At 64.6% G+C, this 57,671-nt stretch carries 49 protein-coding genes (1 of these 49 cut by a window edge); 32 read left to right on the top strand and 17 right to left on the bottom strand.

Translation table 11 applies throughout. The features are described 5' to 3' along the window. The 3 genes from CO669_RS09550 to CO669_RS09540 all read left to right on the top strand — a co-directional run. Window positions 1–2,003 carry the 3' portion of a cation-translocating P-type ATPase gene (locus CO669_RS09550; protein WP_097659557.1) on the top strand. 187 nt of this gene lie to the left of the window's left edge, so only the last 2,003 of its 2,190 coding nucleotides appear in the window; the start codon falls outside the window, past its left edge; it ends in the stop codon at window positions 2,001–2,003. After that, window positions 2,003–2,170 carry a cbb3-type cytochrome oxidase assembly protein CcoS gene (gene ccoS / locus CO669_RS09545; RefSeq protein WP_008138466.1) on the top strand — a complete coding sequence of 56 codons (168 nt, stop codon included), beginning with the start codon at window positions 2,003–2,005 and terminating at the stop codon, window positions 2,168–2,170. The genes CO669_RS09550 and ccoS overlap by 1 nt, the downstream gene beginning before the upstream one ends. Window positions 2,171–2,242: 72 nt before the next feature. Continuing rightward, window positions 2,243–3,193, top strand: a complete 951-nt coding sequence (locus CO669_RS09540; protein WP_198963946.1) for an oxygenase MpaB family protein — start codon at window positions 2,243–2,245, stop codon at window positions 3,191–3,193. A 327-nt stretch (window positions 3,194–3,520) separates the two neighbouring features. Here the strand turns inward: CO669_RS09540 and glgA are convergent, their stop codons facing one another. Further along, a complete protein-coding gene (gene glgA, locus CO669_RS09535) occupies window positions 3,521–4,936 on the bottom strand; it encodes a glycogen synthase GlgA (RefSeq protein ID WP_097659556.1) in 1,416 nt (471 codons plus the stop codon). A gap of 191 nt (window positions 4,937–5,127) precedes the next feature. On the opposite strand from glgA, the gene CO669_RS09530 reads away from it, so the two are divergent. The 8 genes from CO669_RS09530 (at window position 5,128) to CO669_RS09495 (ending at window position 14,129) form a co-directional block, all read left to right on the top strand. After that, a complete protein-coding gene (locus CO669_RS09530; RefSeq protein WP_097659555.1) occupies window positions 5,128–6,324 on the top strand; it encodes a CaiB/BaiF CoA transferase family protein in 1,197 nt (398 codons plus the stop codon). A 131-nt stretch (window positions 6,325–6,455) separates the two neighbouring features. Continuing rightward, window positions 6,456–8,000 carry an ABC transporter substrate-binding protein gene (locus tag CO669_RS09525; RefSeq protein ID WP_097659554.1) on the top strand — a complete coding sequence of 515 codons (1,545 nt, stop codon included), beginning with the start codon at window positions 6,456–6,458 and terminating at the stop codon, window positions 7,998–8,000. Window positions 8,001–8,007: 7 nt separating this feature from the next. Continuing rightward, complete coding sequence (locus tag CO669_RS09520; protein ID WP_097659553.1) at window positions 8,008–8,958, top strand: ABC transporter permease; 951 nt, start codon at window positions 8,008–8,010, stop codon at window positions 8,956–8,958. Continuing rightward, complete coding sequence (locus tag CO669_RS09515; RefSeq protein ID WP_097659552.1) at window positions 8,945–9,817, top strand: ABC transporter permease; 873 nt, start codon at window positions 8,945–8,947, stop codon at window positions 9,815–9,817. The genes CO669_RS09520 and CO669_RS09515 overlap by 14 nt, the downstream gene beginning before the upstream one ends. Beyond that, window positions 9,814–10,806, top strand: a complete 993-nt coding sequence (locus CO669_RS09510) for an ABC transporter ATP-binding protein (RefSeq protein WP_097659551.1) — start codon at window positions 9,814–9,816, stop codon at window positions 10,804–10,806. The genes CO669_RS09515 and CO669_RS09510 overlap by 4 nt, the downstream gene beginning before the upstream one ends. Next, on the top strand, window positions 10,803–11,774 hold the full coding sequence (locus tag CO669_RS09505; protein WP_097659550.1) for an ABC transporter ATP-binding protein: 972 nt from the start codon (window positions 10,803–10,805) through the stop codon (window positions 11,772–11,774). Before CO669_RS09510 ends, CO669_RS09505 begins: the two co-directional genes overlap by 4 nt. A gap of 75 nt (window positions 11,775–11,849) precedes the next feature. Further along, a complete protein-coding gene (locus CO669_RS09500) occupies window positions 11,850–12,917 on the top strand; it encodes an alcohol dehydrogenase (RefSeq protein ID WP_097659549.1) in 1,068 nt (355 codons plus the stop codon). 132 nt (window positions 12,918–13,049) lie between these two features. Further along, window positions 13,050–14,129: an isocitrate/isopropylmalate dehydrogenase family protein gene (locus CO669_RS09495; protein ID WP_097659548.1), complete on the top strand. Its 1,080-nt coding sequence runs from the start codon at window positions 13,050–13,052 to the stop codon at window positions 14,127–14,129. Between the two features lie 43 nt (window positions 14,130–14,172). Here CO669_RS09495 and CO669_RS09490 read toward each other — a convergent pair whose 3' ends face one another. From CO669_RS09490 to CO669_RS09470, 5 genes are all read right to left on the bottom strand, one after another. Continuing rightward, window positions 14,173–14,454, bottom strand: a complete 282-nt coding sequence (locus CO669_RS09490; RefSeq protein ID WP_097659547.1) for a hypothetical protein — start codon at window positions 14,452–14,454, stop codon at window positions 14,173–14,175. Between the two features lie 99 nt (window positions 14,455–14,553). Continuing rightward, window positions 14,554–15,369, bottom strand: a complete 816-nt coding sequence (locus tag CO669_RS09485) for an enoyl-CoA hydratase (protein WP_097659546.1) — start codon at window positions 15,367–15,369, stop codon at window positions 14,554–14,556. 120 nt (window positions 15,370–15,489) lie between these two features. Next, complete coding sequence (locus CO669_RS09480; RefSeq protein WP_097659545.1) at window positions 15,490–16,839, bottom strand: L,D-transpeptidase family protein; 1,350 nt, start codon at window positions 16,837–16,839, stop codon at window positions 15,490–15,492. Between the two features lie 396 nt (window positions 16,840–17,235). Beyond that, window positions 17,236–17,607, bottom strand: coding sequence for a helix-turn-helix domain-containing protein (locus CO669_RS09475; RefSeq protein WP_020608151.1), 372 nt, complete (start codon window positions 17,605–17,607; stop codon window positions 17,236–17,238). Window positions 17,608–17,636: 29 nt separating this feature from the next. Further along, window positions 17,637–18,686: a LysR family transcriptional regulator gene (locus CO669_RS09470; protein WP_097659544.1), complete on the bottom strand. Its 1,050-nt coding sequence runs from the start codon at window positions 18,684–18,686 to the stop codon at window positions 17,637–17,639. 484 nt (window positions 18,687–19,170) lie between these two features. On the opposite strand from CO669_RS09470, the gene CO669_RS09460 reads away from it, so the two are divergent. Both CO669_RS09460 and CO669_RS09455 read left to right on the top strand, forming a co-directional pair. Then, the gene (locus CO669_RS09460) at window positions 19,171–19,437 is read left to right on the top strand and encodes a hypothetical protein (protein WP_097659543.1); all 267 of its coding nucleotides are present in this window, start codon (window positions 19,171–19,173) and stop codon (window positions 19,435–19,437) included. Window positions 19,438–19,643: 206 nt separating this feature from the next. Continuing rightward, complete coding sequence (locus CO669_RS09455) at window positions 19,644–20,375, top strand: cytochrome c biogenesis CcdA family protein (protein WP_097659542.1); 732 nt, start codon at window positions 19,644–19,646, stop codon at window positions 20,373–20,375. A 59-nt stretch (window positions 20,376–20,434) separates the two neighbouring features. Here the strand turns inward: CO669_RS09455 and CO669_RS09450 are convergent, their stop codons facing one another. From CO669_RS09450 to CO669_RS09420, 6 genes are all read right to left on the bottom strand, one after another. After that, complete coding sequence (locus CO669_RS09450) at window positions 20,435–21,352, bottom strand: MBL fold metallo-hydrolase (protein WP_097659541.1); 918 nt, start codon at window positions 21,350–21,352, stop codon at window positions 20,435–20,437. A gap of 213 nt (window positions 21,353–21,565) precedes the next feature. Continuing rightward, window positions 21,566–22,516 (bottom strand): MBL fold metallo-hydrolase, encoded by a 951-nt coding sequence (locus CO669_RS09445; RefSeq protein ID WP_097659540.1) that lies wholly within the window; start codon window positions 22,514–22,516, stop codon window positions 21,566–21,568. Between the two features lie 32 nt (window positions 22,517–22,548). Then, on the bottom strand, window positions 22,549–23,754 hold the full coding sequence (locus CO669_RS09440; protein ID WP_097659539.1) for an NAD(P)/FAD-dependent oxidoreductase: 1,206 nt from the start codon (window positions 23,752–23,754) through the stop codon (window positions 22,549–22,551). A 502-nt stretch (window positions 23,755–24,256) separates the two neighbouring features. Continuing rightward, window positions 24,257–25,216 carry a helix-turn-helix domain-containing protein gene (locus CO669_RS09430; protein ID WP_198963925.1) on the bottom strand — a complete coding sequence of 320 codons (960 nt, stop codon included), beginning with the start codon at window positions 25,214–25,216 and terminating at the stop codon, window positions 24,257–24,259. A 309-nt stretch (window positions 25,217–25,525) separates the two neighbouring features. Beyond that, complete coding sequence (locus CO669_RS09425) at window positions 25,526–26,983, bottom strand: sensor histidine kinase (RefSeq protein ID WP_097659536.1); 1,458 nt, start codon at window positions 26,981–26,983, stop codon at window positions 25,526–25,528. A 346-nt stretch (window positions 26,984–27,329) separates the two neighbouring features. Further along, window positions 27,330–27,674 carry a DUF1236 domain-containing protein gene (locus CO669_RS09420; RefSeq protein ID WP_097659535.1) on the bottom strand — a complete coding sequence of 115 codons (345 nt, stop codon included), beginning with the start codon at window positions 27,672–27,674 and terminating at the stop codon, window positions 27,330–27,332. A gap of 138 nt (window positions 27,675–27,812) precedes the next feature. On the opposite strand from CO669_RS09420, the gene CO669_RS09415 reads away from it, so the two are divergent. The 4 genes from CO669_RS09415 to CO669_RS09400 all read left to right on the top strand — a co-directional run bounded on the left by CO669_RS09415 (window position 27,813) and on the right by CO669_RS09400 (window position 31,328). Then, a complete protein-coding gene (locus CO669_RS09415; RefSeq protein WP_097659534.1) occupies window positions 27,813–28,046 on the top strand; it encodes a hypothetical protein in 234 nt (77 codons plus the stop codon). Window positions 28,047–28,413: 367 nt separating this feature from the next. Further along, the gene (locus tag CO669_RS09410) at window positions 28,414–29,412 is read left to right on the top strand and encodes a TRAP transporter substrate-binding protein (RefSeq protein WP_097659533.1); all 999 of its coding nucleotides are present in this window, start codon (window positions 28,414–28,416) and stop codon (window positions 29,410–29,412) included. 84 nt (window positions 29,413–29,496) lie between these two features. After that, on the top strand, window positions 29,497–30,012 hold the full coding sequence (locus CO669_RS09405; protein WP_097659532.1) for a TRAP transporter small permease: 516 nt from the start codon (window positions 29,497–29,499) through the stop codon (window positions 30,010–30,012). Further along, window positions 30,009–31,328, top strand: a complete 1,320-nt coding sequence (locus tag CO669_RS09400) for a TRAP transporter large permease (protein WP_097659531.1) — start codon at window positions 30,009–30,011, stop codon at window positions 31,326–31,328. Before CO669_RS09405 ends, CO669_RS09400 begins: the two co-directional genes overlap by 4 nt. 65 nt (window positions 31,329–31,393) lie before the next feature. Here the strand turns inward: CO669_RS09400 and CO669_RS09395 are convergent, their stop codons facing one another. After that, entirely contained in the window at window positions 31,394–32,668 is a 1,275-nt protein-coding gene (locus CO669_RS09395; RefSeq protein WP_097659530.1) for a serine hydrolase domain-containing protein, read from the bottom strand. Window positions 32,669–32,832: 164 nt separating this feature from the next. Here CO669_RS09395 and CO669_RS09390 point away from each other — a divergent pair, with 164 nt between their 5' ends. Beyond that, window positions 32,833–33,750: an intradiol ring-cleavage dioxygenase gene (locus tag CO669_RS09390; RefSeq protein ID WP_097659529.1), complete on the top strand. Its 918-nt coding sequence runs from the start codon at window positions 32,833–32,835 to the stop codon at window positions 33,748–33,750. A 15-nt stretch (window positions 33,751–33,765) separates the two neighbouring features. On the opposite strand, the gene CO669_RS09385 is transcribed toward CO669_RS09390, so the two are convergent. Further along, window positions 33,766–34,656, bottom strand: coding sequence for a LysR family transcriptional regulator (locus tag CO669_RS09385; protein WP_097659528.1), 891 nt, complete (start codon window positions 34,654–34,656; stop codon window positions 33,766–33,768). 101 nt (window positions 34,657–34,757) lie between these two features. Between CO669_RS09385 and CO669_RS09380 the strand changes: the two genes are divergently transcribed. Then, entirely contained in the window at window positions 34,758–35,627 is an 870-nt protein-coding gene (locus CO669_RS09380; protein WP_097659527.1) for an SDR family oxidoreductase, read from the top strand. Window positions 35,628–35,705: 78 nt separating this feature from the next. On the opposite strand, the gene CO669_RS09375 is transcribed toward CO669_RS09380, so the two are convergent. Beyond that, window positions 35,706–37,442, bottom strand: a complete 1,737-nt coding sequence (locus CO669_RS09375; RefSeq protein ID WP_198963924.1) for a bifunctional protein-serine/threonine kinase/phosphatase — start codon at window positions 37,440–37,442, stop codon at window positions 35,706–35,708. Between the two features lie 60 nt (window positions 37,443–37,502). Further along, a complete protein-coding gene (locus CO669_RS09370; protein ID WP_097659525.1) occupies window positions 37,503–38,342 on the bottom strand; it encodes a formate/nitrite transporter family protein in 840 nt (279 codons plus the stop codon). 670 nt (window positions 38,343–39,012) lie between these two features. On the opposite strand from CO669_RS09370, the gene CO669_RS09360 reads away from it, so the two are divergent. The 13 genes from CO669_RS09360 to CO669_RS09295 all read left to right on the top strand — a co-directional run bounded on the left by CO669_RS09360 (window position 39,013) and on the right by CO669_RS09295 (window position 57,113). Continuing rightward, entirely contained in the window at window positions 39,013–40,332 is a 1,320-nt protein-coding gene (locus CO669_RS09360; RefSeq protein ID WP_097659524.1) for a CmpA/NrtA family ABC transporter substrate-binding protein, read from the top strand. Window positions 40,333–40,394: 62 nt separating this feature from the next. Further along, window positions 40,395–41,291 carry a nitrate ABC transporter permease gene (gene ntrB / locus CO669_RS09355; protein WP_097659523.1) on the top strand — a complete coding sequence of 299 codons (897 nt, stop codon included), beginning with the start codon at window positions 40,395–40,397 and terminating at the stop codon, window positions 41,289–41,291. Window positions 41,292–41,304: 13 nt separating this feature from the next. Next, window positions 41,305–42,099 (top strand): ABC transporter ATP-binding protein, encoded by a 795-nt coding sequence (locus CO669_RS09350; protein ID WP_097659522.1) that lies wholly within the window; start codon window positions 41,305–41,307, stop codon window positions 42,097–42,099. A 339-nt stretch (window positions 42,100–42,438) separates the two neighbouring features. Then, on the top strand, window positions 42,439–43,818 hold the full coding sequence (locus tag CO669_RS09345; RefSeq protein ID WP_097659521.1) for an MFS transporter: 1,380 nt from the start codon (window positions 42,439–42,441) through the stop codon (window positions 43,816–43,818). A gap of 164 nt (window positions 43,819–43,982) precedes the next feature. After that, entirely contained in the window at window positions 43,983–44,411 is a 429-nt protein-coding gene (locus CO669_RS09340; protein WP_097659768.1) for a globin family protein, read from the top strand. A 10-nt stretch (window positions 44,412–44,421) separates the two neighbouring features. Further along, entirely contained in the window at window positions 44,422–45,636 is a 1,215-nt protein-coding gene (locus CO669_RS09335) for an NAD(P)/FAD-dependent oxidoreductase (protein WP_198963923.1), read from the top strand. A gap of 1 nt (window position 45,637) precedes the next feature. Beyond that, the gene (locus tag CO669_RS09330; RefSeq protein WP_097659519.1) at window positions 45,638–48,334 is read left to right on the top strand and encodes a nitrate reductase; all 2,697 of its coding nucleotides are present in this window, start codon (window positions 45,638–45,640) and stop codon (window positions 48,332–48,334) included. A gap of 230 nt (window positions 48,335–48,564) precedes the next feature. Next, window positions 48,565–49,461, top strand: coding sequence for an SMP-30/gluconolactonase/LRE family protein (locus CO669_RS09325; RefSeq protein ID WP_097659518.1), 897 nt, complete (start codon window positions 48,565–48,567; stop codon window positions 49,459–49,461). A 9-nt stretch (window positions 49,462–49,470) separates the two neighbouring features. Then, window positions 49,471–50,310, top strand: coding sequence for an aldo/keto reductase (locus CO669_RS09320; protein ID WP_097659517.1), 840 nt, complete (start codon window positions 49,471–49,473; stop codon window positions 50,308–50,310). A gap of 188 nt (window positions 50,311–50,498) precedes the next feature. Continuing rightward, window positions 50,499–51,440: a DMT family transporter gene (locus CO669_RS09315; RefSeq protein WP_198963945.1), complete on the top strand. Its 942-nt coding sequence runs from the start codon at window positions 50,499–50,501 to the stop codon at window positions 51,438–51,440. Between the two features lie 60 nt (window positions 51,441–51,500). After that, the gene (locus tag CO669_RS09310) at window positions 51,501–52,580 is read left to right on the top strand and encodes a zinc-binding dehydrogenase (RefSeq protein ID WP_097659515.1); all 1,080 of its coding nucleotides are present in this window, start codon (window positions 51,501–51,503) and stop codon (window positions 52,578–52,580) included. 126 nt (window positions 52,581–52,706) lie between these two features. Then, a complete protein-coding gene (locus CO669_RS09300; protein ID WP_143278649.1) occupies window positions 52,707–55,520 on the top strand; it encodes a hypothetical protein in 2,814 nt (937 codons plus the stop codon). Between the two features lie 15 nt (window positions 55,521–55,535). Beyond that, window positions 55,536–57,113 (top strand): metallophosphoesterase, encoded by a 1,578-nt coding sequence (locus tag CO669_RS09295; RefSeq protein ID WP_097659512.1) that lies wholly within the window; start codon window positions 55,536–55,538, stop codon window positions 57,111–57,113. 78 nt (window positions 57,114–57,191) lie between these two features. On the opposite strand, the gene CO669_RS09290 is transcribed toward CO669_RS09295, so the two are convergent. Next, window positions 57,192–57,653 (bottom strand): Lrp/AsnC family transcriptional regulator, encoded by a 462-nt coding sequence (locus CO669_RS09290; protein WP_097659511.1) that lies wholly within the window; start codon window positions 57,651–57,653, stop codon window positions 57,192–57,194. Window positions 57,654–57,671 lie beyond the last annotated feature (18 nt).

The raw sequence follows: 57,671 nt of genomic DNA, 5'->3' as shown, positions 1-57,671 counted from the left end.
GGAAGGCAGGTACGCTCAACCCCGGCCGCTTCATCGACCGGCTCGAAGAGCTTGGCTACAAGGCCTATCCGTTCGAAACCGAAAGCGCGGAAGTGGCGGAGGTCGCCGAATCGCGCTTCCTGCTGCGCTGTCTCGGTGTCGCCGCGTTCGCCACCATGAACGTGATGATGCTGTCGATCCCGGTTTGGTCGGGCAACGTTTCTGACATGCTGCCCGAACAGCGCGACTTCTTCCACTGGTTGTCGGCGCTGATCGCGCTGCCGGCGGCGGCCTATGCCGGCCAGCCGTTCTTCCGCTCGGCCTGGCGCGCGTTGTCGGCGAAGACGACCAACATGGACGTGCCGATCTCGATCGGCGTGATTCTCGCGCTCGGCATGTCCGTGGTCGAGACGTTCCACCACGCCGAGCATGCCTATTTCGACGCGGCGATCATGCTGCTGACTTTCCTGCTGGTCGGCCGCTTCCTCGACCAGAACATGCGGCGGCGGACCCGCGCAGTCGCCGGTAATCTCGCCGCGCTGAAGGCGGAGACCGCGGCCAAGTTCATCGGTCCTGACGAGATTTCGCAGGTGCCGGTGGCCGCGATCAATCCTGGCGACATCGTGCTGCTCAGGCCCGGCGAGCGCTGCGCCGTCGACGGCACCGTGATCGAGGGCCGTTCGGAGATCGACCAGAGCCTCATCACCGGCGAGACGCTCTATGTCACGGCGGAGCAGGGCACGGCGGTCTATGCGGGCTCCATGAACATCTCCGGCACGCTCCGGGTGCGCGTTTCGGCTGCCTCCGAGGCGACGTTGCTGGCCGAGATCACCCGGCTGCTCGACAACGCGCTGCAAGCGCGCTCGCGCTACATGCGCCTCGCCGACCGTGCCTCGCGGCTCTATGCGCCGGTGGTGCATGCGACCGCGCTTCTGACCATCCTGGGCTGGGTCATTGCCGGCGCGGCCTGGCACGATGCGATCGTGACGGGCGTTGCCGTGCTGATCATCACCTGTCCCTGTGCGCTGGGTCTTGCCATTCCGACCGTGCAGACCATCGCCTCCGGCGCGATGTTCAAGTCGGGCGTGCTGCTGAATTCCGGCGACGCGATCGAGCGGCTGGCCGAGGCCGACCATGTCATCTTCGACAAGACCGGCACGCTGACGCTGCCCGATCTCGAAGTGATGAATGCCGCCGATATCCCCGCCGAGATCTTCGAGCTCGCCGGCCGGCTCGCACTGTCGAGCCATCATCCGGTGGCCGCCGCCGTGGCGCAGGCTGCCGGCGCCAAATCGCCCGTTGTCGGTGCGGTCGAAGAGGCCGGGCAGGGTGTCCGTGCGACCGTTGACGGCGTTGAGCTCCGCCTCGGCCGCCCTTCCTTCTGCGGTGCGGAGGCGCTGATCGGCAGCACCGTCGTCGATCCCGAAGCCTCCGTCGTCGCATTCAGCAGGGGCAGCGACCGGTTCGTCCTTTCGGTCCGCCAGGGCCTGCGGCCGGATGCAAAGGCTGTGATCGCGGCGCTGAAGGCACGCAACATCGGCATCGAGATTCTCTCCGGCGATCGCGAGCCGGCGGTGAAGGCGGCGGCCAAGGTGCTTGAAATTCCGGAATGGCGCGCCGGCGTCACGCCGTCCGACAAGATCGCGCGGATCGAGGAATTGAAGCAGCGCGGCGCCAAGGTGCTGATGGTCGGCGACGGCATGAACGACGCGCCGTCGCTGGCGGCAGCCCATGTCTCGATGTCGCCGATCTCGGCCGCGCATCTCAGCCAGGCCACCGCTGACCTCGTTTTCCTCGGCCGGCCGCTGGCCCCGGTGGTTGCCGCCATCGACGCCTCGCGCAAGGCGCTGCATTTGATGCGGCAAAACCTTTGGCTCGCCATCGGCTACAATGTGCTCGCGGTGCCGGTTGCAATCAGCGGCGTCGTGACGCCCCTGATCGCGGCGGCGGCCATGAGCGGATCCTCGATCCTGGTCATGCTGAATTCGCTGCGCGCGCGCACGTCCTCGCGGGAGATCGTGTGATGGAGATCCTGGTCATCCTGGTCCCGCTGGCCTTGATGCTCGGCGGCGCCGGTCTCGTCGCCTTCCTCTGGTCGCTTCGCAGTGGCCAGTACGACGATCTCGACGGTGCCGCCTGGCGCGCCATCGCCGACGACGAGCCGCCGCAGGAAGCTCCGGTGAAGCGCTAGGGGGCTCGCTGTTCATCGAATTGCCACAGGCCTTGCGGATCGTAAGCGGTTCGCAGTCGAAAGGCCGTGCAGGTGGTGTCCGAGAACGATCTGGAATCTGCCCTCGATCAGGTCTGTGCCAACGCGGCGGGACCGGTTGCGGGCGTGTTCGGTCCTGATGCGCTGACCTGGCGGATCGACCGTGAAGCCGTCATCTTTCTCGGCGCCGGCCGCGCGCTGTTGCTGCAGCTGGCCCATCCCTGGGTGGCGGCCGCCATCGCCGAGCATTCCAAAACCCTTGCCGATCCGATCGGTCGCTTCCATCGCACCTTCGACATCGTCTTTGCCATGGTGTTCGGCTCGCTCGACCGGGCCTTGCTGTCGTCGCGGCAATTGCACCGTCGTCACGGCATGATCGTCGGAGAGATGCCCGAGACGGTCGGCCCGTTTGCGGCAGGCTCGCGCTATTGTGCCAACGACATTCCGTCGCTGCGCTGGGTTCATGCTACGTTGGTCGAGACCGCGCTGATGGCGCACGATTTGGTCTTGCCGCCGTTCTCCGCGGAAGAGCGCGAGCGTTATTGGGCCGAGAGCCGGATGTTCGGTGCCTTGTTCGGATTGACGGCGGACGATTTGCCGGGGGATTGGGCGGGCTTTGCGGCTTACAATGCCGCGACGGTGCAGTCGGAGACGCTGACCGTGAGCCCGGCGGCACGCGAGATCGCGATGCAAATCTTCACGGGCACGCGTCCGTGGCTGCGGCCGCCGCGCTGGTATCGCGCGCTCACGGCGCGAATGCTGCCTGAGCGGTTGCGTGCCGGGTTCGGATTTGAGCTCGACGAGCGGGATGTCAGATCCGCCGACAGGGCGCTGCGGTGGATCAGGCGGGTCTATCCGGCATTGCCGGACAGGCTGCGCTATGTCGGGCCGTACCAGGAGGCGCAGGCGCGGCTGCGAGGCGAGCCGCAGCCCGACTGGATGACGCGCTGCCTGAACCGGGCCTGGATCGGACGGCCGCAGATGGATGTGCGCGGGAAGGGGTGAGAGCCCCAAATCCATCATCCGTGTCCCGGACGCGCTGCAGCGTGCAACGCTGCTGCGCAGCGCCGGGACCCAGCGGCAACTGCCTTCGGTGTGACATGGGCCCCGGCTCAGCAGCGCACCACGTCGCAAGTGCGACGCGCTGCGCTGCGTCCGGGGCATGAGAGGGGAGTCGGATGCTCCAATCTCTCCAAATCGTCATTGCGAGCGCAGCGAAGCAATCCAGACTGTCACCCCGGAGGCAGTCTGGATTGCTTCGTCGCTTCGCTCCTCGCAATGACGGTGGGGAGAGCTACGCTCGCAGTGACGGAGTACGGGGGTCCCCTCGGCTCATACCGAGGCCAGCTTGCGGTACAGCGCGCTGTAGCTGCCGGCGGAGATGGTCCAGGAGAATGAGCGTCCCATGGCGCTGCGGCGCATGGTGTCGAGCTGGTCTTGCGCCATGAAGGCGGAGAAGGCCCGGCGGACGCCGCCGAGGAAGGACTCGCGCGAGGGTTTCGCGAACAGGAATCCGGTCTCGCCGTCGGTGATGGTCTCGGCAAGGCCGCCGGTCTGGTGGCCGATCGGCAGCGAGCCGAAGCGCTGGGCGTACATCTGGCTGAGCCCGCATGGCTCGAAGCGCGAGGGCATCAGGGTGAAATCGCTGCCGGCAAAGATACGGCGAGCCTGCGCCTCGTTGAAGCCGATCACCACGCCGATGGCATCGGGGCGGCGGCGATGCGCGTCGATCAAGGCCTGCTCGAGCGCCGGTTCGCCGGAGCCGGTGACGACGATCTGCCCGCCGGCATCGACGATCTCGTCGGCCGCCGACAGCACGAGGTCAATACCCTTCTGGTGCACGAGGCGGGCGACGATGCCGAACATCGGGCCGCGCGAGACCGCCAGGCCAAATTGCTTGCGGACGTAATCCGCATTGGCCTTCTTGCCGATCCAGTCGCCGGCGCCGAACTGCTGGGCGAGCTGGGCGCAGGAGCGCGGGTCCCAGCTCTCGTCGATGCCGTTGAGGATGCCGGTCAGCTCGGCGGCATCCGAGCGCAGCTGGAGCAGGCCCTCCAGACCGCAGCCGAACTCGGGCGTGGTGATCTCGCGCGCATAGGTGCCGCTGACCGTGGTGAGGTGCGAGGCGTAGACGAGGCCTGCCTTGAGGAAGGAGAGCTGGTCGTAGAATTCGATGCCGTCGATGTGGAAAGAGCTCTCCGGTGCGCCGATCCGCCGCAGCGCCTCCTTCGGGAAGAGGCCCTGATAGGCGAGGTTGTGGATGGTCAGGATCGACGGCAGCTTGGCGCCGCGCCAGGCGAGATAGGCCGGCACCAGCGAAGCCTGCCAGTCATTGGCATGGATCAGGTCTGCTGCCCAATTCTTGTCCAGCTTGCCCATGGCCAGCTCAGCGGCTGCCGAGGCAAAGCGCGCGAAGCGGATGTCGTTGTCCGGCCAGTCGCGCCCGGACTCGTCGCCATAAGGATTGCCGGGCCGGTCGTAGAGTTGTGAGCACAACAGCACGTAGACGGGCATTCCGTCCTTGGTCGCGGCCCGGCCGAGCGAGCAGGCGGGCATCTCCGCGAATGCCGGACAGCGGCCGACGATCTGAATATGCGTGAGCTGCTCGATGATGTCGCGATAGCCGGGCAGCATGATCCGGATGTCGGCAAACGGCCGAAGAGCGCGGGGCAGAGCCGCGGACACGGCGCCGAGTCCGCCGACGCGGACGAAGTCGTCCATCTCTGTGGTGACGAACAAGACCCTCAAGAACAGCTGCCCTCTTCCGATCCCGTTTGCTGCTATGCAAGAACGGGTCCAGTTGCCCTGGTATTCTCAATGCCCGCCCACGCGGCGCGTCTGTTCGGTAAACACTTTCCTACTCAGCCGCCGCCCTCTAGGGTCGCCGCATCAACAAGAGAGAACTTCCATAGTTCCAAAGACCCGAGGGCGCGGCACGCATGCAGCTAGCAGATAAGCATGAGGGGACGACGACAAAGGCCTTCGCAGGCCTGCGGGTCCTGGATTTTTCGACCACCATTGCCGGCCCTCACTGCGCGCGGATGCTAGCCGACATGGGCGCCGAGGTCATCAAGATCGAGACCGACGGCGGGGAGACGATGCGGACCCGGCCACCGCTGCGTAACGGCTGCAGCACCGCGTTCGGCCAGCTCAATGTCGGCAAGAAGAGCCTCGTGCTCGACCTCAAATCCGAGGACGGCAGGGAGGCGGTCCGCCGGCTGGCCGCCACCGCCGACATCCTGGTCGAGAACTTCCGCCCCGGCGTGATGCACCGCCTGCGGCTCGACTATGACAGGCTGCGCGCCGTCAATCTGAGGCTGATCTATTGCTCGATCTCCGGCTACGGCCAGAGCGGCCCTTCGGCCGAGCTGCCGGCCTACGCGCCGGTGATCCACGCCGCTTCCGGCTACGACATGGCGCATCTGGCCTATCAACCCGGCCGCAACCGCCCTGACTATTGCGGCATCTACCACGCCGACGTCGTCACCGGCACCTACGGCTTCGGTGCGATCGCGTCCGCGCTCTATCAGCGTACCGTGACCGGGCTCGGCCAGCACATCGACGTCTCCATGCTGGAAACGATGCTGTCATTGACGCTGACCGAATTGCAGAGTGCGCAATTCGCGGTGAAGCCGCCGCCGCGCCCGATGTTCGGCCCGACCGAGACGGCCAATGGCTACGTCATGATCACGGTCGCCAGCGAGAAGACCTTCCAGGCATTGATGGGCGTGATCGGCCACCTCGACTGGATCACCGATCCGCGCTTTGCGACCTATGCGGCACGCCGCGACAATTGGGCCGAGGTGATGGACGGCGTCGAGGCCTGGTCGCGGCTGCTCACGACCGATGCCTGTCTCACTGCGCTCGGCGCGGCCGGCGTGCCCGCCTCGGCCTATCGCACCGTCGCCGAAGCGCTTGCCGATCCGCAGCTCGCGCACCGCAAGGCGCTGTCGTCCGTGCAGGATGGCGGCGGCTCGTTCCAGGTTCTCAACCTGCCGTTCCGCATGTCCGGGGCCGACACCGCGCCCGCCAGCGCAATGGCCGTGCTCGGCGAGCATACCGATGCGTTGCGCGAGGAGATCGGCCTTGCCGATCATGCGTCAATTCCGACAGGCAAAACAGCCGCGACACGCTGAGCAACATTACGCCGCACATGCGGCGTTTGATCCGTCGCGCGTGCCCCTTGCCGTCGCGCGCATTTGTCGCCAATCTCGCCTCCAGTCATTCAGAGATCCGAAACATCGGACGAGGGATCCCGGGAGGAACCATGACGAAGTCTGCTGCTGCGGCGCGCATGCACGCGCCGATTTTCCTTGTCGCGGCATTTGCCCTCCTTCCGCTGGCTGAACCCGCGCAGGCGCAGAAATCCGGCGGCAGCATCACCGTCGGCCAGGAGCTCGAGATCGCAGGCTTCGATCCGCTCAAGGTCGGCGTCTATGACACCTCGACCTTCACTGCTGCCGCAGCCATCTTCGACACGCTCACCACGCTGAATGAAAAGGGAGAGGCCGCGCCAAAACTCGCGGTGTCCTGGACGCATTCCGACGACTACATGACCTGGACCTTCAAGCTGCGCGAGGGCGTCAAATTCCACGACGGCACGCCGTTCAATGCGCAGGCCTTCAAGGAGAATTTCGACCGGCAGAAGGACCCCGCCAACAAATGCCGCTGCGCCTTCTACATCACCAACGTCAAGGAGGTGCAGGCGCCCGACGACACCACGATCGTCTACAAGCTCACCGATCCCTCGGTGAACCTGCCGGCGACGATTACCATCCAGAGCTCCAACAACGTCATTCATTCGCCGACGGCCTGGAAGACCAAGGGCGACGACTACAACCGCAATCCCGTCGGCACCGGTCCCTACATCCTGAAATCCTGGACCGCCGGCGACCGCATGGTGCTGGAGAAGAATCCCAACTACTGGGACAAGGGCAAGCCTTATCTCGACCGCATCGTCCTGAAGCCGCTGCCTGACGCGCAGTCGCGCTTCGCCTCGCTACAATCGGGCGAGGCCGACATCATCTGGGACGACGAGGCCGACGCCGACAATATCCTGAAGGCACAAAAGGACTCCAAGCTCACCGTGCACACCTACAAGGGCTCGGGCGCGCAGGTCTATGCCTTCAACACCAAGGTCGCGCCGTTCGACGACGTCCGCGTGCGACAGGCGCTGGTGATGGCGATCGACCGTCCGAAGATGTCGCAGGCGATCAGCAACGGCCTGAGCCGGCCCGCCAGCAATCCCTATGGCGAGGGCTCCTGGGTCAAGTGCAAGGACGACGGCGCGCTGCCGTTCGACGTCGAGAAGGCCAAGGCCCTGATCAAGGACTACGGCAAGCCGGTCGAGTTCAAGATGCTGGTGACGGCGACACCGCGAGGCCGCATGATCGGCCAGGTGCTGCAGCAGTTCTGGAAGCGCGCCGGCGCCAACATGGAGATCGAGCAGGTCGATCAGGCCACCATTCCCTCGCGCGCCTTCACCCGCCAGTTCCAGATGACGCCGTGGCGCATCGTCGATCTCGCCGATCCCGATCCCCAGATGTATGCGAATTTCCGCAGCGGCAGTCCGCTTGCGCTCGCCGGTTTTGCAAGTCCCGAACTCGACAAGTTGCTCGACCACGCGCGCGTCACGGCCGATCTCGGCCAGCGCACCGAGGATTACTGCGCCATCAGCCGCCTGATCAACAAGGAGGCGATCTGGTTCTGGACCTTCCAGAACACCTATTACGCGCTGTCGAGCGCCAAGCTGAAGGGCTTCCCGAAGATCTACAACAGCGTGATCGATGTCTCGATGACCTGGCTGGAATGATGGCGCGATGCTGAACTTCGTCGTTCGGCGGCTGCTTGCCATGCTGCCGGTGCTGCTCGCCGTATCGCTGCTGACGTTCCTGATCGCCTCGCTGCTGCCGGGCGATCTCGCTCTCGTCATCCTCGGCGATCAGGCAACGCCTGAGAATGTCGCGGCCCTGCGCCGCGACATGGGTCTCGATCAGCCGCTGTGGTGGCGCTATCTGAGTTGGCTCGGCCACGTTCTGCAGGGCGATCTCGGCCGCTCGTTCCGGACCGGACAGACCGTGCTGCAAGCGGTCGCCGAGCGCATTCCGGTCTCGCTCCAATTGATGCTGATGGCCGAGTTCATCGGGCTCTTGATCGGCGTTCCCGTCGCGATCGCCTGCGCGGCGCGTGCCGGCGGCGCGTTCGACCGCTTCATGACCGGCAGCGCGTTCGCGATCCTGTCGATGCCGTCCTTTCTGGTGGCGATCCTGCTGATCTATCTGTTCGCGGTCGAGCTGCATTGGCTTCCGGCGACCGGCTATGTGCCGTTCACCGAGGAGCCGCTCAACAATCTGCGCTTCTTCGTGCTGCCGGCACTGACGCTGGCGCTGGCGGAATGGCCCGGAATCATGCGGGTGCTGCGTTCCGACATGATCGCGACCCTGCAGGAGGACTATATCGCGCTGGCGAAAGCAAAGGGTCTCAAGCCCGCGCGTATCCTGTTCGTCCATGCGCTGAAGCCGTCGTCGCTGACGCTGGTGACGGTGACCGGCATCAATATCGGCCGTCTGCTCGGCGGCACGCTGATCGTGGAATCGATCTTCGCGCTTCCGGGCATCGGCCGGCTCCTGGTCGGGGCGATCTACACCCGCGACCTCGTCATCCTTCAGGGCGTGGTGCTGCTGGTCGCCTGCGGCTTCGTCATCGTGAACTTCGTCGTCGACATGCTCTACGCGGTGCTCGACCCCAGGATCCGTCATGGCCACGCTTGAGCTCTCGATGCAGGACGAGGCGACGGCCGCCCCCGGCAGGCGCAAGCGAAGGCTCGGCCTGCTGTTCTGGATCGCGAGCGCCTGGCTCGTGACCATCCTGACGCTCGCGATCCTCGCGCCGGTGCTGCCGTTGCAGAACCCTGTCGACATGGACATGCTCGAGCGCCGCGCGGCGTTCTCCGGGGAGCACTGGCTCGGCACTGACGGGCTCGGCCGCGACGAGCTTGCCCGCTTGATCTTCGGTGCGCGGGCATCGCTGACGGTCGGGCTGATCGCACCGATGATCGGCCTGACCATCGGCGGCGCGCTCGGCCTGCTGGCCGGCTATTTTCGCGGCCGGTTCGAGACGCTGGTGGTCGGCAGCATGGACGTGCTGCTCGCTTTTCCGCCGCTGATTTTCGCACTCGCGGTGACGGCCTATCTCGGCCAGTCCGTGCCCAATCTCACCGTAATCCTCGGCGTGCTCGGCATTCCCGCCTTCATGCGGGTGGCCCGTGCGGCGACGCTGACGCTGGCGCGGCGGGAATTCGTGATCGCGGCGGAGGCACTGGGGGCCAGCCATGCGCGCATCCTCGTGCGCGAGCTGTTGCCGAACGTGATCCTGCCGTTGCTGGCCTTCTTTCTGCTCGGCGTCGCCGTCACCATCGTGGTCGAGGGGGCGCTGTCCTTCCTCGGCCTCGGCGTGCCGCCGCCGATGGCGAGCTGGGGCAGCATGATCGGCGAGGGGCGCGACAGTCTCGACGTCGCGCCGCGGCTCGCCTTCCTGCCGGCGGCCGGGCTCTTCCTGACCGTGCTGGCGTTCAACCTCGTCGGCGACACCATGCGGGCGCTGACCGACCCGCGTCAGGGGGCGCTGTGAGCACTCCGCTCCTGACCATCGCTGACGTCGCGGTCGAGCTGCCGACGCCGCGCGGAAACCTGCGCGCGGTGGATCACGTCGATCTGTCGCTGGAGGCGGGCCGCACGCTCGGCATCGTCGGCGAATCCGGCTGCGGCAAGACCATGCTGTCGCGGGCGGTGCTGCAGCTGCTGCCGAAGAAGGCGAAGCTCACGGGACGCGTGATGTTCGACGGCCAGGACCTGGCGCGGCTCGCGCCGGAAAGCCTGCGGCGCCTGCGCGGGCGCGACCTCGCGGTCGTGTTCCAGGACCCCATGACCTCGCTCAATCCGGTGCTCACCATCGGCACCCAATTGATGGAGACGATCCAGGAGCATCTCGAGCTCGATGCTCCGGCCGCGCGGAAGCGAAGCGTCGAGCTGCTGGCGGCGGTCGGCATTCCCGCGCCGGAGCAGCGGCTCGCGCAATATCCGCATCAATGCTCCGGCGGCATGCGCCAGCGTATCGCGATTGCGATCGCGCTGTCCTGCGAACCGAAGCTCCTGATCGCGGACGAGCCGACGACCGCGCTCGACGTCACCATCCAGGCACAGATCCTCGATCTGCTCGCGCGCGAGCAGCGCCGCCGCCATATGGCGATGATCATCATCACCCATGATCTCGGCGTCGTCGCCGGCCGGGCCGACGAGGTCGCGGTGATGTATGCGGGCAGGGTGGTCGAGCGCGCGCCGACGCAAGCCTTGTTCAAGCGCATGCATATGCCCTACACCGAAGCGCTGCTGGCGGCGATTCCGAAGCTCGAGACCGCGCCGCATACGCCGCTGCCCGCGATCTCCGGCCGTCCACCCGATCCGACACGGCCGCTGCGCGGCTGCTCCTTCGCGCCGCGCTGTCGCTATGCCGCGGGCCGTTGTCACGAGGCCAAGCCCGCGCTGGCGAGCGCGGAGACGGCGGGACATCTCTATGCCTGTTTCCACCCGATCCGGATGGCGGCGGGAGTTGGCGCATGATGCAGCTTGCCGCGCGCGCAGAGCCGCTTCTGGACGTCGACAATCTCGTCGTCGAATACGGGCTCGGTAACAAGACGGTTCACGCCGTCTCCGGCGTCAGCCTTCAGGTCGCGCGCGGCGAGACGCTGGGGCTGGTCGGCGAATCCGGCTGCGGCAAGTCGACGCTGGGGCGCGCGGTGCTGCAATTGCGACGCGCCAAGTCGGGCCGCGTGCTGTTCGACGGCGAGGATCTGACTGCGATGGAGGGCGAGGCGCTACGCAAGATGCGCCGCCGCGTGCAGCTCATCTTCCAGGACCCGATCGCCTCGCTCAATCCGCGGCGGAGGATCGGCGACATCGTGGCCGAGCCGCTGATCATCGCCGGCCTCAAGGACGCCGCCGAGCGCAAGCGCAGGGTTCACGAGGTGCTCTCGGCGGTCGGGCTCGACCCCGAGCTCGTGGCGAACCGCCTGCCGCACGAATTCTCCGGCGGGCAGTGCCAGCGGATCTGCATCGCGCGATCGCTGGTGCTCAATCCTGAGTTCATCGTCTGCGACGAGCCGGTCTCGGCGCTCGACGTCTCCATCCGCGCGCAGATCCTCAACCTGCTGGAGGAGATGAAGACGCGCTTCGGACTGACGCTGCTCTTCATCGCGCATGACCTCGCGGTGGTGAAAGCGGTCAGCGACCGCGTCGCGGTGATGTATCTCGGCCGGCTCTGCGAGGTCGGTCCGTCCGAGCAATTGTTCGCCAAGCCCGTGCATCCCTATACGGACCTGCTGTTGCAAGCGATCCCGGTCCCTGATCCGGACGTCCGTCCCGTCGAGGGTGTGGCCGTTGGCGAGCCGCCATCGCCGATTGCGCCGCCGTCCGGCTGCCGCTTCCGCACCCGCTGCCCGCGGGCCGATCAGCGATGCAGCGCGGAGATACCGGAGTTGCGCGAGGTCGTACCCGGCCAGTTCGCGGCTTGCCATCATCCGTTGGCCTGAACTAAGACCGGTTTGTCTCGCCTTGCCGGCCGTGGCATGGTGGCGTGGCGACAAGAAGCATGCGGGAGGACGCCGATGAAGAGTTTCAAGGTAGCCGATTTCAAGGCGCCGCTGCAGGAGTTCGACGAGGCGACGCCGCAGCCGACGGGCACGCAGGTGCTGATCAAGGTGAAGGCCGCCGGCGTTTGCCACAGTGATCTTCACATCTGGGAAGGCGGCTACGATCTCGGCCACGGCCGCAAGCCGCTGTCGCTGAAGGATCGCGGCATCAACCTGCCGCTGACGATGGGCCATGAGACGGTCGGCGAGGTCCTGGCATTCGGTCCCGACGTGAAGCCGACCGACCAGGGCGATCTCAAGCTTGGCGATGTCGGCCTGGTCTATCCCTGGATCGGCTGCGGCAAGTGCGCCACGTGCCTTGCCGGCGACGAGAACATGTGCCTGACCCCGCGCTCGCTCGGCGTCTATTGCGACGGCGGCTATTCCGACCACATGCTGGTGCCGCATCCGCGTTATCTGCTTAATCTGAAAGGCCTCGATCCTGCGACCACCGCGCCCTATGCCTGCTCGGGCGTCACCACTTACAGCGCGCTGAAGAAGGTCGAGCAGCATTTCGACACGCCGATCGTGATGTTCGGAGCCGGCGGTCTCGGCCTGATGGCGCTGTCGCTCTTGAAGGCCATGGGCGGCAAGGGCGCGATCGTGGTTGATATCGACGCGAAAAAGCGCGAGGCGGCGGAAAAAGCCGGTGCGCTCGCGACCGTCGATCCCAAGGCGCCGGACGCGCTGGAGCAACTGGCGAAGAAAGCGGGCGGACCGATCCGCGCCGTGATCGATCTCGTCGGCAATGCCGCCACGACCCAGCTCGGTTTCGATTGCCTGACCAAGGGCGGCAAGCTCATCATCGTCGGCTTGTTCGGCGGCGGCGCGACCTGGGCGTTGCCGCTGATTCCAATCAAGGCGGTGACGATCCAGGGCAGCTATGTCGGAAACTTGCGCGAAACGCAGGAACTGCTCGACCTCGTCCGCTCCAAGAAAGTGCCGCCGATCCCGGTGACGACGGCTCCGCTCGCCAAGGCCAACGAGGCGCTGGTGCAATTGCAGCAGGGTGCTGTCGTCGGACGCACGGTGCTGACGCCGTAACGAACTCTCTCCTCCGTCATTGCGAGCGAAGCGAGGCAATCCAGAAATCCCTCCGCGGGCACAGTCTGGATTGCTTCGTTGCTTCGCTCCTCGCAGTGACGACTCGGTTAGCTCCCTTCCCTGAGGCTCTATATGTCTGCAAACAACGCCTTCCACATTGCCGTGCTCGCCGGCGACGGCATCGGTCCTGAGGTCATGGCGCCGGCGCTTGAGGTGCTGCGCAAGGTCGGCGACAAATCCGGCCTGAGCTTCCGTTTCACCGAGGCACCGGCCGGCGCCACCAATTATCTCGCCACCGGCAAGTCGATGCCTGACAGCACCATCAAGCTCTGCGAGGAGGCCGACGCGATCCTGCTTGGCGCCTGCGGCCTGCCATCGGTGCGCTACCCTGACAATACCGAGATCGCGCCGCAGATCGAGCTGCGCTTCATCTTCGACCTCTATGCAGGCGTGCGGCCCGCGCGGCTCATTCCGGGCGTGCCGAGCCCGATCGTCGGCGCTGACCAGCGCGGCATCGATCTCGTCGTGATCCGCGAGTCCACCGAGGGCCTGTTCGCCTCGATGGGCAAGGGTATCGTCACCCATGAGGACGCGCGCGAGACCATGGTGATCACGCGCAAGACGTCCGAACGCCTGTTCGAGTTCTCGTTTCGCCTCGCCGAGCGGCGCAAGGCGCGCGGTAAGCCGGGCGCATTGACCTGCGTCGACAAGGCGAACGTGTTCAAGGCCTTTGCGTTCTTCCGCAGCATTTTCGATGAGATCGAGAAGAAGCATCCTGATGTGAAGACCGACCGGCTCTATGTCGATGCCTGCTCGGCGATGCTGGTGAAGCGCCCCTGGGATTTCGACGTGATGGTGATGGAGAACATGTTCGGCGACATCGTCTCCGACATCACCGCGAGCCTGATCGGCGGCCTCGGCATGGCACCATCGGCCGACATCGGCGACAAATATGCGGTGTTCCAGCCGTGTCACGGCACGGCGCCTGACATCATGGGGCAGGGCAAGGCCAATCCCACCGGCATGATCCTGTCGGCGGCGATGATGCTGGACTGGCTCGCGGACAAGCATGGCGTCGAGAGCGCGGCGGAAGCCGGCGAGACGATCGAGCGTGCAGTGGATAAGGTCTATGCGGGCGGCATCAAGCCGATGGAATTTGGCGGCAGCAATGGAACGGCGGATATTACCAAGGCGGTGCTAGGGGCGCTGTAGCCGGCGCGCGCGTGAAAAAGGGGCCCTCGGGCCCCTTCGTCGTTTACCAGCGACGCCAATGGCGGTGGCCGTAATAGCCATATGGCCGTGGCCCGTAAAAGCGGCGCGGGCTGTAATAGCCATAGGCACCGTAATAGTTCGGTCGCCACCAGCAGCGGCCCCAGGCATTGCAGACCATGCGCACCTGATCGACATTTGCGGCCGGCCCGCTTGCGACGCGGTCAGCCTGGGGAATGCCGTTCGGCATCGCGGCGAGCGCCTGCCCTGACGCGAGCGCCGCGCCGCCCAAGGCAGCCAGACCAAGAACAGCAAACTTGAGTGTCATCGCAATCTCCCTCGTTGGTGGCGGAAGAACCTGCGAGGGATCAGTTGGTTGCTATCGCGGTACGCGTGGTTGAGGAATTTAATCTTCCTGAACGTTGGTTCACTTCCCCTGGAACTTCGGCTTGCGCTTCTCCATGAAAGCCTGGCGGCCCTCGCGGAAATCCGCACTGTCCATGCATGCGGCGCCGATCGCCTTGATCGCCTCCATGTCGCGCCGGCTTTCGTCCTTCAACACTTGCGCGATGGTGATCTTGGCAGCCTTGATCGCGAGCGGCGCGTTCTGCGAGATCGTCTCGGCAATCGTCATGGTCTCGCCCCAGAGCTCGTCGACAGGGAATACGCGCTCGACGAGGCCGATGCGCAGCGCCTCGGCGGAATCGATCCGCATGCCCGTGTACATCAGAAGCCGCGCCCAGGACGGGCCGACCAGCGACACCAGGTGCTTCAAGCCGTCATAGCCATAGGCGATGCCGAGCCTGGCCGCGGGAATGCCGAACTGGCTGCCGTGTGCGGCGAGGCGGATGTCGGCGAGCATCGCGACCTGCATGCCGCCGCCGAGACAGAAGCCCTCAATGCAGGCGATGGTCGGCTTGGGATAGTCGGCGAGCATCGCGCGCTGGGCGGCGCTGCGCCTGGCGTATTCCTCGGACGCGGCCGCGTTATGGCGGGTCTTCTCGAACTGGCTGATATCGGCCCCTGATACGAACGCCTTGCCGCCCGCGCCGCGCAGGATGACGACGCGTACCGTGTCGTCGTCGCGCAAGGCCGTCAGCGCCTCGCCAAATCCTTCCCACATCTCCAGCGACATCGCGTTGCGCTTGGCGGGATTGTTGAACGTGATCACGCCGACGCCATCAGTGGCGTGCTTGAGGATCTTGCCGTCGGCGTAGGATGTTTCACCGGAGATGTCTGGCATCGCGCGCTCGCTTGTCGTAGGGCGAGCACAATGTGCGGCCCCGACAGGGCCGGGGTCAACCGCGGCGAGGTGGGGGGCTTGGCAACCGCCTGTGCCGCGATTGCATGGCGCCGGACGTGCCTACCGCGTCACATGCATGTGGGCAGTTAGCGGATGGCTGCCGGCATTGCTGAAGAACGCCGCCTCTTCGGCAGTTGCCTCCAGCAATTGCTCGTCCTGGTTATAGACGTCGTTGCGGAACTGGACGGTCTGGTCCTTCGTCATCCACGCCGTGAGATAGATCCAGGCGACTGGCACCTTCCTGGCCATGGCGACCTCCAGATGCTGTCCGGTCGCGATCTCCGCATCGATCGCGGCACGACTCCATTTCGGCTGATCCTTGAGCAGCCAGGCGGCGAGGTCGCGCACATTGTCGACGCGCGAGCAGCCGTGGGAATCGAAGCGGTAGTCGTCACTGAACAGGTTACGCTGGTTGGTGTCGTGCATGTAGACCGAGTAGGAATTCGGCATGTCGATCTTCACGGCGCCGAGCGCGTTGAATGTGCCGTTGTGCTGGCGCACCGTGAAGTTCGGCGTATGGGTGCCCGACCAGTCGACCGAATGCGGATCGATCGGATTGTCGTGGGCGTCGAGCACCTCCATGTGCATGCGCGACAGATAGGTGGGATCCTTGCGCATATGTGCGGAGATCTCGGTTTTCGCGATCGAGGCCGGCACCGTCCAGGTCGGGTTGAGGACGACGCTGCTGATCTGGGCCGTCAGCGTCGGCGAGGGCTTCTCGGTCTTGCCGACGATGACGCGATAGCGCCGCACCACGACGTCGTTCTCGACGGCTTCGGCAAAGGCGGCGGGGATGTTGACCACGACATAACGCTGTCCGAAGCCGAAATTCATGTTCTCGAGCCGCTGCAGCGAAGCCTCGAGCTGCCGGATGCGCTTCTGCACCGAGACGTTCATCGCAGCGATCGTGCGCGGGGTCATTGTGCCGGTCGGCGCCAGTCCGTGGCGGGCCTGGAAGCGCTTCACCGCGTCGACGAGGTCCTGGTCGAAGGCGCCGTTCACCTTGTCGGCCGCGAGATCGCCGGAGAGGATGAGCCGCTTGCGCAGCAGGTCGTCGTTGGCGCCGGGGACACCGGGAGCGAACTTGGCGTCTGCCGGGATGGTCGGCCAGCCGCCGCGTACCGCGAGATCGGAATAGCTGAGCGCGGCGTCCTTGATGCGCTGCGCGGAGCCTTCGTCATAGGTCGGCTCGTGCGTCATCGCCAGCGCTGCGGCCGAACGGCTTTCCGGCGTCGAGGCGGGCGTCGTGGCGGTTTTCGGCGCGGCCGTGTGGGCCGGATTGGCGGCAGTCGGGACCGTCCCTGCCGTTGCCGGCCTGGATGTCGCCTGGCCGATGGTCTCGGTTTGCGCCACCGCAGAGGCGCTGGCCAGCATGCCGACGGCAAGGATCATCGCATGGCGTTTCGACATGTGTCCCATTTTCCTCAAGAGAACGAGGCCCGGGGGCCTCGCATTGGCAATCGCGGGCCGCCGCGCTGCGGGGCGCCGATTCGTGAAATCGGCGAGAAACTAGCGCTTCGGTGTTGAGGTCCCATTAAGCACGGCAGACGAAAGCTCCGCGCGTCCGGTGCGGAGCCTCTCGATTGGGTCGCGGCGAGGTGGGGACGGGTTCGCGAAAAACGCAGGGACGGCGGGAAAAGGTCAAGAAAAAGGGCGGCCAGGCCGCCCCGGAAACCAAGGCCACGCGCGGAAGGCGCGCGGGCCAGATCCGATCGGTCAGGTCCGGCCGGTCTCGTTCAATCCGGCCGCGCCCCCGTGACGCGGCGGATTGAAGATCGGCCGTGAAGACCGGACCGTCGACCGATCTCAGCTTTCGTTCGCGGCGATCGATTCCATCAGCGAGACGAGCTGGCGCTGAACCGTCTGGTCCTTGATCTTGCTGTAGGCGCGCAGCAGGCGGAGGCTGAAGGCCGAATCGAGGAAGAGCAGGCTCTCGACTTCGCGCGCCTTGTTGTCGCCGTCGTAGAAGAAGGTGACGGGCACGTCGAGGGCGGAGGCGATCTGCTGCAGGCGAGCCGCGCCCACGCGATTGACGCCCTTCTCGTACTTCTGGACCTGCTGGAAGCTGACGCCGAGCTTCTCGCCCAGTTCGGCCTGCGAGATCTTCATCTCGACGCGCCGCAGACGAATCCGCTTGCCGAGCTCGATGTCCGGCTTGCCGGCGCTACGCTGCTTCATTCTTTTTGCCGCTGCTTTCATCTCTGTTTTCACCTTTGTTCTTCGGTTGAAAATCCCCCGAAGAGCTGGGTCAGGGGTTCGCCCATGTAGGAGTCCTTGAATTCATGCGGGTGCACGAACTCTTCCTTAAACCACGGGAAACGAGCCGGATTGAAAGCCTCGATCAGCCAGTCAATCATGTGCCGCACGCGCGGAATACGGCCGCTACCGGGATGGTAGGACAACCAGATATCCAGCGGCCGGTTCAGCTCGACCTCCAGTGGAATTAGTTTTCCGCCAAGCGCAATGGCATAGCTCGGGAAGACGCCGATGCCGGCGCCGTTCGCGACCGCCCAATAGTTGGCGCTCGAGACGTTGGTCTTCATGACCAGAAGGTCACGTTCCGAAACGCCCGGAAAGAAGCTCTCGAAGGATTCCTTGGCGGCGAGCTGGTCGGCGAATTGCAGCACCAGGCGATGCTTGATCAATTCCGCCGCCGATTGCGGCGCGCCATGCTTTTCGATGTACTTCTCGGAGGCCCAGAACATCAGGTGCATGCGGCCGAGCCGCACCAACTTGATGTCGAGCGCCGAAGGACGGGACAGATGAATGGCGACGTCGGCCTCGTGGCGCGAGACGTCGGCCGAACGCATCGCGCAATGCAGGTCGACCAGGATCTTCGGATAGGCCTGCTGGAATTCGACCAGGCGCGGGGCGAGCCAGAACGTGCCGAGGCCCTCGGTGACGGCGACCCGGACCTCGCCAGACAGCGCGTTGGCCATCGAATCGCTGGCGCGCAGCACGTCGAAGGTCGCGGCCTCCATGCGTTCGACGGCAGAGACCACCAGCGCCCCTTCATCGGTCAGGTGGGTGCCATGGACGTCGCGGGTGAACAGGGTGGTGCCGGTCTGGCGCTCGAAATCGTCGATCCGCCGGCGCACGGCGTTGATCGACAGCGACAGGCGCTCGGCCGCCGAGCGGAAACTTCCGCATCGGACGACTTCGAGGAATATGCGGGCCGCATCCCAATCCGAGAGGCCGCTGAGATTTGTCTTTGGGCGTTCCGCCAGAAGAACGCCCCTTTCCGCCAAGGAGTGCATACAAGTCCCTTCGGGCGGCTAAACTGGCAGAATCTGACGCAAACCACAACCACGGCGGGTTGGGGGATGACGAGTTTTGAACCGTCATCCTTACTATCTGGTGGGTGGTATTGGGATGCTGTCATGGGCTGGGAATCGGGCGGATTTTTCGTCCGAATGAGGGGTGTGGCGTGAGTTCCGTTGCGAGCCGTGAAATGGCTGCGGGATTGCAGGCGCTGTCCGCAACAATCGCATTCACGCGCAACCCGGCGCCGTGTCTCTCGACGGATCAATCATCGCGCGCCGGGCGTTTCCTCGCCGATCGGTTCGACGGCCTGCAGCGGCGCAGCGCGTCGATGGTCGCGGAAACCGCGGTTCCACAGCGGAAACACGCTGAAATCAGGTTCGGAGGCATCGCAGCCTCATGCTATCCTCGCGGCTCCAGGGGGGCCGAAGGGGTCGTCGCAATCACATCTCGCAGGCCGAATTAACGGAAAGAACGCCGGTGTCGCATTCAGACGAACAGTTGCAGTCGGTGCTGGAAACGCTCGAGGAGTGCCGCAGGGTTCTCACCGCGTGCAACAGCCGTGAGTCGGCCGAGCTGCTCTCCATTGTCATCCTGGACGTCAGGATGAAGCTCAAGGGAATTGACAGTGCCGATCTCAAGGCGCTGTGCGACGAAATGTTGCGGAGCGCCGCGAGCGAGCCGCCATCGCCTTCCAAGCAGACGCAGGACCAGCCCCGGCGTCCGCTGCTCCGCGTGGTGAAGTAGCCGCGCCGCCGAATCTCGCTTTTTGGCGAGATTTGTGCGCGTCCCGATGCCGCACCTGTGATCGCAGACGGCATCGGGAGGAGCCTTGGTTTTGTGCGCCTCTGTTGCGCATTCCCCGGCATCGGCTACACCAGAGCCGGTTCGGCTCCGGACCCGGCGCATTTCCCGCGCGCCGTACCGGCACCTGAGATGGCTCAGACGGCATCATGCAAAATGTTTCGATCCCGGCGGCGCTGATTGCCGGCCTCGTCAGCTTCCTCTCGCCTTGCGTCCTGCCGCTGGTCCCGCCCTATCTGATCTACCTCACGGGCGCCACGATCGAGCACGTCGAGAGCGACGAGCCGGCCGCGGCCTCCAAGCGCGCGATTATGATGTCGGCGCTACTGTTCGTGCTCGGCTTCTCCACGGTATTCGTCGCGCTGGGCGCCAGTGCCTCGTTGATCGGCGGGCTCATCCGGGCCTGGTCGGCGGAACTGTCGATTCTCGCCGGCATCGTCATCATCATCATGGGCCTGCACTTCCTCGGGCTGACGCGCATCGGCCTGTTGATGCGTGAGGGCCGGCTGCCGATCCCGAAGCCCGTTGGGCTCTGGGGGGCCTATATCATGGGCCTCGCCTTCGCTTTCGGCTGGACCCCCTGCATCGGTCCCATCCTCGCCGCGATCCTCTCGATCGCCGCGGCTGAGGCCACGGTGACGAAGGGCGCCGGCCTGCTCGCGGTCTATTCGGCAGGTCTCGGCATTCCCTTCCTGATCGCCGCGCTGATGATCGAGCAATTCTCCGCGCTGTTCGCCCGCATGAAGGGCCACCTCGTCAATGTCGAGCGTGCCATGGGCGTGTTGATGGTGATCACCGGCATCGGCTTTCTCACCGGCGCGGTCTCCAATGTGAGCATCTGGCTGCTCGAGACGTTCCCGGCGCTGCAAACGATCGGGTAGGACGCGCGCTCGCGAACGTCGTGAGCACGCGCCCCGGTTTCGTCTGACCCAACAAGCTGTCAGTAGTCCCAGAACACCGGCACCCAGCGGAAGGCGTCGCCGTCTGTCGCGACGCGTCCGACGGACGGGAACGGCAGATGGGTGGCGACTAGCATCTCGCCGGTCTCGGCAAGCTCCCGCAGCAGGCGGACACGGACGCGCGCAGCCTCCTCCGGGTCATGCTCGAAGCCGTTGTACCACTCGGGCTGTTCGAACCCGACTGCAAACACGGCGTCGCCGGCGAATGTCAGCGCCTCGCCGCCGGACGCCACGCGAACCACGCTGTGCCCTGGGGTGTGGCCGCCGGTGCGACGCGCGATGACGCCGGGCGCAATCTCCTGCGTCTCCTCGAATGTCCGCAACTGGCTGCCGTACTCCTTCACGAACCGCTTGGCGGTGGCCCGAAGCGCATCCGGAAAGCCTTGCGGCATGTTGGTGTGGGAGAAGTCGGGCGCTTCCCAGAACTTGACCTCGGCAGCCGCCACGTGGATCCGCAGGTCCTTGCGCAGCCGCTGCTTCACGCCGTCGACGAGCAGTCCACCGATGTGATCCATGTGCAGGTGGGTCAGCACGAGGTCGGTCACCGATGACAGATCGATACCGGCGGCCTCCAGCCGCTTGATCAGCTGACCGGCGCGCGGCAAGTGCAAGTTGGGGTCGGATCCGAGGCCGGCGTCGATCAGGATGGTCTTGCCGCCGCTGCGGACCATGACCGCATTCAGCGCCCAGTCGAACGCGTCCTGTGGCAGGAACATGTCGTGCAGCCAGGCCGCACGCTCGGCCGGGGCCGCGTTGTGTGCCAGCATCGTGGTCGGCAGCGGTAGCACACCGTCGCTAACCACCAGCACATCGATATCGCCGATCTTCAGCGCATAGCGCGACGGTACGAGCTCTTCGGCGCCCGACGACACGGGATATGAGGTGTTGTGAAGGTTCATGTCTGTTTCTCCTGAGTGTTGTGGGTCATCCGATTCATCCTTGAAGACTTTTTCTCTCTCCCTCGCTCTCTCCTTGGGCGCTCAGTTCCGGGGAACGACCGTGCGTCCGTTTTGCGAAGCGCGGATGGTGTTGGTGAGATGTTCAGAGACTGGCGAGACGTTCGGCTCCGGCGTCGCCGCTCGATCCGGCGATCGTCGCCGTCCCGTGAGTGGTCAGTAGTCCCACCAGGCCGGTACCCACCGAAACAGGTCACCGGCGGTCGCGACCCGGCCGACAGACGGGAACGGCATGTGCGTGGCCACCAGCCACGCGCCGGTTGCGGCGAGCTCGCGCATGAGCCCAATCCGGACGCGCGTCGCCTCCTCGGGGTCGTGCTCGAAGCCGTTGTGCCATTCGGGGTGGTCGAACGAGACCGGGAATATGGCGTCGCCGGCGAACATCAGCCGGTCGCCACCGGAGGCAAGACGGACCACGCTGTGTCCGGGGGTATGGCCACCGGTGCGACTGACGACCACTCCCGGCGCGACCGTGTGCTCCTGCTCGAAGGTGCACAATTGGTTGCGATACTCCACGGCAAACTGCCGGGATGCTCGTCGGGCCAGATCGGCGAGCGCCGGCGGCATTCCGGTGCGGGAGAAATCGGGTGCCTCCCAGAACCTGACCTCGGCAGCCGCCACGTGGATCCGCAGATCCTTGCGCAGACGTTCCTTCACGCCGTCGACGAGCAGCCCGCCAACGTGGTCGAAATGCATGTGGGTCAGCACCACGTCGGTCACGGACTCCAGGTCGATGCCGGCGGCCTGCAGTCGCAGGCCCAGCTGTCCGGCCCGCGGGAAATCCGGGTATTCCGCTCCGAGCCCGCTGTCGATCAATATGGTCCGGTCGCCGCTGCGCACCACGACCTCGTTCAGCGCCCAGTCGAACGCGTCCCGCGACAGGAACATGTTGTCCAGCCACGCGCCCCGGAGAGCCGGCTCGGCGTTGGTGGCCATCGACTCCGCAGGTGGCGTCAGCACGCCGTCGCTGATCACCATCACGTCGATCTCGCCGACCTTCAGCGCATAACGCGACGGAACCAATTCGTCGGGTCCCGGTCTGCCGAAACGTTCAATGTTGTGCGGATTCATGCTGGCCTCCTGAGTGTTGCGGATCGTCCGGTTCATCTTCGAAGACTCCTCTGCTCGCGTGATGATGTTCAGAGACTGGTTACGCGCTCCGGATCTGCCGATGCGAGCGCAGCGGCGCGCTCGGCCTTCGGCGGATAGATCCAGACGGTGTTGATTTCCTGCTTCGTCTTCTTGGCGACGTCGCCGACCATCTCGACCTTGCGCTCCCAGCCGCGCGTGAACAGCGCGCCGGCTTCGCCGAGGTCGAGGCAGGTGACGTAGGCCTTCTGGTGGTACGGCCTGGTCGGAACGCCGAGCAGCTCCGCGGCCGCGTTGTTGCCGGCAAAGGCGCCCATCCGCGTCGCGTGCTGGCACGACATCAGCGCGTAATTGCCGTCGTCGTCGCAGGCGGCGCGGGCGGCATCGCCGGTGGCGAAGACGCCGGCGACACTGGGCACGCGCAGGTCGCGATCCACCAGCAGCCGGCCGAATTTATCGCGCTCTGCGGGAATTTGCGCGGTCAAAGGTGCTGCGCGAATGCCGGCCGCCCAGACCACGGTCTCGGTTTCGATATGCTCGCCGGTCGACAGGGTCACACCGGACTTGTCGAGCGCGGCGACGCCCACGCCGAGCCGTGTCTCCACGCCGAGCTTGCGCAAAGCTTCCGCGATCACGGGGCGGGGGCCTTCGCCCATGTCAGGAGCGATCGCGCTGTTGCGCTCGACGATGATCACGCGCGTTCTGGCATCCTTGCCGAGGATCTTGTGCAAACGCGCGGGCAACTCGGTTGCGGCCTCGATGCCCGTGAAGCCGCCGCCGGCCACGACGACCGTATCGCGTCCATTCACGGCCGGCCGGTCGGCGAGACCGTGCAGATGCTTGTCCAGCGCGATCGCGTCATCGAGCGAGTCGACGCTGAAGCCGTGCTCGGCAAGGCCGGGAATGTTGGGGCGGAACAGGCGGCTGCCGGTGGCGACCACCAGGCGGTCGTAGGACAGAGTCTTCTTCGGCCCCTTTGCAGTCGTGATCTGCACCGTCCGCGCCTCGGTGTTGACGGTCTCGGCGCTGCCCTGGATGTAGTCGACGTCGATCGCCTCGAGGACATCGAGTAACGGCGCCGTCAGGGTTTCCGGCTTCGGCTCGTAGAGCCGCGGGCGGACCACCAGGGTCGGCTCAGGTGCGATCAGCGCGATCTGGAGGTCGTCAGGCGAAGCGCCCTGGATGTCGCGCAGGCGGGCAGCGGAGAGGGCGGCGTACATGCCGGCAAAGCCGGCGCCGATGACGAGCAGTCGCATGTGGTTTAACTCCTGGGTTTGGTGGCTCGGAACGCGCGCAGGCCGTCGTCGCCGCCTGGCGTCGGCAGAGCCTGTCGCGATCGGCAACGATGCGAAGAGGTGAAACGGAGACCGCTGGGCCTTATGGCGCGGTGCAGTTCGGCAGAGAGGACAGCAGCGCCGGGCCTTCACATGCCGCCGGGCAGCTTCTCGGGCCCCATGGCAAGCTGCGCAAAGCTGCCGGCACCATCGGTTTTCGGGGCCAACCCTGATTGATCAGGATCGACGTGGCGGGATTGACGCTTTGCGCAGCCGGCGCTTCTTCGGCTGTCGGCTGGGTGAAGCGTACGGTCAGCGAGAGCCCGTACAGAAGCGCTGTCGTGACGGCTTTCCGTCGCGGTGCGATCGCAAGGTGTTTCCAGTCCATCGTGGGTCTCCGTCCGCGTCGTGCGATGCCAGATGTTTAGCGAACCAGATATTCGACTGCCCCAGAGCGATTGCCGTCCCTGTCGCGAGATTGCTGCTAACGCATGCGTCTGCGCCAATCGCTCGGTGTTTCTCCCGTCAGCTTCCTGAAGGCGGCGGCGAAGGCGGTCTGCGAGGAATAGCCGAGCGCCGCGGCGATCGAGACGATCGCTTCGTCGCTCTCCCGCAGCATGCTCATGGCCTGCTCGAGCTTGTGCTGGCGCAGCCAGGCATGCGGCGAGAGCCCGGTGCTTTCCTTGAAAGCCCGGCAGAAGTGAAATCGCGAGAGGCCGGCGTCCGACGCCAGCGCATCGAGCGAGACGTCCGCATCGCTGTCCGAACGCAACCGTTCGATCGCGCGGAGCAGGACCTTCGGCGACAGCCCACCCATGGTCGGCTGGAACGTGGGTGGCGAACCGGTGTGGGCGACCAACAGGCGCGTGGCCAGAAGATCCGTCAGCTGATTGCGGAACAACGTATCCAGGGCCCCGTGGCCCCCCAGCGCGTCCGCTGCGCTCAAGAGCAGTCTGGACGTAATCGGATCAGGATGCGCCGTCCGCTCCAGCAGGTCGGCCGGCTTGGTGGTCCCGGCCTCGTCGGCAACGCGCTTCAGTGTTGCATTCGGAAGATAGAGCTGGACCACATCGACAGGCTTCGGAATGTCCCATCGGGAGCTCGATCCTTCCGGAATGATGATCACGACTCCAGGGCGAAACGTCCCGATCGCAACCGATTTCCCCGATCGCCGCTCCATGCGCTGCATCATGCCGTTGTACGCCATGATCACGTGGTGGCTCATGGGCTCCACGACGTCGTGCAATGGATCATGTTTCCAATGGGCGATCCCGGCGCCGGAGGAGTCCAGTGCCACGCGAGTCGGTTCGGTCCTGAGCACTCGCGCCATCTCCGCATCGGCGGCGCGCCGTTCGGAGGTCGGGCCATTGTCCGGCTCTGCGCCAGGTGGGGGCGGCAAGCCCTTGTGTGAGGGATTGCGCATGAGTGTGGTGTTCCCGATCATTGCGTGGCTCCTCCCGATCGGCTCAGGTTGTGGATCAGGTTCCCGTAATTGTACGGGGCGGCGCAGGTTCTATGCGCTGCAAAGGCTCGGGGTCTTTCCTCAAGCGGTCATGCTTTGTCCAATCCTGCTCCAAGCAGGCGCGCGCTTTCGCAAATGCACGATGGGTGGCGCTGGGTTGCGCAAGGCCTTGAACGGAGATCTTGTGAAAGACGTTTTACGACAAAATGTGCCGCAGGCCGTCACATAGCCATCGTCTCGCGAGCGCGTGCGGCATCGGCGATGATCAGCGCTGACGTCACTCCGGTTGGCTCAGCGCGCCTCATCCAGCGTGCAGACCACTGTGCAGACCACGCCGCGCGGCAGGAAGTCGACGGTGGCCTCGCCGCCGAGCTGGTCGCGTGCGCTGCGCTCGATCAGGCGCGAGCCGAAGCCGCGCCGTACCGGCGCCGTCACCGGCGGTCCGCCGACTTCGGTCCAGATCAGCCGGAGCCGCGGCTTCGGCGCGTCGGTGATGACCTCCCAGTCGAGCGTCACGCGGCCGGTCTCGTTGGACAGCGCACCGTATTTCGCGGCGTTGGTGGCGATCTCGTGCACGATCATCGACAGCACCACGGCGAGACGCGGCGACAACGGCACGGCGGGACCAGCCATGCGGATGCGGTCGGGGCTGTTGAGCAGGAATGGCTGAAGCGCCCGGGCGATCACATCCCGGAGCTCGGAGCCCGCCCATTTCTCCTGGCTCAGAAGATTATGAGCTTCGGCCAGTGCACCGAGCCGACCCTCGAACTTGGTCCGCTCGTCGCGGCTGGCGCTGCGAAAGGTCTGCACGGCGATCGCCTGCATCAAGGCCAGCGTATTCTTGACGCGATGGTTGAGTTCGTCGATCAGCAGATTGTGCAGCATCTCGCCGCGCGCGATCGTGGTCGCCATCCTGACCGCGAAGGTGAGGCCCGTCAGCAGCAGGATGCCGCCGATCAGGCTGGTGATGGCGATGTTGCGCCAGAGCGGCGCGATCAGCGAGCTCTCGGCGACGCCGGCCACGACCGTCCAGCCGGTCAGGCCCGACTTGGTAAAGGCGGAAGACAGCGCCACTCCATCGAGCGAGACGCTCGAAAGGGCGGCTTCTGACGTGCGAGACATCGCGTCATACAGTGCGCCGGAGGCCTGCTTTCCGATTGTCTCACTCGGGTTCGGGACGCGCGCGAAGACGACGCTCTTGGTGTCGAGCAGGGATACGGTCCAGAGTTGGTCGGGCCGCTGCTTCTCGACAAGCTCCTGAAAGATGCTGATCGGCGGGCTGAAGCAGAGGTCGTAGATCACCTCGCCGTCGCGAAACACCGGAACTTCGACGGTGAGCACCCGCCGTCCGCTGATCGCGCCGATGAATAGGTCGGAATATTGCGGCGATTTTCTTGCAAAAACTCTTTCGATGGTCCCGAGATTTCCGCGCGCCGGCAGGCTTGCGGTGTCCTCCGTCGCGGAGGAAAACAGCAGCCGGCCCTTGCGATCGGAGATCAGCACCAGGCCGCCCCTGCCATATTGCTCGACGAAGCCGAGCGCGATGCGGCGGAAGCTCTGGAAGTCGTCGTTGCGCAGCGAATTGGTCAACGCGAGCACTTGCAGGCCGTCGGTCATGCGCTGGACTTCGGAGTCCAGGACGAGGCGCATGCTGCGCACGTTCTCCAGCACCCGGCGCGTTGCGTCGTCGCGGTCCTGCCTGTAGTTGTAGACGGCGATACCGACCGCAAAGACGATCAGCGGCAACATCGTTCCCGTGACCAGAAGCGCGAGTCGGACCGGTAGGGTGAGCTTTGACAAACGCGGGCGTCCCGGTTCCGGCGCAGCGGCGCCGGATTTTGATTTTGGGCAGACCATACGGGTGGGGCCCGCCGGGCGCCACGATTTTCGTATATGGGGGACCGTCTGCAACGGAATGTTACAGCGCCGTCCGGCACGCCCTGCGCGTCAGCTCATGCTGATTGCGGTCAATAGTAGACACATGGCGTAAACAGCCGCCAGGCCGAGCCCGGCGATCCGGGCCTCTCGATGCGACATCATGCGATCACCTCTCGCGAAGGCGACCGCCTTGAAGGCGGTCGGCCTCCTGCCGTGCTCAATCGATTTCCTGGACGACCGTGCGCGAGCCGGGATCCACCAGCATCACGCGATCACCGGAGTAGACGTAGCGATACTTCGTGAGCGCGGGGCCCCAATCGGACGGCACGGCCTCCAACTCGACATCACTCGGCACGGTCGCCCCGACGATGATCTTCTCCTTCGTCGTGACCGGACGCAGGTGATGCTCGGTGACGTAGGATTTGATCCTGGTTCGGTATTGCGGCTCGATCTGAATTGTCGTGGCGTGACCGGTTCCGGTGGTGGTCACCACCGTCGATTGCGCCAACGCACCGCCCGAGACCAGAATCGCAGCGGCGGTTAGCAGGAACAGCTTCTTCATCTCGTCCTCCTTGCAGGAATAAGCGCCGCAACAACATCCGACCATGCGCGGCGTTCCCGCACCGAGGAACGAATTGCCATTTTTTCCCGTTTATGCGTCGCGCCGGCCGGACGGGCCCGGCGATTGGAGGAGGAGAAAATGAAGATCAGAATCGCGACTGCAGCATTGATGCTTGCAACAATGTCCCTGCCCGCGTTCGCGGCCGACGAGTTTTATGTCGTCCAGGACGTCAAGACCAAGAAGTGCACCGTCGTCGACAAGAAGCCGACGGACGCGTCAATGACCGTCGTCAGCCCCTCGGGCGCGATTTACAAATCACGCACTGAGGCCGAGAGCGGCATGAAGACCGTCAAGGTCTGCACGTCCAATTGAGGAGGATGACAAATGCCAGTCCTCATTTTGTGGGCCGTGCCGGCCGTTCTGGTGATCGGCGGCGGCATTTATCTGATCGGCCACATGCACTAAGCCTGCAGCGCGGGCGGCGAGCGGGTCTGTGCGTGCAGCGCACAGGTCCGCACGTCGTCGTATCTCTGGAGGAGGCGGTCTCGCCGCCTGCCCGCGGGGCCCGAGTTGCAGTGCAGCAGGTCGTGGCGGGGTGCCCTGCGACGAAGGAGTCCCTTCAGCGCCGGCGAAATGACTTCCGTCCCGCCGGGGATTTTCATACGCTTCTCTCGCAAGCCGCATGCCGGCTTCACTCACGCCCCGGCGACAGGGACGGAGCATCAAAGGGAGGGAGACGATGAAGCGAAGGTCATTTCTCGCTGGGGTCGGTGCGACCACCGCGGCGGCCGTGATCGGCACGCCCTCGATCCTCAGGGCGCAAGCGCCGATCACGCTCAACGGAGCCGTGCAGTTCAACGACGATCACGCCTTCAATCGGGCGCTGATCCGGTTCGAAGAGCTGGTGAAGAAATATTACGGCAAGCCGGTCAATTTCACCTTGCACAAGAACTCCTCGCTCGGCCTCGAGAAGCAGTATTTCGAGTACATGTCGCAAGGCAAGGCGGTCGATTACGGCATCGTCTCGCCTGCTCACATGTCGACCTTCGCCAAGGCGGCCCCGTTCATCGACGCGCCCTTCGTGTTCAAGGGCATCGAGCACATGAACAAGGTCGTGGAAGCCAATATCCTGGCGCCGATCGCCGACGAAGTGGCTGCCAAGGCCGAGGTCGTCCTGATCGGCTATTCCGGCGGCGGCATCCGCAACATCTTCGCCAACAAGCCGCTCAAGAATCTCGCCGATCTCAAGGGGCTCAAGGTTCGCGTGCAGGGCGCCCCGATCTGGTCGAAGACTTTTGCCGCGGTCGGCATGAGCCCGACGGTGATCGCCTATAACGAGATCTACAACGCGATCCAGAACGGCGTGATATCGGCCGGGGAAAACGAGGCGGCCGGCGTCGAAGCGATGAAGTTCTACGAAGTCGCTCCGCATCTCAACCTGACCCAGCACGCCGTGTCGATCCGGCCGATCTGCTTCTCGGTGAAGACGCTGAAGACCCTGCCGAAGGATTTGCAGGACGCGATCATGAAAGCCGGCAAGGAGGCCGGAGACTATGGCCGTCAGCTCGAGTCGAGCGAGGAGGTCGTCAAGCTCGACACGCTCGAGAAGGCCGGCAAGCTCAAGCGCGTCCCGTTCGAGGAGCGGGACGCCATGAAGAAGCTCGCCGACCCCGTGATGGCCACCTACGCCAAGGAAATCGGTGCGGAAGGCATTTTCGAGAAGATCAACGTCGCTTGAGATCTTTGCGTCCGCCGACAGCATGTCCGGGCAAGCCACGCTTCTTGCCCGGACGTGGCGGATGGTCTGCCGCACGGAGTCCCAATGTCTGAAATGCCCGTCCCTTCAACACCGTCGCTGTGGCATCGCGTATCGACCGCCTATGCGAAATTGCTGGAGTTCATGCTGGCTGCTTGCGTCGGCATCCTGGTCATACCCGTGACGCTGCAAATCATCTCGCGCTACACGTCCGTCATTCCCTCCTACATCTGGACGGAGGAAATGGCGCGTTTCCTGTTCGTCTGGACCATCATGATTGGGGCCATGGTGGGTGTGCGGGAAGCCCAGCATTTCGAGGTCGACGTGTGGCCGGACCTGTCGCGGCGGTCGGAGGCCGCGGTGCGGATTCTCGCGCGTCTCGGGGTGCTGGCGCTGGCGCTCGTGTTCGTGGTGGCCGGATTGGAGTTCACGCGCTTCGCCTGGAACAGAACGTCGGAGCTGGCCGATCTGCCGCTCTGGCTGATTCACGTTGCGTGGCCCGCTGCCGGCGTGACCTGGATCGTCTTCGCAGGTGAACAGATCGTCGATGAGATGCGCGTCCTGGTCGGTGCACGGCGATGAGCGGCAATGTACTCTCTGCCGGGCAGGCGGCGATGCTGCTGTTCGGGGTTTTCATCGGCCTGCTCATCGTGCGCGTGCCGGTCGCTTTCGCGCTCGGCCTTGCCTGCGTTCCGATCCTGTTGATCGAGCCGCATCTGTCGCTGATGATGCTCGCGCAGGAGACCTTCAACGCCTACAATTCGTTCATTCTGCTTGCGGTGCCGTTCTTCCTCCTGACCGCGAACCTGATGAGCATCGGCGGCATCACCGATCGCCTGGTGGCGCTGTCGCGATCGATGGTCGGACACTGGCCGGGCTCGCTGGCGCAGATCAACGTCGTGCTGTCGGTGTTCTTTGCCGGCATCTCAGGCTCCTCCACCGCCGATGCGGCGAGCCAGTCCAAGATCTTCATCGATGCGCAGACCAAGGAAGGTTACGACCTTTCGTTCTCGATCGCGATCACCGCGGTGTCCGCGGTGCTTGCCGTGATCATTCCACCCTCGATCCTGATGATCGTGTGGGGCGGGCTGATCTCGACCTCGATTGCGGCGATGTATCTTGCCGGAATCGTGCCGGGCCTCCTGATTGCGGGCGCGCAGATGGCGACGGTGCACATCTACGCGGTGCGCCGCGGCTATCCGACCTATCCCAAGGCGACCTGGGTCGAGATGCGATGCGCGATCTGGCGGTCGATACCGGCCCTGATGACGCCGTTCATCATCGTCGGCGGCATTTTGCTCGGGTGGTTTACCGCGACCGAGTCCGCCTGCGTCGCGGTGCTCTATTCCGTGGCGCTTTCCGCGTTCTTCTATCGCGAGACGGGTCTGCGCGAATTGTACAGGGCTCTGCTCGACACCGGGCGCCTCGCCGGCGTTGCCCTGTTCTGCGTGGGCACGGCGAGCGCGTTCGGCTGGTTGCTGGCCTACTACAAGATCCCGCAGGAGCTCTTGGCGAATGTCTCGACCTGGGGCATGGGCGCGGTCGCCGCGGGCTTCTTCATCGCCTTCTGCTTCCTGGTGGTGGGCTGCTTCCTCGACGCCATCCCCGCCATCATCATCGTCGGCACCGTGCTGGAGCCGCTCGCCAAGTCCGTCGATCTCCATCCCGTCCAGTTCGCGATCATTTCCATCGTGTCGCTGGCGTTCGGACTGGTGACGCCACCCTATGGCCTGTGCCTGATGATCGCCTGTTCGATCGCGGGCGTGCGGCTGCGCTATGCGCTGAAGGACACCGTCATCATGCTGGTTCCGATGCTGCTCGTGCTGGCGGCCCTCATCGTCTGGCCAAGCGTGTCGCTGTTCCTGCCGCGTCTGATCGTGCCGGAGATGCTCAAATGAGCGTCCGTAAATGAGCTTTGGAGAGCGCGATCCCGCGGCCAGCGGCCGCGGGGCGCGACCGCCGGCTACAGATTGCTCTCGGTGATCGCAGCATAGACCATGCTGCGGAGTTCGCGGCGGATCGGGTAGGCGCTCGATGGCAGCACCTGCGTCATGAAGATCGCGATCAACTCTTCGGCCGGATCGATCCAGAACGAGGTCGTTGCCGCCCCGCCCCAATTGTATTCGCCGGGGCTGCCGGCGATCAGCGTCTCGGCGGGGCGCATCGTCACGGCGAAGCCGAGACCGAAGCCGATGCCGTTATAGGCGGCCTCCGCAAACATCGAGCGCGACACTTCCGGCAGCGCGCGGCCGCCGGGAATGTGATTGCTCGCCATCAGCGCCAGCGTCTTCGGCCCGATCAGCCTGACGCCGCCGAGCTCGCCGCCGTTGAGCAGCGCTCGGCAGAAGGTGAGATAGTCGGCGACGGTCGAACAGAGGCCGCCGCCGCCGGAGATGAAGGAGGGCGGTGACAGGAACGAACTGGTCGTCGGATCGTCCTGCAGCGTCATGCCCTCGCGGCGCTGGCCCGCATGGAAGGTCATGCCGCCGCCGGGGTCCGCCGAGTAGCAGGCGGCGAAGCGGTGTGCCTTGGAGGCCGGGACGTGGAAATCGGTGTCGGTCATGCCGAGCGGATCGAGGATCCGCGTCTTCAGGAACTGCTCGAACGGCATGCCGGAGATCTTGCCGACGAGATAGCCGACCACGTCGGTCGAGACCGAATAGTTCCAGGCTTCGCCCGGCGAGAATTCCAGTGGGATCTTTGCCAGGCCCTCGATCATGGTCTGGAGCGTGCCCGACTTCTCGACCTCGCCGATCTTCTCAGTGCGATAGGCGGCATCGACATTGGAGCGCTGCTGGAAGCCGTAGGTGAGGCCGGAGGTGTGGCGCAGCAGGTCGACGATCAGCATCGGGCGGGACGGCGGCCGGGTCAGGAAGGCCGGGTAGGTGCCGGCGACGAAGACGCCGAGATCCTTCCATTCCGGAATGTACTTGGCGACGGGCTCGTCGATCGCGACGAGGCCTTGCTCGACCAGCATCATGAAGGCGACGCTGGTGAGCGGCTTGGTCATGGAATAGATGCGGTAGATGGTGTCGTCCTTGACCGGCAGCTTGCGCTCGACGTCGGCAAAGCCCTGAACCGAGCTGTGCGCGACCTTGCCGCGGCGGTAGACGAGAAGATGCGTGCCCGGGAAGCGGCCGGCATCGATGTACCGGCTCTTCAGATGCGCATCGATGCGATCGAGCGCAGCCTTGGACATGCCGACGGATTCGGGCGAGGCGGGGGTGGGCGCGAGCATCAGTTCCTCCGGGCGGTTCTGTCGTTCTGTTGATAGCCAAATGACGGCCCCATTCCAAGCCACTCACGCTTAACGCAGGGGGGCCGGCTGGTGTAGGCTGCCCCCGGAACGCCTCCAAGGAGCCCCAACAAGGGCGTACGAGAAAAACACAGGGCAAGCCCATCATGACCCAGTTCAACGAGACCGATCTCACCGAAGCCGTCGTCAGGAGCTTCGACAGCACGCCCGATCCGCGCGCCAAATTCCTGCTCCAGGAACTGGTGAAGTCGCTGCACGATTACGTGAGCAAGACCGGGTTGACCTTCGAGGAATGGGACTACGCCATCGATTTCCTGACCCGTACCGGACAGAAATGCACCGACACTCGCCAGGAATTCATTCTGTTGTCCGACGTGCTCGGCGTCTCCATGCTGGTCGACGCCGTCAACCATCGCGACCGCGACGGCGCCACCCAGACCACCGTGCTGGGTCCGTTCTATGTCGGCGAGCACAAGGTGACTGCGCACGGCACCGACATCTCGCCGAACAACCAGACCGGCGAACGGATGTTCGTGCAAAGCCGCGTCACCGACCTCAAGGGCAAGCCGCTTGCGGGCGTCCCGGTCGACGTCTGGCATGCCGATGACGACGGCTTCTACGATTCCCAGAAGCCGAACTATGACGAGGTCGGTGCCTCGGCGCGGGCCCGCTTCATCACCGATAGCGACGGCCGCTTCTTCTTTCGGACCATCTTGCCGTGCAGCTATCCGATCCCGACCGACGGTCCGGTGGGCGAGATGATCGTGCAGACGGGTCGCCATCCGATGCGTCCGGCGCATGTGCACTTCCTGGTCAACGCGAAGGGTTACGAGCCGCTGATCACGCACGTGTTCATGGACGGCGACAAATATCTGGATTCCGACGTGGTGTTCGGCGTCAAGGACGACCTCGTCGCCAAGGTCGAGCCGCGCAACGACCCTGAGATGCCCGATGGCACCAGGGCGAGCGGCAAGTGGCACCTGATGACCTACGAATTCCACCTCAAGCCCGGCGGCGGCATGGCGCCGAAGCCGCTGGGCGTGAAGGCCGGGGAGCCGGCGTGAGGGCTCAATATCCCGTCATCCCCCGATGTAGGCCGCCAGTTCGTCGGGCGTTCCCTTCGGAAAGGCGTCCTTGAGATAATCGAGGAAGGCGGAGACGCGTGCACTGAGCAATCGTCGCGAGGGATAGAGCGTCCAGAGGGCGATGTCGAACCCGTCGACGTCGCCCCATCGCACCAGAGTGCCTGCGGCAAGATCGTGGCTGACGAGCGACAGCGGCAGCCGTGCGGCACCGACGCCAGTTCGAACCGCGTCGCGGACCATCATCAGCGATGACAGGCGAAGCACAGGGTCGACGGCAATACGCGATGTGCCGGCTGGTCGCCTGATTTCCCAGGCTGCGGTCTCGTCATTTCCGCGCACCACGGCCGAAACGGCCAGATCACCCCTTGGTCGCTTCAGGGTGGGGCTGGCCACGACCACCAGTCGGTCGCGCAAGAAGATGCGGCCGACGAGGCTTTCATCCGGATCGGGATTGACACGGATCACGAGATCAAGACCCTCCTCGATCATGTCGACGTGGCGATCATCCGTGGTGACCTCGAGCCGGACTTGCGGATGCCTCAGCGCGAAGCCGGCCGCGAGCCGGCCCATGGCACTTTGTGAAAAGAGCAGGGGAGCGTTGATCCGCAACTTGCCCTTTGGCTTGTCTCCGCCCGAGGCGATCGCTGCCGCCGTCTCGTCGAGTTCGGTGAGGAGTGCTCCGGTCCGCTCGTAAAGCGCTCGTCCCTCCTGGGTAAGTTTGAGGGAGCGCCCGCCGCGCTCGAACAGACGCAAATCGAGGCTGCTCTCGAGCTCGGACACGCGCCGGGACAAGGTCGCTTTCGGACGTCCCGCGGCGCGCGCGGCCTTTCCGAACCCTCCGTGACGCGCGACGAGATTGAAGTCGGCAAGCGCAAGCAAATCCATCTGTTCCACCAATGAGACGGGATGTCCAAATATAGCGTCTATCGGCTCGCATGTGGATCACTAATTTCTGGATGTCTTCAGACCCGAACCGGAGTGATCCCATGACCATCCTCGTTACCGGTGCCACCGGCACGATCGGCCGCAACGTCGTCGAGCAACTCGTCAAGTGCGGCGCCAATGTGCGCGCCCTCGTCCGAAATCCCGAGAAGGCCAACCTCCCCGCAGGTGTCGCCGTCGCCCTGGGCGATTTGCTGGACGTCGATTCCCTGCGCGCCGCGTTCTCGGGCGTCTCGACGCTGTTTCTGCTCAACGCCGTCGTGCCGGACGAATTCACCCAGGCGCTGACTGCGCTCAACCTCGCACGAGAGGCCGGCATCGAGCGGCTCGTCTACCTGTCGGTCATTCACAGCGACCTCTATGTGAACGTGCCGCACTTCGCCGGCAAGTTCGGCGTCGAGCGCATGATCGAGCAGATGGACTTCAAGGCGACCATCCTGCGCCCCGCCTATTTCATGAACAACGAGCTCATGATCAAGGATGCCGTGACCGAATACGGCGTTTACCCCATGCCGATCGGCAGCAAGGGACTTGCGATGATCGACGCGCGCGACATCGGCGAGATCGCGGCGATCGAGCTGATCCGCCGCGAGACATCCCCAACGCCGCTTCCGCGCGAGCGCATCAACCTCGTTGGTCCCGATACGCTCACGGGTGCCGAGGCTGCCGCAATCTGGTCGGACGTGCTCGGCCGCACGATTACCTATGGCGGCGATGACGCCGCGGGGTTCGAGAAGAACCTCAGGCAGTTCATGCCCGGCTGGATGGCTTTCGACATGCGGGTGATGAGCGAGCGGTTCCTCACGGAGGGAATGATCCCCGAGGCCGGCGACGTGGAGCGTCTGACCGATATTCTGGGCCGTGCCTTGCGCTCCTATCGCGATTTCGTCGCCGAGATCACGACGTCGGCCTGAGGGTTTGCTTGCGCTGGTGTGTGCCGGCGTCTGGCTGCATCGCTCACCGCTGATCATGTGGTGGGCGGGCGGGCTCTATCAGCGTGCATGCAATAGCGCCAGCAGCACGACGACGGCGCAGGCAAGCATGGCCGAGGTCAGCTTCCAGAACATCAGCGGACTGCGCTCCAGGAGAGGCGTGATCCGCGTGTCGAGATAGGCCGGGTTGGGGGTGCGAAGCTCGAAGACGAACTCCGATAGATCCTCGTGCCGCTTGTAGGGATCGGGATGAAGCGCGCGCCGGAGCGCGCCATCGACCCAGGCCGGCACGTTGCGGTCGTCGTCTATCGAGCGATATTTGAGCCTCCGCACATCCGCCTTGCGCCGGATCCTGGCGACTTGCGTGCCGTAAGGCAGCTTTCCCGTCAGCATCTGGTAGCAGATCACGGCGAGCGAAAACATGTCGGAGCCCGGCGAGCCGCCCTGGCCAAGAAAATACTCCGGTGCCGTGTACTGGACCGTGCCCAGGATTTCATCGGCCTCGTCCGGCGGCGCGGCCTCGGCGACGCCGGCGACCCTGACCGATCCGAAGTCGATGATCTTGGCGGTGCCGGTCTTGTCGATCAGGATGTTCTCGGGCCTGAGGTCCTGGTGCAGCATCTCCATGCGATGAAAGGCGCGCAGGCCCGCGGCGATCTGCTCGATGATGCCGCGTACGGTTTCGAGATCGGGGCGCGGATTGTCCGTCATCCACTGCTTCAGGGTCTGCCCCTCGACGAATTCGGTCGCGACGTAGAGATAGCTGCGCCGCCGCGACTGCGACAGCGGCTTCAGCACGTGCGGACTATCGATCCGGCGCGCGATCCACTCCTCCATCAGGAAGCGCTTAAGATAGGCGGCGTTGTCGCGCAGATCGATCGACGGCAGCTTGAGCGCGACAGGCTGCTCGGTCTCGGCGTCCACCGCAAGATAGATATGGCTGCGGCTGCTGCCGTGAATCTCACGGACGATCCGGTAGCCGTCGAACAGCGCCCTGGGTTCAGGCAGCGCGGGGAGCGGCAAGTCCGAAGTCTGGTTGAAGAGCGCGGACGGCTCGCGCTGCGGCACCGCATCGATGCGCAGGATCTGGACGGTGATGTTGTCGTCGCTGCCGCGCCGGTAGGCCTCCTCGACGATCGCCTTTGCCGCGCCGTCGAGCTCGGCCGCATGCTCGTTCAGCGCGCTCGTGATGAAGCGCGCATCGACGAATTCATAGGCACCGTCGGTCGCCAGCAGAAAGGTGTCGCCGGGCTCGACCTCGAGCGCCTGATAGTCGATTTCGAGCTGCGGATTGATGCCGAGCGCACGGCCGAGATAGGTCTGCTCGGACGACACGATGATGCGGTGGTCGTCGGTCAGCTGCTCGAGCGCCTTGCCGGCGACGCGGTAGATGCGGCAGTCGCCGACATGGAAGATGTGCGCGGTGGTCGCCTTGATGACCATGGCGCTGAGGGTGCAGACATAGCCCTTGTCGCGGTCATAGGCATATTGGCTCTTGCGCGTCTGCGCATGCAGCCAGGAATTGGTGGCGTTCAGCACGCGGCGGGCGGAGGTCTTCACCGTCCAGGATTCCGACGTGCAGTAGTAGTCCATCAGGAAGCTCTTGACCGCCGACTCGCTGGCGATCTGGCTCACGCTGCTGGAGGAGATGCCGTCGGCGAGGACCGCAGAGATGCCCTTCAGGCCGAGCAGCGGCTCCTCTGGAATGAGGACGCCGTGAAAGTCCTGGTTGACGGGCTTGCGGCCCTTGTCGGAGTGCTGGCCGACCGAAATCAGGAGTCCGCGGGTCATCGTCATCACCAGGGGAGGGGAGCCTCACCCTGCTCGGGCAAGGCTCCCCTGTCGAGACGTATTCGATCAGGCCGCGACGCGGGGCTTCGCAGCCTTGTCGACCTGGCGCTTCGGCAAGGTCATGACATGCGTGGCGTAGAGGGTCATGCCGGTGAAGGCGAGGCCGCCGACGAGGTTGCCGAGCACGGTCGGGATCTCGTTCCAGATGAGATAATCGAGGATCGAGAACTTTGCGCCGAGCAGCAAGCCGGACGGGAACAGGAACATGTTCACGACGGAATGCTCGAACACCATGTAGAAGAACACCAGGATCGGCATCCACATCGCGATGACCTTGCCGGGGACCGAGGTCGAGATCATGGCGCCGACGACGCCGGTCGAGACCATCCAGTTGCAGAGCATGCCGCGCATGAACAGCGTCGCCATGCCGGCCGCACCATGCGCGGCGTAGCCGAGCGTTCGGCTTTCGCCGATGATTCCGATGGCGGTACCGACCTTGTCCGGCGGCTGCGTGAAGCCGAAGGTCGTGACGAAGGCCATCATGAAGGCGACGGTGAAAGCGCCTGCGAAATTGCCGATAAACACGAGACCCCAGTTGCGCAGCACGCCGCCGAGCGTGACGCCCGGACGCTTGTCGATCAGGGCCAGCGGCGAGAGCACGAACACGCCGGTCAGGAGATCGAAGCCCAAGAGGTACAGCATGACGAAGCCGACCGGAAACAACAGCGCGCCGACCAGCGGCTGGCCGGTATTGACGTTGATCGTGACGGCGAACCAGGCGGCGAGCGTGAGGATGGCGCCGGCCATGTAGGCGCGAATGATGGTATCCCGGGTGGACATGAAGATCTTGGACTCGCCCGCATCCACCATCTTGGTGACGAATTCCGAAGGCGCGAGATACGACATCAATGGTTCCTTTGCTTCGTAAGTGAGATCGACGCGCCCCTGGCGAGAGCGCGGCTGAACATCTTTGGCCGTGCGGGCTGTCTTGCCACGCACGAGCGGTATGGAGAGTTGGAAGCCGTGAGAATCGCGTCACGAGGACTGAGCCGGTGAGGGCCGCGAAGCAGTGAGCTTCCGGGATGCAGCCGCCAGAGGCTGCAACAATGCGGCGAGCCGCAGTCTTCGTTGACGTGACAGGAAATGCAAGTCGCGTGCCGTTCGGGTCAATCGTAAAGACGTAGTGTTATCAATAGGATGCAGCGCGGCCGGGGCGGCTGCCAAGATGCTCTGAAGCCTTTTGCCTGAGCTGTTGCACAAGTCTTGTGCGCCGCACAAGAATTGAGCAGATCGCAAGTTTCGCGTGCGGAACGGATCCGCGAACATCCGGCGCTCCCGCCGTAACCCATTCACTAGTCAAGGGTTTTGGTAACGAAGGGCTTGGCATGAAGCTTGAATAGTTCCAGCCGACGCCATTGAAGCCGTCCCGCGAGACTTCTCATCCGACTTGCCGACGCCACCGGGCGGGGGTCTCCCCCGTCGCGCGTTCGCATGCGCCAAGGACGGCGCCGCCGGACGGACGGGCTGCTCGTGTGCACTGACGCCATCAATTCTGCAACGACGCAAAGGACGACAAATGACCAAGCGCACCCGCCGGCCCTCGGACAATGGGCTCAGCCGCCGCCGATTGTTGAAGGCCGCAGGCTCCGCCGCCGCACTTCTCGCCGCGGCAAAACTGAATTTCCCCGCCGGTGCTTTCGCTCAGGAGGCAGGACCCGAGGTCAAGGGTGCCAAGCTCGGCTTCATCGCGCTCTCCGACGCCGGCCCGCTCTTCGTTGCCAAGGACAAGGGCCTGTTCGCCAAATACGGCATGCCTGATGTTGACGTGCAGAAGCAGGCATCCTGGGGCACGACGCGCGACAATCTCGTGCTCGGCTCCGAAGGCAACGGTATCGACGGTGCGCATATTCTCACCCCGATGCCGTATCTGATTTCGGCCGGCAAGGTGACGCAGAACAACCAGCCGACGCCGATGTACATCCTCGCGCGGCTCAATCTCGATGCGCAGTGCATCTCCGTCGCCAAGGAATATGCCGACCTCAAGGTCGGCGCCGATGCGTCGGTGTTGAAGGCGGCGTTCGAGAAGAAGAAGGCCGAAGGTAAATCGGCCAAGGTCGCGATGACCTTTCCCGGCGGCACGCACGATCTCTGGGTCCGCTACTGGCTCGCGGCCGGCGGCATCGATCCGGACAAGGATGTCGAGACCATCACCGTGCCGCCGCCCCAGATGGTGGCCAACATGAAGGTCGGCACCATGGACGCCTTCTGCGTCGGCGAGCCCTGGCCCGGGCAGCTGGTGCACCAGGGGATCGGCTACACCGCTGTCAACACCGGCGAGATCTGGAGCAAGCATCCCGAAAAGTCGCTCGGCATGCGCGCGGCCTGGGTCGACAAGAACCCGAAGGCTGCCAAAGCGATCCTGATGGCGGTGATGGAGGCGCAGCAATGGGCCGACAAGATCGAGAACAAGGAAGAGCTCGCCACCATCATGGCGAAGCGGCAGTGGATCAACTGCCCGGTCGAGGACATCGCCGATCGCGCCAAAGGCAAGTTCGACTACGGCATTCCCGGCAAGGTGGTCGAGAACTCGCCGCACATCATGAAGTACTGGCGCGACCACGCCTCATATCCGTTCCAGAGCCACGACCTCTGGTTCATGACGGAGGACATCCGCTGGGGCAAATACGAGGCCGGCTTCGACAGCAAGGCGCTCATCGCCAAGGTCAATCGCGAGGACATGTGGAAGGATGCCGCCAAGACGCTCGGTGTCGCGAGCTCCGACATCCCGACATCCACCTCGCGCGGCAAGGAGACCTTCTTCGACGGCAAGGTGTTCGATCCCGAAAATCCGGCAGCCTATCTGAAGTCGCTCGCGATCAAGCGCGTCGAAGTCTGATGGAGCTCTGCGGCCGCCCGTCGGGCGGCCGCTTCGTCCTTCAAGCCGGAAGAGGATTTTCGATGAACATGCCTGCCACCAAGATTGAGCTCGAGACCGCGACGTCTGCTGCGAGCGCCGCCCCGGTCGTTGCAATGACGCCGAAGCGTCCGCCACGCAGTGAAGCCTACGTGCGCATGGCGCGGGAGCTGGCCGTGCGCGTCATCCCGCCGCTCGTCGTAGTCGCGCTGCTGACGCTGGTGTGGGAGTTGGTCTGCCGCCGCGCCGGCTCGGCGCTGCCGCCGCCGTCAAAGGTGTTCAAGGACACCAAGGAGCTGATCCTCGATCCGTTCTTCGACCATGGCGGCATCGACAAGGGCCTGTTCTGGCATCTCTCCGCCAGTCTGCAGCGCGTCGCCTTCGGCTATTCGCTGTCCGCGATCGCCGGCATCGCGCTCGGCGTGCTGGTGGGGCAGTCGGTCTGGGCGATGCGCGGGCTCGATCCGCTGTTCCAGGTGCTGCGAACGATTCCGCCGCTGGCCTGGCTGCCGTTGTCCCTCGCGGCCTTCCGCGACGGCCAGCCCTCGGCGATCTTCGTCATCTTCATCACCTCGATCTGGCCGATCATCATCAATACCGCGGTCGGCATCCGCAACATCCCCCAGGACTATCGCAACGTCGCCGCGGTGGTGCAGCTCAACCCGCTGGAGTTCTTCGCCAAGATCATGATCCCTGCGGCCGCGCCCTACATCTTCACCGGCCTTCGCATCGGCATCGGGCTGTCGTGGCTCGCCATCATCGCGGCCGAAATGCTGATCGGCGGCGTCGGCATCGGCTTCTTCATCTGGGACGCCTGGAATTCCTCGCATATCAGCGAGATCATCCTGGCGCTGTTCTATGTCGGCATCGTCGGCTTCGTGCTGGACCGCCTGATCGCGGGCCTCGGCAAGTTCGTCACCCGCGGCACTGCGCTGAACTGAAGGAGAGGGGCACATGACCGCCTATCTGAAGCTCGACCATATCGACAAGATCTTCACCCGCGGCGCCGCGACCACGGAGGTGCTCAAAGACATCAACCTGACGATCGAGAAGGGCCAATACGTCTCGATCATCGGCCATTCCGGCTGCGGCAAGTCGACCCTGCTCAACATCATCGCAGGCCTGACCGGAGCCTCGACCGGCGGCGTGCTGCTGGAGAACCGCGAGGTGAACTCGCCGGGGCCGGATCGCGCCGTGGTGTTCCAGAACCACAGCCTGTTGCCGTGGCTCACCGTCTACGAGAACGTCAAGCTCGGCGTCGACAAGGTCTTCGCGAAGACCAAGTCCCGCGCCGCGCGCGACGCCTGGGTGATGCACAATCTCAACCTCGTGCAGATGGCCCATGCCCGGGACAAGCGCCCTTCCGAAATCTCCGGCGGCATGAAGCAGCGCGTCGGCATTGCCCGGGCGCTGGCGATGGAGCCGAAAGTGCTGCTGCTGGACGAGCCGTTTGGCGCGCTCGACGCGCTGACGCGGGCGCATTTGCAGGACTCCGTGATGGCGCTGCACCAGAAGCTCGGCAACACCATTCTGATGATCACTCACGACGTCGATGAGGCCGTGCTTCTATCGGACCGGATCGTGATGATGACGAACGGGCCGAGCGCGCGCATCGGCGAGGTGCTTGAAGTGCCGCTCGCGCGTCCCCGCAAGCGGCTCGAGCTTGCCACCAACGCCACTTACTTGAAGTGCCGGCAGCGTGTGCTCGAATTCCTCTACGAGCGTCATCGCTTCGTCGAGGCTGCGTAAACCGGGCGTTAACGCGAGAGATTGCTGCGCTCAAATAATCGACATGCCGCTCAATCCTTGTGCGACGCACAAGGATTGAGCGAATCGCAAATTAAGCGTGCGAAGAAGTCCTGCAAAAACTTCGGGCAATACGAATAACGTCCTGAAATCCCTGTATTTCCTGCGTGCGCGCAATTGGCACGGAAATTGAAATGTCTTTGCGCGACGCCAACGACGACGTCCCTCAACACCATCAATCAGCATCGTGATCTCGCCACCGGGGTGAAGCCTCGGAGCACGCCTCCGCGCCTGGAGGCAGAGCCTGCAACGACGCAGCGGTGAGCCTGGAAGGGATACTCAATGACGAAGAATCCGACTTGGATTTCAGACTGGCGCCCCGAAGATGAGGCGTTCTGGAATACGACTGGCAAGACTATCGCGCGACGCAACCTGATCTGGTCAATCGTGGCCGAACATATCGGCTTCTCGGTCTGGCTGATCTGGAGCATCGTCACCACCAAGCTACCGCAGGCAGGCTTCCACTATACCACGGACCAGCTGTTCCAGCTGATCGCGGTGCCGGGCCTGATCGGTGCCTTGATCCGCTTTCCCTACACCTTCGCGGTCACGACCTTTGGCGGACGCAACTGGACCATCTTCAGCGCGGCGATCCTGTTTATTCCGACGCTGTCGCTGGCCTATTTCGTGAGCCAGCCCGACACGCCGTTCTGGCTGATGCTGCTGGTCGCCTCGACCGCGGGTCTCGGCGGCGGCAATTTCGCCTCCAGCATGACCAACATCTCCTTCTTCTTTCCGGACCGGATGAAGGGATGGGCGCTCGGCCTGAACGCCGCCGGCGGCAATATCGGTGTCTCCAGCGTGCAGCTGCTGACCCCGATCCTGATGACGCTCGCCGTCTTCAACCTGTATCAGGCAACTCCCGTCGACGGCATCTTCCTTCAGAATGCCGGGTTGATGTGGGTGCTGCCGATCGCGATCGCGGTGTTCGGTGCGGTGTTCTTCATGAACAACCTGACGACGGCCAAGTCGTCGGTCAGGAACCAGCTTGCCATCGTCAAGCGCAAGCACACCTGGATCATGGCGTATCTCTATATCGGCACGTTCGGCTCCTTCATCGGGTACTCCGCGGCGTTTCCGCTCTTGATCAAGACGCAGTTCCCGGCGGTGACGATCTCGATCGCGTTCCTGGGGCCGCTGGTCGGCTCGCTGTCGCGTCCGCTTGGCGGCTGGCTCGCCGACAGGATCGGCGGCTCCGTCCTGACCTTCTGGAACTTCATCCTGATGGCCGGCGCTACGGTCGGCGTGCTCTACTTCGTCGGGCAGAAGGATTTCATCGGCTTCCTGTCGATGTTCCTGATCCTGTTCGTGACGACGGGCATCGGCAACGGCTCGACCTACCGCATGATCCCCTCGATCTTCCGCGAAGAGAACCTGTTCAAGGTGCGCGGCAAGGGCGATGCGGCGCGCGGGGCCGCGTTGAAGACGGCGAGCATCGAGAGCGGTGCAGCGGTCGGCTTCATCGGCGCGATCGGCGCCGTCGGCGGTTACCTGATCCCGACCGGTTTCGGCAAGTCGATCGCTTTGACGGGCGGACCGCAACTCGCGCTCGTGATCTATCTTGGCTTCTACGCCTCCTGTCTTGCTCTCACCTGGTGGTTCTATCTGCGTCGCAGTCCGCAGGGCGAAGGCGCCTCAAGCCTTGCCGAAGCAAGGGTCTGACACTTGGCACGGACGACTCGGCACATATGACTTGGCACATATGACTTGGCACGAATGTCGCTTCTCTCCGTACGCGGGGAGAAGACTCTCTGATGACGTTTGACCCATGAACCTTGTTCGCAACGGCGCGCACCAAGGCAAACCGAAACAGACAGGAGAACATCATGACGCCCGAACAGATCACTCTCATCCAGCAGAGCTTCGCCAAGGTCGCGCCGATATCGGAGCAGGCTGCGGTGCTGTTCTACGATCGCTTGTTCGAGGTGGCGCCGTCCGTGCGCGCGATGTTCCCCGAAGACATGACCGAGCAGCGCAAGAAGCTGATGGGCATGCTCGCTGCCGTCGTGGGCGGCCTGTCGAACCTCGAGACGATTCTTCCCGCGGCCTCCGCGCTCGCCAAGCGCCACGTCGCTTACGGCGCGATGGCCGAGCACTATCCCGTGGTCGGTGCGACCCTGCTGTGGACCCTGGAGAAGGGTCTTGGCGAGGCATGGACGCCCGAACTGGCAAAGGCCTGGACCGACGCCTACGGCGTGCTGTCCGGCTACATGATGTCCGAAGCCTACGGCGCACGGCCGCAGGCTGCTGAATAGGAGATGCCTCGTGAGTGAACCGCTGGTCATCGTCGGTAACGGTATGGCAGCCGCGCGTCTCGTCGACGAGCTCGCCAAGACCGCGCTCGGCCGCTACGCGGTCGCTGTCATCGGCGAAGAGCCGCGGCTCGCTTACAATCGGGTGCTGCTCTCGTCCGTGCTGGCCGGCGAGACCGGCTCGCACGAGATCGAGCTGCGGCCGGCAGATTGGTGGCGCCATCGCGGCGTCACCGTCCGCTACGGCTATCGCGTCACCGAGATCGACACCGGGCGCCGCGAGCTGAAGATCGAGGGCGAGGAGAGCATGGAATACTCCAAGCTGGTCCTCGCCACCGGCTCGACGCCGCTGCGGCTCAACCTGCCGGGCGCCGATCTCGCCGGCGTTCACACCTTCCGCGATACGCGCGACGTCGACCTCTTGCTGACGCTGGCCGCGGCGAAGAAGCGCGTCGTCGTCGTTGGCGGCGGCCTGCTCGGACTTGAGGCTGCCTATGGTCTCGCCAAGGCGGGCGCGCCCGTCACGCTGCTGCATCTGATGGACCGGCTGATGGAACGTCAGCTCGACGCGCCCGCGGCCGACCTGCTCAAGACGCTGGTCGAGCGCAAGGGCATCCGCATCCTGCTCAACGCCTCCACCGCCCGCATCCATGGCGATGGTCACGTCGAGGCCGTCGGACTCGCTGACGGCAGCCGCATCGAGGCCGATGCGGTGATCTTCGCCGCCGGCATCAAGCCGAACGTCGCGCTGGCGAAAGAGGCGGGGATTGCGGTCAACCGCGGCGTCGTCGTCAACGACGTGATGCAGACCTCCTCTTCCGACATCTTCGCGCTCGGTGAATGCGCCGAGCATCGCGGCACCTGCTATGGCCTGGTCGAGCCGGCCTATGAGCAGGCGCGGGCGTTGGCGCGGCATCTGGCCGGCCGGCCCGCCGCCTATCAGGGCAGTGTGGTCTCGACCAATCTGAAGGTCTCCGGCGTCAGCGTGTTCTCCGCCGGCGACTTCATGGGCGAGGGCAGCGAAAGCCTGGTGCTGACCGACCGCAGGCGCGGCACTTACAAGAAGCTCGTGATCGCGGACGGCCGGCTCACCGGCGCAGTGCTGATCGGTGATACGATCGATGCCCTCTGGTATCTCGAGCTGATCCGCAATCGCGACAAGGTGGCGGCGATCCGCACCGACATGATGTTCGGACGCGCGCTTGCGCTGCCTTCGAAAGCGGCTTGATATGACGGCAATCGATCCGACCCTCCGTGCGACCCGAACGACATGCCCCTATTGCGGCGTCGGCTGCGGCGTGCTGGCGACACCCGACGGCAAGGGCGGGGCTGCAATCGCGGGCGATCCCGATCATCCCGCCAATTTCGGCCGGCTGTGCTCGAAGGGCTCTGCGCTCGGCGAGACCGTTGGCCTCGAAGGCCGTCTGCTCTATCCGATGATCCGCTGCAAGGGCGTGCTGGAGCGCGTCGCCTGGAGCGATGCGCTGGACCATGTTGCTCATCGTATGCAGCACATCGTGGCTCGCGATGGCGCCGACGCGGTCGCGTTTTATCTCTCCGGCCAGCTCCTCACCGAGGATTATTACGTCGCGAACAAGCTGATGAAGGGCTTCGTCGGCACGGCGAACGTCGACACCAATTCGCGGCTCTGCATGTCGTCCTCGGTCGCCGGCCATCGCCGCGCCTTCGGCTCTGATACCGTGCCGGGCTGCTATGAGGATCTCGATCAGGCCGATTTGCTGGTCTTCGTCGGCTCGAACGCGGCCTGGTGTCACCCGGTGCTGTTCCAGCGCATGCTGAAGAACCGCGCGGAGCGCGGCGCGCGCATGATCGTGATCGATCCGCGCCGTACCGACACGGCTGAGGACGTCGATCTGTTCCTCGGTCTCAAGCCGGGCACCGACACCGCGTTGTTCTCCGGTCTGTTCGTCCATCTCGCCGACAACGGCGCGCTGGATCGGGATTACATCGCGCAGAACACGTCGGGCTTCGACGATGCGCTGGCGCGTGCGCGCAACATCGCCGGCAGCGTTGCCGCGACGGCGCTGGCGACCGGCCTGTCCGAGCAGGATGTTGCCGTCTTCTTCAAGATGTTCCGCAACACCGAGAAGGTCGTCACGCTCTATTCGCAGGGCGTCAACCAGTCGGCGCAGGGCACCGACAAGGTCAACGCGATCCTGAACTGCCATCTCGCCACGGCGCGCATCGGCAAGCCCGGTGCTTCGCCGTTCTCGCTGACCGGCCAACCGAACGCGATGGGCGGCCGAGAGGTCGGCGGCCTGGCCAATATGCTGGCCGCCCATATGGGCTTCACGCCGCCCGACATCGATCGCGTCCGGCGGTTCTGGAAGGCGCCGCACATCGCCACGCATGAGGGCCTGAAGGCGGTGCAGCTGTTCGAGGCCATCAACCGCGGCGAAGTGAAAGCGCTGTGGGTGATGGGCACCAATCCCGCGGTGTCGCTGCCCGATGCGGACGTTGTGCGCGAGGCGCTGAAGAAGCTCGAGCTGTTCGTCGTCTCCGAGAACGTGCTCTCCAACGACACCGTCGAGGCCGGCCCGCATGTGCTGCTGCCGGCGCTCGCCTGGGGCGAGAAATCAGGCACGGTGACCAACTCCGAACGCCGCATCTCGCGCCAGCGCTCTTTCCTGCCGGCGCCCGGCGAGGCCCGGCCCGATTGGTGGATCCTGAGCGAGACCGCGAAGCGCCTCGGCTTCGGCGACAGCTTCAACTACAAGTCCGCAGCCGAGATCTTCCGCGAGCACGCCGCGCTTTCGGCCTTCGAGAATGACGGCGGCCGCGATTTCGACATCGGCGCTCTGACTTCGCTCTCGGACGAGGGCTTCGATGCCCTGAAGCCGGTGCAATGGCCGGTGCGCGAAGGCGGGGTGCCCGGCGACCGGTTCTTCGCGGAGGGTGGCTTCTTCACCAATGACGGCAAAGGCCGCTTCGTTGCGCTGGAGGTGCCGTCGCTGCGCGGCGAGACGGGCGCCTCGCGCCCCCTCAGGCTCAACACCGGCCGCATCCGCGACCAGTGGCACACCATGACGCGCACGGGTCTCAGCCAGCGCCTTGGCGCGCATCTGCCGGAGCCCTTCGTCGAGATCCATCCAGACGACGCCGGCAAATACGGCATCGTTCATGATGGCTATGCCCGTATCACCACCGATTATGGGCAGTGCATCCTGAAGGCCGTCGTCAGCGAGGGCCAGCAGCGCGGCGCGCTGTTCGTGCCGATCCACTGGAGTGCAATGAACGCCTCGCACGGCCGCGTCGGTGCGCTGGTGCAGTCGTTCACCGATCCGTTCTCCGGGCAGCCGGAGTCCAAGGCGACGCCGGCCGCGATCGCGCCTTACGAATTCGTCTTCCGCGGCTTTGCGCTGTCCCGCAAGCAGCTCGAGCTTCCGCCGAACCTGCTCTGGACCCGCGTCACCGTCGCCGGCGGCTTCGGCTATCTCTTCGCCGACAATGCGGACCTTTCGCGCTGGCCGGCCTGGCTCGAGAGCGTCGCGGGCGAGGACGTCGCCGACTATCGCGACTTCGGCGGCGGTGTCTACCGCGCCGCATCTTTCGCAGGAGATCGCATCGACACCTGCCTGTTTGTCGGTCCCGCGCATGATGCCGGCGACTGGGAGGTGGTGAAGAGCCTGTTCGTTGCCGACCACGTCACCGACGACGAGCGGCGGATGCTGCTGTCAGGTAAATCGAGCGAAGGCGCCGCGTCGACCGGGCCGATCGTCTGCGCGTGCTTCGGCGTCGGCCGCGGAACCATCTGCGACACCATCGCGGCCGGCGCGCGCACCGCCACCGAGATCGGCGCCAAGCTCAGGGCCGGCACCAACTGCGGCTCCTGCATCCCGGAGCTGAAGCGGCTGATTGCGACGACGGAAGTGCCGGTGAAGCCGGCGAAGGTCGCTGCGGGGTAGAGGCGACGTTCTCGGTCGTCGCCGCATCCTCGGCTGTCATCGCCCGGCTTTGACCGGGCGATCCAGTATTCCAGAGACAGCAAGAGATGCGGAGAAGCCGCGGCGTACTGGATTCCCCACCTTCGCGGGGAATGACAGTTGAGAGGAGGAGCCATGCCTCCGCCCAATCGACGCGCCGTCGATTCTGCCCTATGCTGCCGCGCGCTCCCGCAACAATCACAACAACAATGATGTACCTGGAAACGCCGCCGCGCCTGATTGAAACCAAGCTCTTCTCCGCCATGCCCGACAAGTTCCGCCGCAAGGGCGTGCGGACCGATTGGGCCGATGCCAACCGGCCGAATGTGCCGACAGACAGCTTCATCGAGGGACCATCCTTCGACAGGGACGGCCATCTCTACATTGTCGACATTCCGTTCGGCCGCATCTTCCGCATCGCGCCGGACGGTGAATGGTCGCAGGTCGCCGAGTATGAGGGATGGCCGAACGGGCTGAAGATCGCATCCGACGGCCGCATCCTGGTCGCCGACTACATGCACGGCATCATGCAGCTCGATGCGAAAGCCGGTCGCATCACGCCGGTGTTGACCGCGCGAAATTCGGAATCGTTTCGTGGCTGCAATGATCTGCAGCTTGCTTCCAACGGCGACATCTATTTCACCGATCAGGGGCAGACCGGCCTGCACGACGCCAGCGGCCGGGTCTACCGGCTGGCATCGAATGGCCGGCTCGATTGCCTGCTCAATACCGGCATCAGTCCGAACGGTGTGGTCCTCGACCCGACCGAGACCGTGCTGTTCGTCGCGATGACGCGCGACAACGCGGTGTGGCGGCTGCCGTTCATGAAGGATGGCAGCGTGTCCAAGGTCGGCCGCTTCTGCTCATTGTTCGGCACAAGTGGCCCTGACGGAATGACGATGGACGCCAAAGGTCGCCTGTTCGTCGGCCACGCCTCGCTCGGCCACGTCTTCGTGTTTGCGCCGAACGGCGAATTGATCGCGCGGATCAAGTCGTGTGCGGGACCGAATTGCACCAATGTCGCGATCGGTGGCGAAAGCAAGGATCGTCTCTATATCACGGAGTCGTCGACCGGCAGCGTGCTGGTGGCGGATATCGGCGGACTGTGAGTTTTTGACATGAACACGAAATCCTTCGGCAAGACCGGCACCGGCGTCTCTGTGATCGGGCAGGGCACGTGGTATCTCGATCACGGCGACCGCAAGCGCGCGATTGCCGCGCTTCAGCGTGGCCTGGATCTCGGCATGACCCATATCGACACCGCCGAGATGTATGGCGATGCGGAGCTGGTCATCGCCGACGCCATCGCTGGCCGTCGTGACGAGGTGTTCCTGGTTTCCAAGGTGCTGCCGAGCAACGCTTCGCGCCGCGGAACCATCACCGCCTGCGAGCGCTCGTTGAAGCGGCTGAAGACCGATCGTCTCGACTGCTATCTCCTGCACTGGCGCGGTTCCTATCCGCTCGAAGACACGGTCGCCGCATTCGAGGAGTTGGTGAAATCAGGCAAGATCAAATCCTGGGGCGTTTCCAATTTCGACGCCGACGACCTCGACGAGATCTTTGAGGTGTCCGGCGAGGGGCGCATCGCGTGCAACCAGGTGCTCTATCATCTGAAGGAACGCGCGATCGAGCATGCGGTGATCCCGTGGTGCGAGAAGCATGGTGTCGCCGTCGTCGCCTATTCGCCGTTCGGCCATGACGATTTCCCGGATGCGCGCAGCAAGGGCGGCGCGGTGCTTGCCCGCATCGCAGAGGCGCGTCGCGCGACGCCGCGTCAGGTCGCGTTGAGCTTCCTGACCCGTGCGACTACGGTATTCGCGATCCCGAAGGCGTCCTCCGCCGATCATGCCGGCGAGAACGCCGCGGCCGGCGATCTCGTGCTGACCAAAGACGAGATTTCGGCGCTCGACGCGGCGTTTCCGCGCGGGCCGAAGCCGCGCGGCCTGCCAATGCTGTAATGCACAAACGCCCATTATTAACGGAGCATTGACGCGCGCGGACGTGAGCGCATATCGGCATCCTGTTTTCGGAAGTTGTGAACGCGGCGCATTTGTCGTTTTTTACCGCAGTTCTCGATTCGCATTTTGCCCGGGTTCCAGCCGTGACACCGCCGCCCGCCGCAGCCGCAAGGCTCGACACTATTCCCATGCCCGTGCCGGAGAAGAAGCAGAAGGCTCGCCGCGCGCCCGCGCGCGTCGATCATCCCTTCAAGGGCATTGCGCTGGTACTGCTGTCCACGGTGTTTCTCGGCACCTCCGACACCACCGCCAAATATCTCTCGACCAGTCTGCCGTCGATCGAGATTACCTGGATCCGCTTCGTCACTTTCGCGCTGATGTTCACGCCGGTGATGCTGCCGGGCTCGCCGCTCCATGCGATGCGCACCGAGCGGCTCGGCCTGCAGCTGATGCGCGGTGCCGCGCTGCTCGGCTCATCGCTGTTCTTCATCACCGGCTTGAGCTTCCTGCCCATTGCGGAAGCGTCCGCCACCGGCTTCGTCTCGCCGCTGTTCGTCACCGCGCTGTCGATCATCTTCCTCAGCGAGAAGGTCGGCATGCGGCGCTGGATCGCGACCGCGATCGGCCTGACCGGCGTGCTGATCATCCTGCGGCCAGGCACCAGCGCGTTTCACGCCGCGGCGTTCTTCCCGATCATCTCGGCATTCTGCTGGGCCGCCGCGCTGATCCTGACGCGCATGATGAGCGGTCGCGAAGCCGTGCTTACCACCATGGCCTATTCCGCGCTCACGGGCGTCGCCATCCTCTCTGTGATGGTGCCATTCGTCTGGGTCACGCCGAGCTGGACTGCGATCGGGCTCGGCATCGTGATCGGTGTGGCCTCGACCGTCGGCCAGTGGATCATCGTGCTGGCCTATCGCTATGGCGATGCCTCGGTGCTGGCGCCGTTCTCCTACACGCAGCTGCTCTGGGTCAGCATTTTGGGCTACTTCATCTTCGGTGAGGTCCCTGATGTCTGGACCGTCGTCGGCGCCGCCTTCATCGTCGCCAGCGGTCTCTACATTGCCCATCGCGAGCGTGTCCGTCGCGCCCAGCTCCTGGTGCTGGAAGAGCGTTCCCCGAACCCCTGACGCAAGTCGCCGCGTCCCGCTTCGTGCTATCAGTGGCTCCCACGATAAGGGAGAAGCCGAATGCGCGCTGCGATTTTCAGGAACGGCGAGATTGTCGTGGACCAGATGGCCGAGCCCAAGCCGGGCCCCGGCCAGGTGCTGGTCAAGACGCTCGCCTGCGGCATCTGCGGCTCCGACCTGCACGCGCGCCAGCACGCCCCTCGCATGGTGGAGATGGCAAGGAAGACCGGCCGCACGCCGATGGACCTGTCGCGCGACGTCGTGTTCGGTCATGAATTCTGCTGCGAGATCGTGGACTTTGGCCCCGGCACCGAACGAAAGCTCAAGCCCGGGACGCGCGTCTGCTCTCTCCCCGCGCTGGTGACCTCGGAGGGCATCAAGGGGATCGGCTATTCCAACGATTTCGTCGGCGGCTATGCGGAGCAGATGCTGCTCAGCGAACCCTTGCTGCTCGAAGTGCCGAATGGGCTTGCCCCGGAGCACGCAGCGCTGACCGAGCCGCTCGCCGTCGGCGTCCACGCCGTGGCCAAGGCCAACATCCGGGGTGGAGAGGTGCCGCTCGTGATCGGCTGCGGCCCCGTCGGGCTTGCCGTGATCGCCGCCCTGAAGCTGAAGGGCCTGCATCCCATCGTCGCCGCAGACTATTCTCCGGCGCGGCGCGCGCTCGCAGCCAGGCTCGGCGCCGATATCGTCGTTGATCCCAGGGTGTCGCAGCCCTACGCGACCTGGGCCGAGCACGCCCAGATGTCGGAGGCGGAGAAGGCGGCGCGGCCGCCGTTCCAGGCGATGCTGCCGGCGCTGAAGCCCGCGATCATCTTCGAATGCGTTGGCGTGCCCGGCCTGTTGCAGCAGGTGTTCGAGGGCGCCCCGCGCGATGCCAAAATCGTCGTGGTCGGCGTCTGCATGGAGAACGACCGAAACGAGCCCATGCTCGGCATCATGAAAGAGCTCAACGTCCAGTACGTGCTCGGCTACACGCCCGAGGAGTTCGCTGCGTCACTCCGCCTCATCGCGGACGGGGAGGTGGACGCCGCCGCCATGGTGACGGCGGAGGTCGGCATCGATGGCGTTGCGAAAGCCTTCGCCGACCTCGCCAATCCCGAAGCGCATACCAAGATCATCGTGCAGCCGTGGCGGTGAGGCCGGGGGCGGGGGACACCGCTCCGGTTCGATCTTGTGCACGCAAGCGGCCAACGAGTTCCCTTGGGGGCTTGCACGTAAGGGTAGACGCGCTGAAGTTCTTGTGACAATCTCGGCGATTATTTCTTGCAATTCATTTTTTGCGGGTTCGCCGTGGCAGGTATTCAAGCCGCAGAAGCGCACACGCTGGTGTCCCCTGTCAGGACAGTGGTTCTGGGGGCGATTGGCACTCTCGTTTGCGTCTGCCTTGCGTGGTTCGAGGCCTACGGGCTGCAGGCCGTCGGCGTGGATGTGTCGCCGCTCTGGTTTGCGACGCTGACCGCAGCCAATCTCGGTCTTCTGGCGTTCGTCGCCTTCCGCTCTCATTGGTTTGCGCCGCGATGGCTCGTTACGGGCGGCATGTCGGGCTTGACCCTCGCCGCAGTCCTGTTCCTGTTGCTGCAATCGATGGCCCTGAACACGATGCAGGAGGTGAGCGTGTCGCTCCCGGCTCCGCCGAGCATCGATGCCAGGGGGCACGATCCATCGGCGTCGCCGCAAGTGCAGGTGGATTTGCCGAAGGCTCCCACCGCGACCGGGCCGCCGTCGGCGGAAACAGCGCCGATCGGCAAGGAGGCTCCCGCTCGTATCGATAGCAAGATCGCCAGAGTGGACGATGCTGCGGAATCGCTGCCGGATCCGGTGCCGCAGACGGCGCCCGAACCAAAACCGGCTCCATCGACGCCGGGCGGCGAGGTACAGGCGTCGGCAAAAGAGAGGATTCCGGCTCCCCGACACGGCAGAGTCGCCACAATCGATGGCGGGGCCGAGCCGCCGCCACGATTGGGGCCGCGGGCCGCGCCGAGGCGCGAGCAACCACCGCCAATGTCACCACCGGTAGTCCCTGCGCCGCCGGTGGCCTCGACAACGCTCAGTCCCGCTCCTCCGCCAATTGCCTCCGCGGCGCCACCACCGGTTGGGTCCGCGGCACCACCTGCGCCCAGACCGATCGCGCCGGGTACGGGACTTCCGCGGGCGAATGGCAACTTGGGAAACTTCGTGGGCCAGGCAGCGCCGCCGCTCGATCTGGACAGCAATCTCAGGGCGGAGGTGCGGCCCTCGGGACGAGTGACTGGTGAGGTCGCTATCGACAAGCAGGTCACGGCCTCGCCGACGCCAAGCCCGACTCCGGTCCCCAATGCAAGTTCGCCGACACCCGAACCGGTCAATACCTCCGCCTACTGGAACAGCTGGTTCGTCGATGGTGCCGGACCGGCGGGAAATATCCTGATTGCCAACAACACCTACACTTACACGCTCGATGTGGCTGCCTTCAATTACACCTTGCTGCGCCGGACCACGCAGTCTGCGGGCGCGAAAGTGGATCCAGCCTTCGAGGAGCTCATCGCCGATTCCAGGAATCGTGAGATCGTCCTGACCATCAAACCACTCGTTCCCGAGGGCTCGAGCCTGCGGCTGGGAGACGATCGTCATTCCTACACATTGAAGATTGATCTCGAGAAGATCCGGCATCCTGATGCCGATGCCGCAAGGAAATTTGCCGACGGGTCGATGTCGATCACCGAGTTTTCGGCGAAGGCCAGCGCCGGCAGCATTCAGATCGCGCTGACGGCGGAATCGCAGGGCTGTGCGACGGTTGCGTTCGCGATCTTCAGAGGACTCCAACCACTCGATCATCTCGTGCAGCGTGTGTCGATCGGCGAGACCAGCACGTCCGCGCCCGTGTGCGACAGTGCCGATCCGGCTCAGGCCGACGCGCTTTCCAGCGGCCTCAATCCGCTGCGCAAAGTTTCGCTCGGAATGGAGGGCTCCGGTGCGGACGCGACCGCGGCGGCCGCGCTCCACATCTTCGATTTCGAAGCCTACAGCATGGCGGTGTTCGTCGATGGTCGGCCGGGCAAGACGCCGGTCTATGGTTGGCAGACTGCTTCGAGCGTCGTCGACTTCCTCAAGACCGATCGCTTCCAGAACATGATTCTGAAGGCGCGCAAGGATTCCGCCGACAAGAAGCCGGGCAGCTATCTCCCCGCTGCCAAGGAGCTTGCCAGGATCTTGTTCTCCACGAAATCCGGAAATTCGACGGAGGACGACGCCAAGAACGCCTGGGCCGCTTTCCGGGCCATCGTCCGCGAAAGCACCGAATCTCCCGTGGTGGTGGTGCGCGTCGCCTCGGACGTGACCAGCGGCCAGAACCGCAGCATCTACGTTCCGCTCGGAATTCTCGGCGCCAAGGGACCGGATCCCGTGCTGGACAAGCCGATCATCGTGGTGCAGCCGATGGCGATCGAGCGGTATCCATCTCGGGACAAATGCATCGGCGATTGGATGTTTGCAGTTCCGGAGGGGCTGGAGAACGTTCCCGGCGCCGTGATGCCGCCGGGCTTCTTCCCCGCCAAGGTCCCGGGAACGCGAATTTCCGAGATCGACAAGCTCCGGCAATATCTTGCCGCGACGACGGGCTCGGTGACTCCGTTGCTGACTCTGGCGTCTGCTTCCGCAGTCGGATTCGTCGTTCTCGCCCACCAGGATGAGGGAGCGATGTGGTTCGCGGAATCGACGGATCACATCATTCCGCAGGACATCGAGAAAAAGTTTCCGTCCGGGAGCGTCGGCATTTTCGCCGCCTGTTCCGCCGCGTCTGCCAAGGGCCGGAACACTGCGTTGCTGCAACGGCTGAACGAGCAAGGATTTGACACGTTGATCGCATCGCCGTTCACGATCGACGCCGGGTACGGTGTCGTCTTCGCCAGCACGTTTGCAGAGGTCATGGCCGAGGTCGCGTCGGAGAAGCCGCCCCCCACCATCCTCAATCTTTTCGACAAGACGATCGCGCGAACAGCGCAGAAATTCAAGGACAGGGCCGACGCCGACTACAGCGAGCTGGGGCTTGAATATGTTCTGCTCGGCAATCCCGCGATCAAGCTCTGTGCTCAGCCCTAACCAGCAAGGTGTGGCATGAAACTTCGTCGAACGGCAGCGTTCATGGTTGCGATCATCCTGGCTTCGCCGGTTGCTCAGGTTCGGGCCGACGATGCGAACGCGCCTGACGTCGCAACAGTGCCTTATCAGGCGCCGGCCGCCTCGCCCCGGCACAGCGTGTTCATCAGCGATCTGCATTTCGGCGTCGGCAAGCAGGCTGGCGGCGCCTGGGACCCGACGGAAGACTTCCGCTGGCCGAGGGCGCTCGAGGGCTTCCTGAACAAGATCACGGAGGATGGCGAGCAGCGCGTCGATCTCGTCATCGTCGGCGACTTTCTCGAACTCTGGCAGCCGCCGGCCGATATCAAGTGCGGCGGTGCGAGCGCAGATCTCGGCTGCACGATCGACGAGATGGCCGCCTTGGTCGGAAAAGTCGCCGCCGAACATGCTGCCGATCTTGCCATCTTGCGGGCGTTTGCCGAGCGCGGCGACAACCGGCTGCACATCATCGTTGGCAACCACGACTCGACCTTGCGCTATGCCGCCATCTGGAGTCCGCTCGGGGCTGCGTTGAATGCCGGCAGCGGCCGCATCAACCTCGTGACCGAAGGCCTGTGGAATTCCGCTGACGGCCGGATCCTGGCGGAGCACGGCAACCAGATCGGCCAGGACGTCAACAAATACGCGACATGGCCGACGATATCGCGCCGGGTCGACGGCAAGGACTACATCGTTCGGCCATGGGGCGAGCTGTTCGTTCAACGCCTGTTCAACGACCAGGAAAAGACCTATTCGATCATCGATAACCTCAGTCCCGAAACCGCGGGGGCTCGGTATCGCGCCGCGGATCGAGGGCTGTGGGGTTCGGCTTCCGACGTCGCCAGATTGCTGAGCTTCAACCTGCTGGAAACGTCGCTGCGGCAGAAATCCGTCATGCTCGGGAAGCCTCCGGCCGGCAAGGTCAATTGGGATCTCGGAATCGCGCGCGGGAAGGGCGCGATGCTGTTCCTCTATGCGCTGCCGAAGGAAGATCCGCTCAGGCAGCAATTGTCGAAGGACGATGACGAGGCAAAGGCGATCAAATCGGAGCTGACCAGGCTGGCGAACGACAAGGAGCAACTTCCCGACGCGGAAGTGCAACAGCTCTGCGACATGATCGCCGCGAATGAGAAAGACCAGATCTGCTGGGACATGCAGCTTGGCAGTCTCGCCGAGCATTTCCTCTCGTCCAAGAGCAAGGTGATGGCGAAACATCTTGCCGCGCGCCAGGTGGACCACAAGTCCATGCGTGTCTTCATCTATGGTCACACGCACCAGTTCGAGGAGCCCTGGCGTGTCGACGTCGAGGGCTCGGCGGTCACGATCACGATCGCAAACACCGGCGCATTCCAGCGATTGATTGATGATGCAGGGTTCCTCCGGCGGCTCGGCGGGCGCGCGCCGGAAGAAGCGTTGCGTTCGATGAGCCTTGAAGAACTGCCGCCCTGCTACACGGCCGTCGTCGTGTCAGCGCCTGCGCCGGGACAGCTTCCCGTTCCCAAGACCGTGGCTTGGCGCATGCCGGAAGACGGCGCAGGCAGCTTTACGACGCCTGACGATCCAAGGTGTCGTTGAGCGGTAGCCGCGGTGCGGCCTGATCGCCGCGGCCCCGCCGGTCTCGAATGAGTTCGTTGAATCGATGGTCCCGTTGCATCACACCGGCAGTGCGATCGAATATTTCACCTGGCTCAGCGCAAAGCTCGACTCGATCGAGGCGATGCCGTCGAGCCGGGTCAGCTTGGTCTTCAGGAACGTCTCGTAGGAGGCGAGGTCGGCGGCGACGACGCGCAAGAGATAGTCGCGGTTACCGGTCATCAGATAGCATTCCAGCACCTCGTCCCATTTCGAGATCGCGCGGGCGAAGCGGTTGAGATCCTCCTCCTTCTGCCGCGCCAGCTTGATCGAGATGAAGACGCTGACGTGCAGCCCAAGCGCCTTCTGGTCCACGGTCGCGACATAGCGCGAGATCACGCCGCGTTCCTCCAGGAGCTTGACCCGGCGGTGGCAGGGCGAGACCGACAGGCCGACCTTGTCGGCGAGCTCCTGCATGGTCAGCCGGCTGTCCGCCTGCAGATGGCTGAGAATCTTTCGGTCGATGGCATCGAGCTCTGGCATTGGAATGAAACCTGTCAC

The organism is Bradyrhizobium sp. Y36, from assembly GCF_002531575.1.
Taxonomy (GTDB): domain Bacteria; phylum Pseudomonadota; class Alphaproteobacteria; order Rhizobiales; family Xanthobacteraceae; genus Bradyrhizobium.
Note: the sequence above shows the minus strand (reverse complement) of the source record. Positions and strands in the feature narration are given on the sequence as shown.

Excerpts from the sequence above, each read along its gene's own strand:
- ccoS (WP_008138466.1), top strand. The coding sequence starts at position 2,003 with ATGGAGATCCTGGTCATCCTGGTCCCGCTGGCCTTGATGCTCGGCGGC.
- CO669_RS09530 (WP_097659555.1), top strand. The coding sequence starts at position 5,128 with ATGCAGCTAGCAGATAAGCATGAGGGGACGACGACAAAGGCCTTCGCA.
- CO669_RS09525 (WP_097659554.1), top strand. The coding sequence starts at position 6,456 with ATGACGAAGTCTGCTGCTGCGGCGCGCATGCACGCGCCGATTTTCCTT.
- CO669_RS09520 (WP_097659553.1), top strand. The coding sequence starts at position 8,008 with ATGCTGAACTTCGTCGTTCGGCGGCTGCTTGCCATGCTGCCGGTGCTG.
- CO669_RS09515 (WP_097659552.1), top strand. The coding sequence starts at position 8,945 with ATGGCCACGCTTGAGCTCTCGATGCAGGACGAGGCGACGGCCGCCCCC.
- CO669_RS09505 (WP_097659550.1), top strand. The coding sequence starts at position 10,803 with ATGATGCAGCTTGCCGCGCGCGCAGAGCCGCTTCTGGACGTCGACAAT.
- CO669_RS09500 (WP_097659549.1), top strand. The coding sequence starts at position 11,850 with ATGAAGAGTTTCAAGGTAGCCGATTTCAAGGCGCCGCTGCAGGAGTTC.
- CO669_RS09495 (WP_097659548.1), top strand. The coding sequence starts at position 13,050 with ATGTCTGCAAACAACGCCTTCCACATTGCCGTGCTCGCCGGCGACGGC.
- CO669_RS09490 (WP_097659547.1), bottom strand. The coding sequence starts at position 14,454 with ATGACACTCAAGTTTGCTGTTCTTGGTCTGGCTGCCTTGGGCGGCGCG.
- CO669_RS09485 (WP_097659546.1), bottom strand. The coding sequence starts at position 15,369 with ATGCCAGACATCTCCGGTGAAACATCCTACGCCGACGGCAAGATCCTC.
- CO669_RS09480 (WP_097659545.1), bottom strand. The coding sequence starts at position 16,839 with ATGTCGAAACGCCATGCGATGATCCTTGCCGTCGGCATGCTGGCCAGC.
- CO669_RS09475 (WP_020608151.1), bottom strand. The coding sequence starts at position 17,607 with ATGAAGCAGCGTAGCGCCGGCAAGCCGGACATCGAGCTCGGCAAGCGG.
- CO669_RS09470 (WP_097659544.1), bottom strand. The coding sequence starts at position 18,686 with ATGCACTCCTTGGCGGAAAGGGGCGTTCTTCTGGCGGAACGCCCAAAG.
- CO669_RS09455 (WP_097659542.1), top strand. The coding sequence starts at position 19,644 with ATGCAAAATGTTTCGATCCCGGCGGCGCTGATTGCCGGCCTCGTCAGC.
- CO669_RS09450 (WP_097659541.1), bottom strand. The coding sequence starts at position 21,352 with ATGAACCTTCACAACACCTCATATCCCGTGTCGTCGGGCGCCGAAGAG.
- CO669_RS09445 (WP_097659540.1), bottom strand. The coding sequence starts at position 22,516 with ATGAACCGGACGATCCGCAACACTCAGGAGGCCAGCATGAATCCGCAC.
- CO669_RS09440 (WP_097659539.1), bottom strand. The coding sequence starts at position 23,754 with ATGCGACTGCTCGTCATCGGCGCCGGCTTTGCCGGCATGTACGCCGCC.
- CO669_RS09430 (WP_198963925.1), bottom strand. The coding sequence starts at position 25,216 with ATGATCGGGAACACCACACTCATGCGCAATCCCTCACACAAGGGCTTG.
- CO669_RS09425 (WP_097659536.1), bottom strand. The coding sequence starts at position 26,983 with ATGTTGCCGCTGATCGTCTTTGCGGTCGGTATCGCCGTCTACAACTAC.
- CO669_RS09420 (WP_097659535.1), bottom strand. The coding sequence starts at position 27,674 with ATGAAGAAGCTGTTCCTGCTAACCGCCGCTGCGATTCTGGTCTCGGGC.
- CO669_RS09415 (WP_097659534.1), top strand. The coding sequence starts at position 27,813 with ATGAAGATCAGAATCGCGACTGCAGCATTGATGCTTGCAACAATGTCC.
- CO669_RS09410 (WP_097659533.1), top strand. The coding sequence starts at position 28,414 with ATGAAGCGAAGGTCATTTCTCGCTGGGGTCGGTGCGACCACCGCGGCG.
- CO669_RS09405 (WP_097659532.1), top strand. The coding sequence starts at position 29,497 with ATGTCTGAAATGCCCGTCCCTTCAACACCGTCGCTGTGGCATCGCGTA.
- CO669_RS09400 (WP_097659531.1), top strand. The coding sequence starts at position 30,009 with ATGAGCGGCAATGTACTCTCTGCCGGGCAGGCGGCGATGCTGCTGTTC.
- CO669_RS09395 (WP_097659530.1), bottom strand. The coding sequence starts at position 32,668 with ATGCTCGCGCCCACCCCCGCCTCGCCCGAATCCGTCGGCATGTCCAAG.
- CO669_RS09390 (WP_097659529.1), top strand. The coding sequence starts at position 32,833 with ATGACCCAGTTCAACGAGACCGATCTCACCGAAGCCGTCGTCAGGAGC.
- CO669_RS09385 (WP_097659528.1), bottom strand. The coding sequence starts at position 34,656 with ATGGATTTGCTTGCGCTTGCCGACTTCAATCTCGTCGCGCGTCACGGA.
- CO669_RS09380 (WP_097659527.1), top strand. The coding sequence starts at position 34,758 with ATGACCATCCTCGTTACCGGTGCCACCGGCACGATCGGCCGCAACGTC.
- CO669_RS09375 (WP_198963924.1), bottom strand. The coding sequence starts at position 37,442 with ATGACGATGACCCGCGGACTCCTGATTTCGGTCGGCCAGCACTCCGAC.
- CO669_RS09370 (WP_097659525.1), bottom strand. The coding sequence starts at position 38,342 with ATGTCGTATCTCGCGCCTTCGGAATTCGTCACCAAGATGGTGGATGCG.
- CO669_RS09360 (WP_097659524.1), top strand. The coding sequence starts at position 39,013 with ATGACCAAGCGCACCCGCCGGCCCTCGGACAATGGGCTCAGCCGCCGC.
- ntrB (WP_097659523.1), top strand. The coding sequence starts at position 40,395 with ATGAACATGCCTGCCACCAAGATTGAGCTCGAGACCGCGACGTCTGCT.
- CO669_RS09350 (WP_097659522.1), top strand. The coding sequence starts at position 41,305 with ATGACCGCCTATCTGAAGCTCGACCATATCGACAAGATCTTCACCCGC.
- CO669_RS09345 (WP_097659521.1), top strand. The coding sequence starts at position 42,439 with ATGACGAAGAATCCGACTTGGATTTCAGACTGGCGCCCCGAAGATGAG.
- CO669_RS09340 (WP_097659768.1), top strand. The coding sequence starts at position 43,983 with ATGACGCCCGAACAGATCACTCTCATCCAGCAGAGCTTCGCCAAGGTC.
- CO669_RS09330 (WP_097659519.1), top strand. The coding sequence starts at position 45,638 with ATGACGGCAATCGATCCGACCCTCCGTGCGACCCGAACGACATGCCCC.
- CO669_RS09325 (WP_097659518.1), top strand. The coding sequence starts at position 48,565 with ATGTACCTGGAAACGCCGCCGCGCCTGATTGAAACCAAGCTCTTCTCC.
- CO669_RS09320 (WP_097659517.1), top strand. The coding sequence starts at position 49,471 with ATGAACACGAAATCCTTCGGCAAGACCGGCACCGGCGTCTCTGTGATC.
- CO669_RS09315 (WP_198963945.1), top strand. The coding sequence starts at position 50,499 with ATGCCCGTGCCGGAGAAGAAGCAGAAGGCTCGCCGCGCGCCCGCGCGC.
- CO669_RS09310 (WP_097659515.1), top strand. The coding sequence starts at position 51,501 with ATGCGCGCTGCGATTTTCAGGAACGGCGAGATTGTCGTGGACCAGATG.
- CO669_RS09295 (WP_097659512.1), top strand. The coding sequence starts at position 55,536 with ATGAAACTTCGTCGAACGGCAGCGTTCATGGTTGCGATCATCCTGGCT.
- CO669_RS09290 (WP_097659511.1), bottom strand. The coding sequence starts at position 57,653 with ATGCCAGAGCTCGATGCCATCGACCGAAAGATTCTCAGCCATCTGCAG.